This is a genomic window from Shewanella sp. VB17 (genome assembly GCF_013248905.1).
In the GTDB taxonomy this organism is placed as follows: domain Bacteria; phylum Pseudomonadota; class Gammaproteobacteria; order Enterobacterales; family Shewanellaceae; genus Shewanella.
Genome location: NZ_JABRVS010000001.1, coordinates 4149811 through 4207481 on the forward strand (window position 1 = coordinate 4149811; position 57671 = coordinate 4207481).

Here is a 57671-nt window from a genome sequence, read left to right on the forward strand (position 1 = left end):
TCATAGCCATAAAAATAAACAAGCATGGATAAGTAATGCCCGTCAGTAATCCCATTCACAGTAATGATCACCCCTCATCCTACTATTACAGCACTGCTAAAGCGCTATGCGCTCACCCCCAACTACAGGAAATCGTTAACGCCGATATTTGCATCATTGGCGGAGGGTTCAGTGGGATTAATACTGCAATTGAACTGGCACAGAAAGGATTTTCAGTGGTGCTCTTGGAAGCAAAACGTATTGGCTGGGGCGCATCGGGAAGAAATGGCGGCGAGCTTATTCGAGGTATTGGACACAATGCAGCGCAGTTCAAACACATCATTGGCGATGAGGGTGTTAACGCCATTTGGCAAATGGGATTCGAAGCGGTCAATATTGTCAAACAACGTATCACCGAGCACAATATCGATTGTGATCTGCAACTGGGTTATTGCGATCTTGCCATCAAGTCTCGCCATATGACTGAACTGGCTCAGGACTTAGCAGAGCTACAAGCCCATGGCCAAGATCGAGGCTTTACGCTACTTGACAAAGCCGACATCCAACAAGTCATTGGCTCGAACTGTTATCAAGGGGCTTTGGTCGACATGAATAGTGGCCATCTTCACCCATTAAATCTAGCACTTGGAGAAGCTAAAGTTGCCAAGGCTCTTGGAGTAAAAATATTCGAATACAGCGCAGCGATAAAGATCATCAAAGGCAATAAACCGCAAGTGTTCACCGCCAAAGGCAAAGTGAACTGCCAATATTTGGTGCTCGCTGGCAACGCTTACATTGGTCATAAAATCAACAGCTATGTAGGAGGAAAAGTACTGCCAGCAGGCAGTTATCTGCTAGCCACCGAACCATTAACAGACGAGCAATGCCAAGATATTATCCCACAAAATATGGCCTTCGCCGATCTGCGTATCGATCTCGATTACTTTCATCTATCTGCTGATAACCGCCTACTCTTCGGTGGACTGTGTACTTATTCGGGTAAAGATCCTCACGATATCCAAGCCGCTCTGCGGCCTAATCTTGAAAAAGTGTTTCCGCAATTAAAAGGGGTGGCAATAGACTTTCAATGGGGTGGCATGATAGGTATAGGCGCCAATCGTTTACCTCAAATCGGACGACTACCGGATTGCCCTAATATTCTCTACGCTCAGGCATATGCAGGCCATGGTGTCAACGCCACCCATATGGCGGCTAAACTCATTGCCGAAGCCCTCACAGCTCAAGCTGAACGTTTTGATATTTTTGATAAAGTGCAGCATATGACCTTCCCCGGAGGCCCTATTTTTCGCTCCCCCCTGTTAGCAGCTGGTATGTTATACCACAAAATGTTAGACTTATTTTAGCGATCAAAGAGGTTAATTAACATTTAATATCTCTTATCCAGAATCGATTATTTATCGCATAACAAGTTGTAAATATCTTTCGGTGTTGGGTTCATTTGACTAATTTGATGTTTGGACGCTAACATAAGTACCATCATTAAATTGATATAGTTGTGAGTGCGATATCAGAAGCCCGCAGCATTATCTATACCTTGCTCTTATCAACACCAATAAAGTAAAGCCTTGTTTCTTATACTTAATGTTTTTGGTTACAGCATTTAAATTGCCAGTCATTCTTATTGCTTAAGCCCATCGTCATAATTTACTAAATTTTTAGAAGATCCCAATACAACGATTTAAATTAAACATAAAAATCAAATGCTTAAATACTTAAATACAAAATTGACAATTCAACTAACAGAATGGTATTTTCAACAACAAAAACCAATAAAAACCTTGAAATCTAGCTATATCAAACCTTCCAAAAGTAAATATCTAGATAAAAGAACAAAAGACACCAAGTCAACATAATGTGTATTTTAAAGTGCCCCAAAAATAAGATATGAACTACATTATGTTAACTCTGTATTCAACTTCGACGTCAATATATGATCTTGCCACCTGCCATCGATCTTCAAATAAGATTTAGCCAGCCCCTCCTTTTCAAACCCCAATGAAGCAAGCAAGCGTCCACTACGTTCATTGTCAGGAATATAGTTCGCCATTACACGATTAAGATTAAATTCGCTAAACACATAGCCTAACCCTGCAAGCAGTATCTCACGCATCACACCTTGGCCCTGAATCGTCTTATCAATTGAATAACCAAGATAGCAAGCTTGAAACGGGCCCTGTATGATATTGGTAAAATTACACACACCCAATACCTGACCATTCAGATCCGCTGATATCTCGCCATCTCTGTCTATATTGCCACGCGCAACAAAATTGACGGCTCCTCCTGCAACAAAAAGATCGTTACTCGCCTGAAGTCTTGCTCTAACCTGAGATTCATCAAAGTAACCTTGTTTTTTTTCAGGCTCCCATGGCGAAAGATGTGATCGATTATTCTGGTAATAATCGGTCAACACTTGATACTCGTAATGCTGTAATAAAGTCAGTACTGTTCGCTCTGTCATTATCTTAGGAACTGTTAACATTCTGTATCCTTTATTATGTTGTTACTTAAATTAGTCTCATCAGCCCCAACAATAGCGATAATACGAGATCTTAATCAGCCTTCTTGTACTCAGAATATGCTTCACCTTGTGAGAGCCAAATTGGCGCTGGTTTACCTTTTAAATAATGATCAAAATACTCCATCATACGAACACTATAATCGAGTTTATTAGCATATTTCTTCAGATGATGAGGTTCATCTTCATACTGCAAAAATATCACCTCTTTACCCGCGCGGCGCATAGCAAGATAAAGTTCGATACCTTGTTCCCAAGGTACTGCGTCATCTTTATCACCAAACATAATCATCATTGGTGTCTTAATACGTTCTGCATAAAAAACTGGCGAATTCTCAATGTACTTTTGTGGTGTGCTAAACAAGCTTTCGCCGATACGACTTTGTCCGATTTCGTATTGAAACTGTCGAGCTAAACCAGTACCCAGTCTAATACCGCTATAAGCGCTGGTCATATTTGATACTGGTGCACCCGCAACTGCTGCCTTAAATATATGAGTCTGAGTCACAGCAAAAGCGGTCTGATAACCACCCCATGAATGCCCCTGGATCCCTATAGCATCAGGATCAGCCACTCCCATTTCAATCAGTTTTTGCACACCAGATGTTAATGCTTGTACCGAGGTTGCTCCTGGGTACCCTACCTCAAAACGTATATCAGGCAGAAAAATAGCGTAACCATTATCGGCATACCAGGCAAAGTTAGGTCTATGATTCAGCTTCATTTGTGGAAAAGCGTGAAGCCTGTCACTCATAAACCGATAAAAATAAACAATAACAGGGTAACGGTTACCTTCTTTATAATGAGTGGGTTTAATTAGTACCCCATCAAGTGGTTGCCCATCACCATTAGTCCAATGTACTAACTCTGACTTACTCCAGTTAAAAGCACGTTTTTGTTCATCAAAATCTGTTTGACGCATCGCTTTTTGCGGTGCTAAGACATCAGCAGTATACAGATCAGGGAAAAGATCATAACGCTCTTTCGAGAAAACGATCCTGGGGGCATTTTTACTGCGTGCTAACATCTTTAACTTATAATCACCTGTCATTAAAGTCGTCACACCAGCCGTGCCTATTTTAGCTTGATAGTAGCCATCACCTTTTGTTCTATCATTATAGCCATGCAGTAATACCTGTTGATCAACGGCCAATATTTCAGGGGTATTCTCATTTTCAATCAAGCCAGTCACTCGATACTGAATCCCCTGTTTACGCCCTTTTCCTGCCGTCAGTTTAAAACCTTCAAAAGAAGTCGTGTTCATCTGCCAAATATCATATTTGTCATAGATAAGCAGTCCTGCATCATCTTCTAACCAAGGGCCAAAACCGTACCCTGGAGCACTAGATGGATAATCATGATCTTCATCGACAAAAGAAACCTGTAAAACTTTTGTCAAGATATGGCGCCGTGCTGTAGATATCTCATACAGGTAGACATCACCTTGCTGGTAATAGGCAACAAAACGCTCTCTGGGAGACAACGTGGGTTGCTGCTCTGTATCCTGCTGGCTCAATAAAGATATCTTATGACCTGTATTAATATCAATAAGGTAATAATCACGATAAATACCAGCCCAAGTGCTCATCTTTCGATAAGGGATATCTGAACTGGCTAATACGTATCTTGATTGCTCCTGTAGGAGGACATCAGGAACTTGGGCATCGGCAAGTTGTACTAAATTATTTTCTCTTAAATGCAACACTGCAAGATACGTTCTTTGTAGCTCCTCCTCATATTTGTTGATTTCATTAGGCTTAATAAGAGGATCCTCTCCATGCCAAATTCTCAAACCGCGCTGTTCGGTGACAATATGTTGATCGAAGAGATCCTGCTGTTTAGTGATCTTCTTAAGCTCAACTTGCTGCTTAACATGAGGCACTCGGCCAAAAAAAAGACGTTCACTGTCTTTAGAAAAATGCAATTGTGTATAACGATTCAACTTCCAATCTGTAGATACCGGTGTCGGAGTGACCTCTCGAGTCGCTATATTCAATAACGAAAGCTGATATCTACGACCATAAGATGCTTGTTCGATATCACCGTGAGTAAAAGCGATGTATTGACCATTTTCACTTAAAGAAACCTCGCCAATTTGTTGATTATTAAACTGGCGAACAATTTCTTTCTTATTGTTATCCAATGAAACTAACACCAATTGATGCTTTTTTGATTTAATATTATTACTTGCTAAAACAAGATGCTTACCCACTTTATCGAAATAAAAACGAGTCACATGGGCTATTTTTTGACTGGTACCACCTTGGAGGGAAACTAATCTAAGCTCACTGCCTTCATCAAACTTATCCGCGGTCCGCTTTGTTTTTAGATTGGCATCTGCCACTCGCTTATCTTTATCATCGCTTTGTTCGTTCTCTTTAGGCTCAAACCAAATAGCTAAATGTGTACCGCTTTCATTAAAGCTAAATTCTTTTACACGTTCAAAGCGACTTTCTTTACCCGTCTTAGTGTCGAGCAGTACCATGCCTAGCTTATATTTTTCATTCTCTTTGTTTGAAGCCATTTCCTTTTTCAGCAAAGGTGGCTCTACAATAAAGGCGACAAAATGACCATCACGACTTACTTTCGGCTTAGATCCCCCTTCTACAATAAACTGACTTGATGTCGTTATACGCTTAACCAAGCCATGACTGTCACCACGATCAGGCGCAACTTCCACTGCAAATATCTCACCTGTTGCAGAAATAACAGGGCGTTTGAGCGATTCAAACTTCATTATCTGATTTGTGGTGATAGTATTGCGATTAGATGTCTGGGCTGATGCAGCATAAATGTGAGTACAATTAAACATCACTGGTACAAGCAACAACAATATGGCAGGTAGTCTTTTCAAGGTCTTCCTCATTTTTCTTATTTTAATTAACAGGGGTAAGATCTTATTGACTCATCATCTGACTTTCATTAGGTTTTTGTTCAACTTTTTTAACCTTTAACGAACAATTATCCTGATTATTTTTAGTGAATACTACCAATACGGTATAAAAACGTGAGGCTATTCACTATTTTCTGTGAAAAATATTCAAAAGTGTTTAAAATAAAGAGGTAGATTATAAAAAAATCATTCTAAGTCATATCGTCGTGTCTTTAGACATGGCCTGACAATAGCAGTACAACGAAACGTTGAAGGACTCTCATGTCAAAAAAAACTATAACCGTGATCCCTGGTGATGGGATTGGACCTAGCATTATTGATGCAGCAATAAAAATTCTTGATAAAGCAGGTTGTGATTTTGAATACGAGTTTGCCGATGCTGGTTTAGTCGCCCATGAAAAACATGGTGAATTATTACCCCAGCGTACTCTCGATTTAATAGAGAAAAACCGCATCACGCTAAAAGGCCCTTTGACCACGCCTGTGGGAGAAGGTTTTACCTCAATCAACGTATCGCTACGTAAACGCTTTAGTCTTTATGCTAACATTCGTCCCGTCTTATCTTTTAAAGGGACTCAGGCTCGTTACGAAAACATTGATATCATCACAGTCCGTGAAAATACTGAAGGTATGTATTCAGGTTTAGGACAAACGGTGTCTGATGATGGTGCAACAGCTGAAGCAACCAGTATCGTGACCCGTAAAGGCGCAGAGCAAATAACCGTATTTGCTTACGAGCTTGCTCGCAAAGAAAATCGTAAAAAAGTCACTATCGTACATAAAGCAAACATCATGAAATCGACTTCGGGACTATTTTTAAAAGTCGCCCGAGAAGTCAGCTTACGCTACCCTGATATCATTACTGAAGAAATGATTGTCGATGCAACTTGTATGAAACTGGTCATGAATCCTGAAAACTTTGACGTTATGGTAACGACTAATTTATTTGGCGATATTCTATCAGACTTGTGCGCGGGTCTTGTTGGTGGTCTCGGCATGGCTCCTGGTGCCAATATCGGTAAAGATGCAGCCATTTTTGAAGCTGTACACGGTAGTGCACCTGATATTGCGGGTAAAAACCTAGCCAATCCGACATCCGTTATCTTAGCTTCTATTCAAATGCTTGAATATTTAGGCATGGCAGATAAAGCTGAAAACATTCGTTCGGCAGTCACTGCCGTCATTGCTAAAGGGGATCGTACGACACGCGATCTTGGTGGTACCCATGGTACAACCGATTTCACTCAAGCAGTCATCGATCGTTTATAACTTTTATCTCACAATGAAACAGTCAGTCTACTGATATTTTTAGGCTGTTCATTTAAAAAGTGACATCACTTTTTATGATAAAGCAGATATTAAAAAAAGCCCTCTACTTTGTATCGGGCTTTTTTATCATTGTATGACCATAAGTCAACTCATTTGAGTAGGGTTTAAACTAAGGTAAACAGTGACTTCATCACGATCATGATAAAGGTGCTTACACTTAATTGAAAAGTGCTTTATTTCATTATCATTAAGCACTGTCTCCATATTAGCTAAAATAGCAGAGACATCCTGATAACGGCTTTTCATGGGTAGCTTAAGATTAAATATCGCTTCTTTAAACCAACCTTTAATCGCCCACGTTGCGACTAAGTCAGCAACACGGGTCGGCTTTTCGATCATATCGCAGACCAACCAGTAGATATTCTTACGTGGAGGCTCAAAACGAAAGCCATCGGCCTGATAATGCTTAACCTGCCCTGTCTCCATCAAAGCTTCATCCATAGCACCATTATCAATCGCTGCGACAAACATACCACGGCGCACTAGCTGATAAGTCCAACCACCTGGACAGGCACCTAAATCCACGGCATTCATGCCACTGCTTAACCTTAACTCGTGTTCTTCTTCTGGGATAAAATGAATAAATGCTTCATCAAGCTTCAAGTTAGAACGACTGGGTGCATCCGTTGCCATTTTCAATCTGGGGATCCCCATCGGATAGGGAGAACTATTATTACTGAAAGACACACCAACATAGGCCGTACCGGATGCCACAAAACACACGTGTATAATTGGACGACTGCTATTCTCTTTTTTCAGTAAGTGTCCTGAATTTTTCAACTTTTGTCTCAAAGGAACCGTAAACTTACGACAAAAAGCAGTCCTTTCTTTCGCTTCATTGGTATCAGGAGTCTCAACCCTTAACTCACCTGCATTCCTGACATCTGACAACGCAGCTAAAATAGGTGTGATCCGATCGTTTTCTGGTAAGTTTTTTAACAGCTCTTTGGCAGCAAAAATCTGTCGGGTAAAAATGAGTGAATCCAATTTAATTTTTTGTGCCAAGACACTTGCATCCCCAGCATTAAAACACTGAAAAATGACATAGCCGTCTTTTTTATTGGTTTTAACAAAACCACCAATATCAAGTTCTGTTGCACGATGTTGTATCTCAGCTGCACACTCTTTTTCATAGCCTGAGCGGCAATACAAAAATAGATTAATCATTGGAAATTCCTGAAGCGGGTCAATAAACAATAGATGCCAAATATAACAACCATTGGATTTATACCTAAATCACTCTCAAAGTGCTGGATCCTGAACTTTGAGGTCATCTTGGATATACATCTGATAATGGCCGCCATTCTACACTTTATGATGTGTGAATACGATCATCCTTAACCATCAAGCTCAACAACTCTGTTGCGCCACACTGTCAGCGCAATCAACAACCAACCGACTAAGAAGCAAACACCGCCTATCGGTGTGATAGGTCCTGTCCATTGAGTATCAAACAAGGCATAAATATATAAAGAGCCTGAAAACAAAATCATCCCAACAATAAACAGATAACCCGCCCAGTCGAGTAAACGAGAACGAAACCAATGACCAGAAAAAGCGACGGCAATCAGTGCAAATGTATGATAAAACTGATATTCAACTCCTAGATTAAAGATGACTATCATCTCTGGTGATGCAACTGTTTTTAATCCATGAGCGGCAAATGCCCCCAGCACCACAGACATAAACCCACTTAATGCCGCTAATAAAAAAAAACCTTTACGCATTTTTTTGACCCTGAATAAAATCAATACAACACGAAATAGCAATGCCTAAATTCATGTCTTCAGTCATACCTGAAGACTTTCTTGGTACAAAACTATGATCGCCATCCACTAACCAATATAATTGCGTTTGATGCATTATCGGCCAGCTTTCAACCAATTCTCTCCCGCCAAATTTATCTCTTTCTCCCTGTATCACACACAATGGTGCTTGACTCAACTCTATCGGCGCTAATCTAGGATCCCCTCCTTTTAAAGGAATAAAGGGGTAACCTAAACAAATAACTCCGTCTACCGATGTTTTCTCAGCCACCATTGCTGCCATACGACCTCCCATCGACTTTCCCATTAAGAATAGACGCTTTGGGGCAAACTTATCCTTAATTGCTTCAATGTGTAAGTTGAAATCTTTAAGCAACTTAGGGGCTCTATCCGGTGGACGACGCTTACCATCAATCTCATTTGCACGCATATAGGGTAAATTAAAACGAACAACGCCAATATTGGACTGACTTAATCCCTTTGCCATCCGCTCCATAAAGCAAGACCGCATGTTTGCGCCTGCACCATGAGTAAAAATAACGACCGTCTCACTCATATCACCATCAATAAGACATTCACTTTCTAATAAACCTTCGGCTTCTAATGAATCTTTAACCAGGAAGCAATTCACTGCGTGACTCCTCCTCAAACATGTCTAACATCCATTCCCTAAACGCTGCAACTTTACCAATATCTGAATGGTTCTGTTGACACACAAGATAATAGGCATTTTTACTGACAAGTACTTCAGGAAAAGGGCACACTAAACGCCCTGCTTTAATGTCTGGTCTCGCGAGCACACTATATCCCAACGCCACGCCTTGCCCATAAGCTGCAGCTTGCAGTACAAGTGATGAGTGGCTAAAGATTGGGCCTTGATTCACATTAATATCATTAATCCCACACTGCCTAAACCATGCTTGCCAATCATGCCGCCCCATATCATGCAATAATGTATGATCCTTAAGATCGCTAGGTTTCTCTAATGGCTTTGGTCCACTGAGTAACATAGGTGAACAAACAGGGATTAATACCTCATTTCTTAATTTATCGGCTCTTAATCCTGACCAACTCCCTTGCCCGTAATAAATAGCAACATCAACATCATCAGGCAAAGCTCCATCTTCATCATCAACTGCTTTTATACGCACATCAATATCTGGATTTTTTTCACTAAATTTAGCTAATCTAGGCACTAACCATTGAATAGCAAAACTAGGAGAAGTACTTACGGTAAGCGAACCTATCGCACTTCGAGCGAGTAATCTGTCTGTCGCTTCCGTTAACTGAACAAAAATATCTTTGATATCCAAAAAATAACCTTGTCCTTCTTCAGTCAATAGCAAAGAACGGTTTTTTCTACGAAATAACTTTAATCCAAGATATTCTTCAAGTGCCTTAATTTGATGACTTACAGCAGCCTGAGTGACGAACAACTCTTCAGCCGCACGAGTGAAGCTCAAGTGCCTTGCTGCAGCTTCGAATGCTTTAACGGCATTTAGAGGAGGTAAGCGTCTAGACATAACGTTCCTAATTTCATATTTTAATTAGTTTTTCTAATCTTTATTGTTACATTTTATGGTTTAAAAAGGGAAGATGTTTTGGCTAAATTCTACCCCAACAAAATAATGACGGCCAAACAGCCTCTACAACGTAAATGGGATCGTGTTTACCCTCAACTCACATGAAGATCATTTTCAGGGGAAGTTGACGATATATTAAAAAGCCGCGACACATAATATGCTCGCGGCTTTCATTTATATCAATCGAGTCAAAATCCTAGGGGCGATAAACTTTCACATTTTCATAACCTTGCTCTTGAAGATAAAGAGCTTGTAGCTTGCTCATGACACCTCGATCACAATAGAGCAAGTAAGTGTAAGCTTTATCTAAGTCTGCAAACATTGTCGCAAGCTTAAAGAAAGGAATCGACTTAATCTCTACGCCAGTGATCTCCAAAGGTGATTTTTCTTCCTCTTCTGGCGCGCGAATATCAATGACGATCTCATTTGAATGAATATCAGTTATCGTTTCAACCGCAGTGATTATCGTCTCTGTACTCGTAGCAATCTCTTTAATATCGATCATAACAGCAGCGTCAACAACACGCTCAATCAGATCTTCAGAGAATTTTAATTCTTCAGTTTCAATTTTTGATAACACAGCTTTAACGGTAGGACGTTGAGAGATAACGCCACAATATTCAGGGATCGTCTTAGAAAGATCTTCAGTCCCTATTCGACGACTTATGTTGATAATATCTTGTTTATCCATCGCGATAAGCGGACGTAAAATAAGCTGGTCGGTACAACGGTCAATCACATTAAGGTTAGTGAGCGTTTGGCTAGACACTTGCCCCATTGCCTCTCCCGTTACCAGAGCCTGAATACCCATTTTATTGGCTATTTTAGCCGCTGCACGCATCATCATACGTTTAAGCACCACCCCCATCTGTCCATTGTCTATTTTCTCTAAGATTTCAGTGACAACAGGATCGAAAGGCACAGAGATAAATTTAACATTATGTGACTCACCATATTTCTGCCACAGATGATAAGCGACTTGTTTGACGCCTATCTCATGTTGGTCGCCACCTAAATTAAAGAAACAATAATGAGTACGTGAGCCACGTTTGATAAACTGATAACTAGACACACCAGAATCAAATCCGCCAGAAATAAGAGACAATACACTTTCTTGAGTAGCCATAGGATAGCCACCTAAGCCAGCAATACGCTTATTGACCAGATAAAGGCTTTCTTTATCTATCTCCAAGTTTATAGTTATATCAGGGTTTTTAAGTTTAACCCCTGTGGCTTCAGTAAACTGGTTCAATCCGCCACCTACATAACGCTCAACTTCTATCGATTGAAAGTCATGGTTCCCTACGCGCTTAACCCGCACACAAAATGTCTTACCAGCGAGTTGCTCTTTATAAACGGCTAACGTCTGTTGATAAATATCATCAATTGATTCAAACTGACTCTCGCTCACTTGAAGTACATGAGCAATACCTGGAATACAGGCTAGTCGTTCTGCAAAAGGTTCAATTAAATCTTCCCTCTCCTCAGGTACCAGAACCATGATTTTATCCCATTCACGCTTAACTTTAGCACTCTCATCGACCTTTTTAAGCACATTACGAATATTAGTTTCAAGCATTTTGGTAAATCGCGTTCTTACCGGTTTGCTTTTCATCATGATTTCAGGGAACAACTTTACGATAAATTTCATCAGGACTTCCGAGGAAAGGAATTAAATTATATTGGGCCTATTATACCAAAAGCATTAGAAAATTACTTATCTAGATATAACGCAATAAAAAATCTGGATTTATATGCCTTAACAGGACCTAAAACAAAAAATAAACCGCAATAATTTGACTGCTAGTCTTTAATCATTCACAGAAAAAAGTCGACATTAAGGCCCTACATTAATTTCATCCGACTCTTTTGCTTTTCCTTGCTCAATCGCAATTTCAACTCGTCTATTACGAGCACGGTGATTTTTTGTGTCATTCTCAATCAAGGGCGCTGCATTCGCCATACCAACCACTTTCATTCTCATCGGATCAAAACCTTTCACGCGAAGTAACTCATGCGCCACCGCCACAGCACGTTTACTGGAAAGATCCCAATTTGAGCTATATAGCTCATTGCTTATCTTCATATCATCGGTATGCCCAGAAACAGTCACAATACCAGGCACATCTTTAAGTAATTCACCAATGCGGCGAATAACAGGCTTAAATCTTGGTTGTAGGAAACCAGAACCCGATGAAAAAGCACCTTTTTCACGAATTCGGATAATGATCTGTTGACCTAAAGATTCTAACTCAATGGCGCCATCAACAATCTCAGTGTTAAGCTCTTGGGCCATTTTCTTCACTTCTTCGTTAATATTGTCCTGTGCTGCGGCCTCCGCCTCAGACTCTTCTTTAGACTTAGCTTCAGATTCCGAGTTTGATGCAGCTTGTGACTGGGCTTGTGACTGCTCTTGTGCATTGGATGCTGCTTCACCTCCGCGTTCTTGGCCCTGCTGTTGCTGTGTTCCGCCAGAACTGTCATCTTCCCCCGCTTGATATTCAATCACAGTTTCTGTAATTTCACTGGTTTGTTGAGTAATAATTTCTATTGGGGTGGGTTCTGGGCGACCAGGTCTAAACTCTAAAGCGATGACCGATGTCCCTTTGGGAATATCTTTAATTTCAACTTTATTTTGCACACCAAAAGCATACTTCATCGAACCTGCAATTTGTTTAAATTTTTGTACATCCATTTCAGAAAATGACAACAACAAAACAAAAAAACACATCAAAAGTGACATTAAATCAGCAAAAGTCGCTAACCAAAGTGGTGCGCCTGGTGGTGGACATTCACACTTTGCTTTAGCCATAAAATCACTCTTCCTCTGTAGTCTCTATTTGTCTTTGTTTCTCAGAGAGATAATTTTTCAAAAAACCTTCAATGACACGAGGATTCTGTCCGTCTTGGATCGCTAATACTGCATCCATGATCAAATTACGATTCATCATCTCTTCGCCCATTCGCAATCCTAATTTACCCGCAATAGGGATCGCCACCATATTCGCCACCATGGCACCATAGAGTGTTGTTAACAGTGCTATTGCCATCGCAGGACCAATCGATTTGGGATCATCCATGTTCGACAACATGCCAACCAGACCAACTAAAGTCCCTATCATTCCCATTGCAGGTGCAACATCTCCTATTGTTGAAAAGATACTAATACCTAATTTATGCCGATCTTCGGTTAATGCAATATCTTTTTCCAGTGCATCACGGACAACATCACCATCATGACCATCGACTAACATATCAACGGCTTTTTGCATAAAACTATTACTGATCTCAGCCTCTTCGAGGGCTAAAAAACCGCCTTTACGCGCTGCATCAGCCATCGCTACAGATTGCTCTATTAATTCCTCAGGCTTATCGATTTTAAATATGAATGCCTTAGCCGCAATCTTGATCGAGCCGAGAAATTGCTTCAGGTTATATTTCATCATCACCACAAAAAACGAGCCGCATATCACAATCAGCACTGATGCGGTGTCGATAAAGATACCGATCCCACCACTGGTTGCCATCGCACCAAGAATAAAACCAAACGAACCGATGATCCCTATCAGGGTTGCTAAATCCACAGCTGCTCCTTAAATTAAACTGATTTCAGCTAAAATAACCAAACCAATAAAAGTACATAGCATACCAATAAGATAAAAAATTCTTTACAAGCTTAACTTCATAACATGGATATAAATAAACCTAGTATAGGCAATAAATGTCACATAAGAAGATCATCACGCTTAGCACTTCATATCAAACCTATCGTCTATTTCTCAAGGTATTGAGTGCAAGAGTTGAGAGTTAATCACTCTTCAATACCGACTCTTAATTATCGGACAGGTTACACGCAAGTTTAGCTAAAAATTCAAAAAAATTATGAAAAAAGCACAATAAAACCAACTATAGAGTAAAAAGTAAGCGGCTGTATTTGACCGCAGACGCTGGCTGCGATACCGTGTCAGGCTAATTTAAAGGATATGTTATCGTGGCAAAAAAACCTGAAAGTCTCAATTTTGAAGAATCCCTTTGTGAACTCGAACGCATCGTTTCAGAACTTGAACAAGGCGACGTTTCCTTAGACGATGCATTAAAGCAATTCGAGCGCGGTATTAAACTGGTACGCAGCAGCCAAGGCAAGTTAGAGCAAGCTCAACAGAAAGTCGCTATATTAATGGCTGACAACGAAAATGCACCACTAACGCCATTTTTACCTGAGGGTTAAGCCTTTGTTATCTCAAACGTTTACTCAATACCAGCAGCGCGTTGATTCCCAATTAGCACACTTTATCGATGCTCAAACCGTCACTGACTCTCAACTAAAGGCAGCCATGAAACATGGTGCTTTGGGCGGTGGTAAGCGTATTCGTCCATTTTTAGTTTATGCGATTGGTGAGATGCTAAATGTGCCGGCAAAAAACCTCGATACATGTGCTGCAGCCATTGAATGCATACACGCCTATTCGCTTATCCATGACGACCTACCAGCGATGGACAATGATGCTCTACGTCGAGGACGGCCAACCGTTCATATCGCTTTTGATGAAGCCACTGCCATACTTGCTGGTGATGCGCTGCAAGCTTTAGCCTTCGATATCCTCAGTGAAACGATTGACGGCCTCACAGCAACCCAAAATCTTGCTATGGTTAAGGCATTAGCTAAAGCATCGGGTTATTCAGGAATGTGTGGCGGCCAAGCCATGGACCTTAATGCAACCAACACACAGGTTGATTTACCCACTCTGACTCAACTACATAAACTAAAGACAGGCGCTTTAATCCGTTGCGCTATTGAACTGCCGATGATCGCAGCTAATGTTTCACTTGTAGAACAAGCGCTATTGCTACAATTTGCCGATGCTATCGGCTTAGCCTTCCAGGTACAAGATGATGTGATTGATATTATCTCCAGTACCGAAGAGCTAGGAAAACCACAAGGCTCAGACAGTGAGTCAAACAAGAGTACCTACCCCAAATTACTTGGACTAGCAGGTGCACAAGCCACCGCCAAGAGTTTGATACAAGATGCTCTATCAGCGCTGACCAAATTACCATACAATAGTCAGCTAATTAGCGAATTCGCCCGTTTTATCATTGAGCGAAGAGTATAATCAAGAGACCTGTTATCTCGATGAATTTGGATATATCTCAATACCCTGTGCTCGCACAGGCTAACACTCCTGATGAGCTAAGACAGCTCCCTCAAGCCCTGTTACCACAACTAGCAGATGAACTTAGAGGTTTCCTTTTGAAGTCAGTGAGTAAATCCAGTGGCCATTTTGCCTCAGGACTTGGCACAGTGGAGCTCACTGTGGCGCTTCACTATGTCTATAATACCCCATTTGATCGCCTGCTCTGGGATGTCGGTCATCAAGCCTATCCGCATAAGATTTTAACGGGTCGGCGTGATCAAATGCACACCATACGACAAAAAGGAGGAATACACCCATTCCCTTGGCGTGAAGAGAGCGAATACGATACTTTTAGTGTTGGTCATTCAGGCACATCAATTAGTGCTGCACTGGCTATGGCGGTTGCGGCAGAAAAAGAGCAAGCTGGCCGTAAAGTCGTATCGGTTATCGGTGATGGTGCCATGACTGGCGGCATGGTATTTGAAGCCATGAACCATGCCGGCGATTTACATAAAGATATGTTAGTTGTACTTAACGACAATGAAATGTCTATCTCTGAAAATGTCGGTGCGTTAAATAATCATTTAGCCCAACTTATGTCAGGACGCTTGTATACAACCATTCGTGAAGGCAGTAAAAAAGTACTGCAAGGTATGCCTGCCATTAAAGAAATGGCAAAACGTACCGAAGAGCATTTAAAAGGCATGGTTGTACCTGCCACCATGTTTGAAGAACTAGGCTTCAATTATATCGGGCCTATCGATGGCCATGATGTCGATGCGCTAGTTGAAACGATGCGTAATATGCGTAATTTAACCGGCCCTCAGATTTTACACATCATGACTAAAAAAGGTCGTGGTTATGAGCCTGCCGAAAAAGATCCTATTGGCTGGCATGCCGTGCCAAAGTTCGATCCATCAACCTTTGAAAAACCGGTTTCGAAACCAAGTTACCCGACTTTTTCTCAAGTATTTGGTAAATGGCTTTGTGATGTTGCAGAAAAAGATAACAAGGTATTAGGGATCACCCCTGCGATGCGTGAAGGCTCTGGAATGGTTGAATTTTCTCAACGTTTTCCTGAGCAATACTTCGACACAGCAATAGCCGAACAACATGCAGTAACCTTAGCTGCAGGTTTTGCCTGCGAAGGGTTAAAGCCCGTGGTCGCTATCTACTCAACATTTCTTCAGCGTGGATACGATCAACTGATCCATGATGTCGCTTTACAAAAACTACCAGTACTGTTTGCCATTGACCGCGGGGGGATTGTTGGCGCTGATGGACCCACTCATCAAGGTGCTTTCGATCTCAGTTTTATGCGTACAATCCCGAATATGATCATTATGGCACCTTCTGATGAGAATGAATGCAGACAAATGCTTTATACCGGTTACTGTTATCGTGATGGTCCTACCGCAGTGCGCTACCCAAGAGGCAGCGCAACTGGGGAGCCTCAAGTCGAACAGATGACAGCACTGCCTATCGGTAAAGGACAGGTTAAACGTCAAGGCAAAAAGATCGCTATTCTCAATTTTGGCACTCTTCTAGCGAGCGTATTAACTGCGGCTGAATCACTGGATGCTACCGTAGCGGATATGCGCTTTGTTAAGCCTCTTGATGTTGAACTTGTCATCGCGTTAGCGCAATCTCACGACATATTGGTGACAGTTGAAGAAAATGCGATTATGGGAGGGGCGGGTTCCGGTGTACTCGAACTGCTGCAACAACTCAAATTACCCATGCCAGTATTACAGCTAGGACTCCCTGATGAATTTATTAAGCATGGCGACTCGAAAGAGATCATTACCGAGTTAATGCTCGATGGTGCAGGTATTCTAAAGCAAATAGAAGCCTATTTAGCTTAATAACCATCCATAAAAGATAAATATTTCAGACATAAATCCTATTCATAACTGTCAATGCAATGATGAATAGGCATAAATGTTCCAAACATAAAAATGCCAGTCAATTAATTTGACTGGCATTTTTATTCAGTGAGCAATAACGAGCTTAAGCTTGTGTATCGACACTCGCTGCACCAGCACTGCCTTGAGATACCATCACCATGGCTGGGCGCAGTAGGCGATCATTTAAAATATAGCCTTTTTGCATCACCAACATGACCGTATTCTCAGGAAAATCAGGGCTTGGTTGCATACCAATGGCTTGATGATGATCAGGATTAAACACGTCCCCTTGTGGGTTCACTTCTTTCAGTCCAAACTTATCAACTGTGGTAATAAAACTCTTAAGTGTTAATTCAACACCTTCATAGATAGCTTTAGTCGCCTCAGAGTCTGCATCAGTACCATGGAGTGCACGCTCCATGTTATCAATGACAGGTAAAAGCTCATTGGCAAATTTCTCTAGGGCAAACTTACGTGCTTTTTCAACATCTTGAGCTGCACGGCGGCGAATATTTGCCTCAGAAGCTGCAGCACGAGTGACAGAATCTTTCTGCTCCTCAACTTTAGCCAAAGCTTCAGCCAATGCCTGCTCTAATTCTTCAACGCGGAAGTTCGACTGAGTGAGTTCATCCATCAAATTCGTTTCATCATTCACAGTTTCACACTCATGTTCAGTTAAGATTTCACCTTCTATGGCTTCGTCTACTTGCTTGTTTTCCGCTTTACTTGGCTCGTTACTCATTCTAACTCCAGCTAAAAATACTTTTGTTCTGCATGCTCTGGGCATATACTCAAATGACTTGGTAATGCTGGATCCTGCATACCAAATTTGTTTACATATTAATATGGGGATCAAACGATTGGATTCAAGCCCTAGTACTAAGATTATTATGCCTAAAATGTTTAACACTATCGGCCTTATCGGCAAGCCTAATCACCATGGCACCAACCTCACGCTAAAACGCCTACATCAATGGTTAAGCATGAAAGGCTTTGATGTATTAATTGAGGAAAGAGTCGCTGCTGAAGTGGCCCCAAACAGTCAATCGGTCGACTTGCTCGAACTCGGTGATAAATGTGATTTAGCCATCGTCGTAGGGGGGGATGGTAATATGCTCGGTGCAGCACGTGTGCTTGCACGTTTCGATATTGGTGTTATCGGTGTTAACCGCGGTAATTTAGGATTTTTAACGGATCTCCCTCCTGACTCATTTGAAACTGAGTTAGGGGCAGTCCTCGAGGGTAAATTTGAGGTTGAACACCGATTTTTACTCGAAACAGAAGTTCATCGTCATGGCAATATAAAATCCAGTAATACAGCCGTAAATGAAGCCGTGCTGCACCCAGGTAAAATTGCCCATATGATTGAATTTGAAGTCTATATTGATAATGACTTCATGTACTCCCAACGAGCAGATGGCATGATAGTCTCAACACCTACAGGATCGACAGCTTATTCATTATCGGCGGGCGGTGCCATTTTAACCCCTAACCTTGAGGCGCTCATTTTGGTGCCTATGTTTCCACACACATTATCAAGCCGCCCAATCGTTGTCGATGCTGCCAGTATTATCAAATTAGTGGTGTCGCCAGATAACGGTGACAACCTAGAGGTAAGCTGTGACGGCCATGTGATGTTACCAGTACTACCAGGTGATGAGATCATTATCAAACGTAGCCATGAGCGCTTGAAGCTCATTCACCCTAAAGGTCACAATTACTTTCATGTATTAAGAAACAAATTAGGCTGGGGCAGTAAATTGTTCTAACGTATCGATACCCAAACTACCTCAAAATACTCATTTAAGCATTTGCGTACCCTAGTTTGCCAAAGGCCTCATTTCATCCATGAGGCTTTTTCATTTTCATCGTACTTAAATCTTGATGCCTACATCTTTCGAAACACGCTTTAATGCAAAAAACATCCAGATCACTAATATACAGCTGCCGCTTGCTAACGAAATCCACACCCCTGTCACCCCAAAAAGCCATGCAAAAAGATAAAGAATAAAAGCAATAAGGATCAGTTTAGCGGTCGTTAATATCGACGCTTCTTTAGCGTAATTTATCGCTTGAAAAAAACTTGCGCCAACTAACAGTAATCCTTCCATCGGCAAGCCCCAAAAATAGAGCCTCATCCCTTCTATCGCATAAGGTGTTAACAGGGGATTATCACCAGCAAAGATATACACCATCCATTGAGGCTTGGTGTAAATAAACAATAACCCAATCATCGCCGTCACTAAGCTTATTCCAAAAGCAATGCTCAATGTCTTAAACACACGGTCATATCGCCCAGCTCCTGCGTTAAAACTGAATATAGGCTGAGTACCAAAAGCGATCCCCTCAAAAATAAGATAGAAAAAAGCCTCGGTGTAACCCACAACACCATATGCTGCGACATGGATAGGTGATCCAACCCATAAAAATGCAATATTGTGTAAAGTGAGTACGATAGAAAGATAAAGATTCATTAAAAAACTAGGTAACCCCGTTTTAAGGATATTAAAACAATGGTCTAATTCTAATGTCATTTGCTCAAGATTAATTTTAAGACGCGTGTTACCTGAGAAAAAATGTTGTAAACAAAGCCCACCAGTTACCGCTTGAGAGAGCATGGTCGCAATAGCGGCGCCAACCAGCCCATAAGGAAAAACCACAATAAACAACCAATCTAGCACCGCATTAAGGCAACCACCGAATATCAGTATCCCAGTGACAAAGCCCGGGCGCCCATCATTTCTCAGTAACGCTGTAAAAGCCATTGAAATAATAGGGAAATGACCAAGTGCAAAGTACCAAAACAGGTAATCCTCAGCACTGTTTAATACCGCACCTTCTGCGCCCAGTAATTGTAAAATATCTCTAGCATAGTAACTTCCAAAAATGGCAAATAAGGTACCGGAGATCACACATAAACTAAACGTATTACCTAATATTTTCCGCGCTTTGGACACCTCCCCCAAGCCTAAATTAATTGAAACCAGTGCAGCGCCTCCCATCCCCAACCATGCCCCAACCGCATAGAGCAGAGCACCGACGGGATACGCCAACATCATGCCACCTAACCCTGTTTCTCCCAAATAATGACCAACAAACATGCCATCAATCGTGACGTAAATACCCGTCACTAACATAGAAAGTATGGTCGGTACCGTATAGCGCCATATTAATTTATGGAGAGGATCATTGACCAACGCCAGATCATGATTCGATATATCAGTGCTCATGCAGATTAACCCTACAATAAGGTTTTACATAACACATCAAAAAGACAGCCGTGTAGACATGTTTAAAATTTGTACTTCAACATCATTGACAGCAACTGGAAATACACTAATGATTTCAAGCCTCGAATCCATCGCATCATCTAGCTCTATAACGGTTATCTCGCCCTCGATGACATTTAACCCTGCTATTCCCTCATCGGTAATAAGCACCGCTTTCAGGCGAGTCACATCTAATGATTTAATCAACTTAATAACCTCGTCAAATTTAAATTCATAACTGAGATCAAACACCCAACCGCAAGAATAAAAACCTTCTCCATTGTTTTGTTTAACTAACACCCCACGCTCATCAAACTCAGCATCAACTGACGCAGGCTCAACATCAAATACACTGTCAGAGCGACGAGCCATGAGGCGTTCTTTTGCTAAAGGTTTTCCGCTTGAAATCTGTCCTGTTCTATCGAGTAAATCCAAGAGATCTTCAGGTAATTCCATCGTCGACTGCATGCTGATCAAACAACAATATTTGCTGTCTGCATTTTCAAAAGAAAAGGTATTCTCTACATAAGTGGTTAACGCTGAATACTCTTGGTCTGAATACAAATCAGATTTAGTCGCGACAATAATATCAGCCACTTCAAGTTGCTGATTAAAAATATCATGAGTTCGATAACGTTCATCGGATATTTTTCTCGCATCAACCAAACAGACTGTCGACTTAAGCGCTATGACATGTTGATAATGAGGCTGACTTAACAGCTTAATCACCTCTTTGGGGTGCCCGAGTCCTGTAGGCTCAATCAATAGTCGGTCCGGTTTAGCCTTGGCGATGAGCTGATTGACAGCCACTTGCATAGGCACACTCGCCGCACAGCACAAACACCCCCCTGCCACCTCACGAATTTCGATGCCTTCTGTGCTACCGGATAACAAAGCACCATCAATGCCCACTTCACCAAATTCATTGACTAAGACAGCCCATGTTTCATTATGGGATTTCTGGGCTAACCACTGTTTAATAAAAGTGGTTTTGCCCACGCCAAGAAAGCCTGTTATCACATTGGTAGGAATAGGTTTTAGTATCATCATTGGCCTCAAACAGCATAAACAGACCCAACAGTGTAAAGCGACCAATGTTCGCTTAGCAACCGATAACCTCTCTTTTTAGCTTTGTAATCGTCGAATCAACAACAGTAAGGCCAAGACTCGTTTCTTCTATTTTAATTCTTGGTTGCTAGCACGGTTTTGGACAAAAATTGGTTAACTTGTCGGATAACAAGTTTCAAATATCTTTTAGCTTGGGTTCATTGGGCTGGTTTTGTGTTGGGTTTGGTTAGCTTACTGATAACCAAAGCCGAATTGGTGCTTATTGCTTGCAGCAGACTGATGTGCAGATACTTCTGCGGCACACTGTGAATATATCCCTATACGCTCTGCGATTTTGGACAGAAACGAGCTAGAACTGAGGCTTGAAGTCGTCTGTTTCAGATAAGTTCAGTTTGGGTAAGTAGCGGCGTCGTCTTCGTTGTTCGAGAGCATTGGCAGGACACGAACATTGTCTCGCCATCAAAATAGCAACAGGTTGTCTCATGTAAATGATCCTTTAACCCATTGCAACACATATTCATTTTGTTTGTCTAATGAAAAAAAATGTGCTGTCTGCCATTTTTGCGTACTAATGGCTTGTTTTACTGTAGGTTTAATCCACGGAGCGTAAACACGGATAGCTCGCTTCCCTTCTCTAAGACCATCAGTAAATACGCGCCTCTTAACTAACGTCTCTTTATCAAAGATGAAAAACCCCTGATTCTGAGCGTCATGTACAGCAACAATAACGAAATCAATATCATCGCTATTTTCAAAAGGTGCTATTTCAGCACCAGTATACTCTCGCTTCCAAATAGTGACGAATTGCCCTACTTTCTTCGGTGTAGTTTTGGCTTGTCGAAATAAACACTTTTTCTCACCAAACTCAAAGCTAAGAGCATAATATTCTTTACTTTCTTTATCACTCAAGACGTTTTTTACAACTTCACGTTGATCAATCAATGGCAGTACTTTCTGTGCAAAGTAATCAAATGATCTCGGTGCTGCATCTATCACTCGGTCATCGAACCAAGCAATAAATTCATCTGATATTAAATCCGCAGTTTCCATTTTTTCTCCTTTTTGTTATATGATTCGTAGCAAAACAGACCCAGATTGAGCTGGCAATGACTTTCATAACTCATTTTGGGTATCGATCCCTAAAGAAAGCAGGATTGTATTCACTAAGAGATGGATGGATCTCAGTTATTCTCGTAGCAAAAAAGCTCACCAAAAAGTTTAGATTAGGATATTTTATTGTTGAGAGTAAATGAACCGCCCTCGGCTCTGGCATCCAGCTTCACCCTACCTACTAAGTCTGACTTCCAAGGAAGAAATGTCTTATTTTGTATGGAACAAAATAGACCATTTAGTCGTGTGCGGAGCCGCATGCAGGGTGGTGTTGGGGCTGGAGGCTAGACACCTCCGGCTCCCCGATTAGTTTTATAGATCAGTAACATAGCGTTCTTTAACACCAGCGTCTAAAGTCTCTGCAAAATTGGAATTTTCTCCAATATTATCGGCAATTTCCTGACCAAATGATATTTTAATTTTATCGTTCCAAGTGCTCGGTTGCCAAGTTTTACTTCTAAGGAAAGCCTTGCCACAATGAAAATATGCTTTGGTAACTTTAACCTCCATAACTAACAATGCGTTATGAGATTTTGATGCTAAAGACTCACATATTTCATCTCCCTTTAAGAGCCGACAAGTACCATGAACTCTTAAAGATTCAACAGTGCCGGGCACTAAAAATATTAAAGCGACTTTATTTTGTTGCACAATATTTTCTAAAGAGAATGCTAATTTGTTACCACGTAACTCAGGAATTAATAAAGTATTATTATCTGAAACTCTGACAAATCCAGCTTCGTCGCCTTTTGGAGATATTGTAGGGAAACCATCGCTATCAACTGTAGATAGCATCATGATTGGAGACGATGAAATGAAATTAATCATTCTGTCATTTAAAAAAGAGTAAATTTTCTTGCTAGCAACAGGATTTGGTTCACCAACCACTTCTCTTACGTCTTCAATATTATTTAACACTTCCATAGTTACGAAACTCTCCGTGATAAAACTAACGCCCTAATAATAGGCAAAAAATTGTTGGCTAAAATGTTGAGGAACGAAAACAGCCAACTGTTTTTTGTCCTTATTAATTAGCTTGTTGAACGAAGCCGCTGTGCGGCAGAAGAGATAAAAATCACCTTTACCCTCCCATCATAAATACTTTATTGAGGCGACCGATCTTGGTCGTACCTCAGGAGTATTGTCATGAATACATTTGAACAACAACGCTTTGATTCTCTTTATGAGCAACATCTTACCAACTTAACCCTGCAAGGCAAGCGACCTGCTACCATTGATGCTTATTCGCGCGCTATTAGGCGAATTGCTGCCTATTTTGACCGTTGCCCTGATAATCTTACCACCGATGACTTGAAGCGCTACTTTGCTCAACTGATCGCATCACATTCATGGAGCACGGTTAAGCTCGACCGGAACGGCTTGCAGTTTTTCTATCGTCATGTACTTAATCAAAACTGGGAGTGGCTCAATATTGTTAAGCCGCCACGAGTCCGAAGAAAATTCATAGCCGAATAAAATTCATAGCCAGCCATTATTAATCAATAACATATCGACATCCCCGCGAGCCTTCAACGTTCTGCAAATATCAACTCATGAGAGGTAGGAATGTTAAGCTCATATAACCGAGTGCTCTTAACAAAATGAGGCTTTTTGTCATAAAAAATTGATTTTCAGGCAAGAAATATCTGCTCTGTTGATAAACTGAGGAAGATTCTATTGGAGGTATATTAGAGCTCTGTTGCACTTATTATGTAAATCCAGCGTCTAGCCTACTTTCAGATACTCGCAACTCGTGAAAAAATGCCGTCGTCTTTTATTTAAGTGTTCACAGTAGCGACTTAGCTCTTGCAATGTCCCTACTGGTCCATGAAATAGATGCCCAAACTCTGTGGTGATTTTGAGCCAATTGTCAGCAGGAATGTTTAGCCTCGTTAATATCTTATCTGCATTGGCCGAGATTGCTCCGCGTTTATCATCTCGAATAATACGGCCTGTTTCATCAATTAATTCAAGATAGTCTTTCAGCGCGAAGTTTATGCCTTTGGGTTGATTCAGCCGTTCATCCCCAATAAAAGGCAGTAACCTGGTAGGTTGTTTTCCATTGATTGCCGCGTTGACTCGCAATTGAAGGCTGGTGTAGTCTGAATTCTCGGGCGTATTGGCCATCTTAGCGCGAATAGGATTAAGCTCGACATAAGCCATACAGGCCAGCACTGCCGCTTCATCCAAAAGAGCTTGAGATTTAAACCGCCCTTCCCAGAAATGACCTGTGCAATTATCTTCAAAGTTGGCTTGTCTGGCAATCGGCTCATTAAGGCATCGCATAAACCAGCTAATATCACTCAGCCGTGAGCGGTAAGTCGCAATAAGATGTTTTAATTTAGCCACTTGGCGCTCATCAATCACTTCACCTCGAGCAAATTTTTGTGTGAGTGCTGTGCCGTTAAAGCATTGATGCCATTGTTCAACCACTTCCCTATCTGACCAGACATTGGCTTTATCTAAATCGATATATAACACAATATGCAAATGATTACTCATCACCGCATAGGCAGCCACATCAATTGCAAATACTTCAGATAATTTAAGCATTTGCGCCTCAACCCAACCGCGTCGATGGTCATAGTTTTTACCTGTGTACTTATCGTCACCACAGAGATATGCGCGGCGCACGACACGGCTACAACAATGGTAGTAAGGTGTATCTTCGATGCTTATCAGCGTTCTTCTAGGACGAGGCATAACTCACTCCAATCACATCACCATGATTAAATTTTAGTCACAGCGACAGGAAGTGCAATTAACGATGGCTGCAATTAACGATGGCTGTCTTATGGATTCTTATGGATTCTTATCGCTGTCTTATGGATTCTTATCAACCCAACCGCGTCGATGGTCATAGTTTTTACCTGTGTACTTATCGTCACCACAGAGATATGCGCGGCGCACGACACGGCTACAACAATGGTAGTAAGGTGTATCTTCGATACTTATCAATGTTCTTCTAGGCTGGGGCATAACTCACTCCAATCACATCACCATGATTAAATTTTAGTCACAGCGACAGGAAGTGCAATTAACAATGGCTGTCTATGGATTTTGTTGGACAGAAGCGGGTTAGAGTATTAAGTCTAACTCACCTTTTTTGGATTAAAGAAAGTACCTTAGTTTATTCGAACCCCCTAAATAGCTACGACCCCTTTATCACTAACTAACCATCTCAAGTGTATCTTCAAGAACTTCTCGCTCAAAATCAGACAACTCAGTAAAGAAGCTACGCTCTTCTCCACCGTTTCCAATATAAATCACATTTGCTTTATTAGAAAAGTAAGTCGTATTAACCTCGTTAACTTTTACTGCTTCAAATGGCTTTTCTTTATTTTTATCTCTGCTTTCTCGAGATTGATTCGGCTCTTTTTTATGTTCTGATATCGAAATAAATGTTTGAGTGTCACTAGGGAGATTACTACCTATAAAATTTAATATCAGATCTAAGTTCGTTTGGTCAATATCTTCCTTCAAGACAGCGTCCAAAAGGAAAGGCAAACGGTGAATATTATCTGTCTCCGCAATTATCGAATTTAACGCAAAATGGTAAGCCATCACGGTCTTGTGCAATTCAACACCCTGAAAAGGAAAGGAATTAATTCTATACAATTCCTTATACCTATTTTCTCTCAGTGGTTTTAGCCCTAACTTAACTAGATAAGATTCAAATTTTTTTGTAAAATCTCTCTCCTTAGATCTTCTCTCAGATAGTGTGTCCTCTTCTGTTTTCATGGCAGCTAGTTCGCCTTTGGCTTTAGTTAGCTTAGTTCGTAGATCTCTCACTTCTGATTGAATATTGGAATACAGCTTTACATCAGTCTTATTATCTATCCACTGGTCGAAAGTTACACCTTCGAATTTTCGAGCCAGCAACTCGCCATATATTGTAGCTATCTCAGTTTCAAGCTTTTCTATTCTTTTAACTGAGCCATTCAAATCCGACTGTTTCTTTTTTAATTTATCATTAATTGTAGATGCTAAATTTTCGGTATCATTTACTTTTTGATAATGGCTATACAGACCTTCCAAAGAGTAAGGCAGTACCTGGGTGCAAGACGGGCATCTATCCACACCATTAAAACTCTGATTTTTTATATTGTTTTTAGTACGTCTAAGAATGCTTTTATGGTTCTGTAACAAGGAGATTTCATTATTAACTTTAGTATGGCGAAGACGCTCATCACCAAGACTCCGGACACAGCTCTCATATCCCATTAAATAGTTTTCAGCATCTTCTCCAAACTTTTCGTCAACGAGGTTGGCAAACTTAAAATCTGCCTTTTGGCTATATCGCTTTAAATTTGAAATGTCGGTAGCTAATATTTCTTTTTCTTTTGTTAACTTTCTGTGCTCAACTCGATCAAAATCGTTTGTGATACCCAAATAGTAATCCAGGTAATCGTCATTGAAACCTTTGTAGTAATTCAGGTTAGAGAAGGACTCTCTGACATATACCCAACCAACTGATTGAGAAACATAGTAAGGCAAGAACATGCACTCTAAAGGAGCTTGTTTAAGCTCACCAGATTGTTCCAACATCAAGTTAAAACCAAATGAATCACTAAGGTATCTTTTTAATTTTACATGCTCAGCACTAACATCAGAATCAATACCATAAAAGATTGTGGTTCTACCACTTGGCTCTTTTATATAAATAGTCTCCGTTTCTCTTATGATCGTATAGGGTTCTTCAACGTCTCCCCAACACTTTGTAAAATTCAACCTAAACGTTGGATTATAAGAAAGGATTTCATGTAACCCTTCTTTTACATCATTGACACCAAACACATAGATCAAACTCTGTATTAGAGTACTTTTACCTGACGTATTCCGGCCGCTAATCAAATTGGCGCCAGGTCCAAAACTCTCATAAAATGACGTTTTTTTGTTTTCCGTAAAAACGAAAAGACTTTCAAAATTAATTTTCATAATAATAACCTAGCAGTGAAACTCTACGAAAGAACACAAAATAGCCAACAGTATGTCTACGTCACTTAGATTCGTGTGGTGAGATGACCTTATGCCTTTCAAGTAATCGTTAAACATTTCATCGAATTTATCGCAGTGGCTGTAATCATTTGTCTTAACATAATCTTTGATTACCTGATATGTATAGTTGTTCATATCCTTCAGCAATTCGAAAGTGATGGCTATATACTCTTCAGGCTTTAAGCGCACCTTAATAGGGAAGCTAATCTTTCCAACAAAATTTGGTGAGTGATCTCGCCAGAAATCGTAAGTTTCCTGTTTGGTATCAAGGATAGTCATCGTTTTTCTGATTTCTTCCCCTTCAACTCTCTTAGAAGCATCCATCAACTTAACAACATTTCCTTGGTTATAAGCAGTTTCAACACCTCTAAATAACTCGAGCAATACATCAATAGCTGCTTTAGGATCTACAATATGAGGAAAATTGGTTTTCATTAAACCTAATAACCCTTCTTTTTGCTTTTTGGCTGTTTTCTGAAAATCTATCCATTGAAAATGGACATCTCCTAAGCCTTCACCATAATTTTCAACATCGTACTCATCACAAAAGCACTGTATATAATTACATGCTTTTTCTTTTATATCTATAGGTAAATGCTCAAAGCAAACGAATGAGTTTGTCTCGTTTATAACGACCTTTTCCTTTTTCTTACCAGCTTTCCTATCATCTTTATTGGGGTTATAGAAAAAATCCAGTTCGGTATTGGATATAAAAATTGTCTCATGTGAATAGTGCTCACACTTAGGAATGGAATCATTTTTTAGGTCTGTTCCAACTTCCAGTATTTTCGCAAGAATTTCCCCAAAATTGCCATCAATTTTCCACAATGAGCCTGTTTTTTTCTTAGCCTGATAAGCCTTGATATTTCTAATACGTTGGCTATCACTTGTTCTAAAGCAAAACAAGAAATCGTCATGGTGCTCAATGCAAAGAAAATAATCTTGGTCTTTAAAAGTCGCATACTCTTCCAATAGCAAATACAACGCACAGTTTCTTTGAAACTCAAAACCACTGAGCGCAACTACACCGCTATTTGCAGCCTTCTTCTTAGTCAATTTGATAATACTCCGGAGTAGTTGCGTTGACGTTAGAAACTAGGCTAGCCCAGGGAGCATAAGCTTTTCTCTGCTCATCTAAGTATTCATAGTTATGGCTCTGTACACCTGTGTGTATTTTATGCCCTAACATGGTTTTCGCCACATGAAATAGAACGTCCATTGATTCCTATATGTTTCGCGCTGTTCGGCGCATGTAGTGATTGCTAGTTCTTGGGAAGCCTGCTGGCTGCTTCTATACCTAAACGCTACTGGCGCATTTTCAGACATCGGCCTGTATTCACCCTTGCTAATTGGAAGCGATAATTTATCCAGCCACCCATCATAAAAAAGGGCTATTTAACAACATGTCAATTCTGACGCTATAAAAGTTAAATTAGCAGTAGGTCACTGTTTATTATTGACATAAAATATCAATACGCCGATGTTTATGCAACTAGAAGTAAGTGGACATATATGGACGCTCCCGGTTAGTCAAGGTAATACTCATGTAACCAAGGTATTGCTTACCTTGGTTTCTCTGCTAACTATTGCCTCTCGTCACGTGTTTATTGACTGACTCTTTTCGCTTTATAACAAAATCATAGCCAGCCATTGTTTAACAAAATCATAGCCAGCCATTGTTAATAAATAACATACCTATATTCTAGCGAGCGCTCTATAAACAAGAAGAGATGGCAAGAAGAGATGGGACAGGCATAACTTTATCTTGCTTGAAATTACGAGGTAGATACCGCCGATTAACAATAGCTGGTTATGGTTTATGTTACTAAAATACACATTCAGGGCTGAATTCTGCATCTTGAGGTAATTTAGCGATTAACGTTATTGTAGGATCATCAAGGATAACATCTGTTTGTAAGATCACTCAAAATGATGCAATGGATGCTGATGCCATTGCTCGTAGCTGAGTGATGGAAAAACATGATTTCTCAACCAATGAACTGCCTTCAACGTCTTTAATCCGTCAAACCAAATCAACCAGTGATGCTCAGCTTGAGCGGTCTTTTTCATTTGGCCGCTATGGCAAATAAATTCATCCAATTTTATGGTTTCTAGCCAATGATCAAGGCAAGAAGGTGATAAAGCAGCTTTTAGATACTGAGCACTACTAGCATCCATCGTCATTAACTCAGCTTGTAACTCTGTTATCAATGAAGAGAGCATTGGCATGAGTGATGATTTACAGAGTAAGTCGGACGTCCCCCAAGAATGTTGCTTAATCCATACCTTCACCGCATACAGCAAGGCCTTTAATGCATAAAAGCACAGCGGATGATACATCGGCCATGTTTTATCTGCATTGTCTGACTGTAACATCTTATCAACCGCAGGCCCTGTGCCAAAAGGCACTCTATCTGATACTCTCGATAAAATAGGTAACACATACTCATTTTGTATGAAAATAGGTCCAACCTTTCTCAGTTTATTGAGTAAATAAAAATCTTCTCCGGCAGCGCGTTTAGGAAACCCACGGACTTGTGCATAATAATTAAGCTCAATGGCAAAGGCGCTACCAATAGTATGAAAGGCATATTCAGACTGAGTAAAACCCAAGCCATCGACATAGTAACGCAATGATTTTTCGTATCTTTGTGTGGCTTCAAATATGGTTGAATAACGCACATCGTTATTTGTGTCTCGGATATGTTCAAATTCAAACACTTGAGCAGAGTGATCATCTGGGCAAGCGTTCACCGTTTGCAAGTAGTCACCATTTGGTCTGGCATCGGCATCCGTGCTACCTACCCAAGAAGATGATAAAAATTCATCAAGATAAAGTTGACAAGCGATATCAACACCAATCTTTCGTGCCAGCCCAACCCCTTGTTTGTGAGGAATACGGTGCTGTGAAAACCTGTCCACCGACAACACTGTGAATCTAGGTGACAGTTGATGAAGGCCAATATTGTCTACCTTTGTCAGCATCGGCTTACCACTCAGGAAGGTGAGTAACGATTGATTATCTTCATGAGGTGAAATAGCGCTATCAGGCTGATTAATGACGACAATCAAGCAAATTGATTGGTCTTCTCTTAAATTTTCAGCTAATGCCATATAGTGATGAATAAATGCCAATGACTCCTTATACGCGGGGACCACCGCACAATAATCAACGCGTTGAGGTGACACCAATGCCAGAGCCTGTTTGACTGACTGTACTTCTGGCTCACCATAACGCGTCACATAGTGTTGCAGTCTTTGTCTCTGTGAGGGTAATATCATCCTATTACAGCCTAATATTCATTAATGCAGCGCAGAACGAATGGGCAAAGACGCGCAAATAGTGGCTTCGATATCCAGTAATTCATCAACACGTTGATCAATCGCAGCTGATTCAAAGTACAAGGCTGCCAGCTCCAAAAACAGTTCATAATGGCGACTTTCTGATTCTGAAAGAGACAGATAAAATGATTTCATTTTACCGTCAGGCAAGGCTTTGGCTATCAAGGCAAACCGCTCTGCTCCACGCGCTTCGATAATGGCCCCAATAATCAGTCGGTCAAGAAAATATGCCTCACCACCTTTGCGCATTGCACCACGAAAGGCATTAACGTATTCATCTTTACTGTCAGAGTTAAGTTGTCTCCCTCTCTCATGAATAAGTTTTATGACTTCACGATAGTGGCATAATTCTTCAATGGATAAATCGATCATTTTTTCTACTAACGTGGTTTTGTCTGGATAATGGGATATCATCGAGATAGCCATACCGGATGCTTTTTTCTCTGCCGCCGCATGGTCAAATAAAAAAGTATCGAAATCATCCAATACCGCCTCAACCCATTCTGGCGGAGTCGCATAACGTAAAAAGCTCATAAAACAATGATTTCCTATGTGATTAGATTAACCCGAAATGACAGTAGTGTATCTTTTGTCATAACGTTTGACTATCGTAATCTACCTGCCAGGAATTCGGAGAATTAACTCTCCTTTCGTTATTGAAAAAGACTTTAGCTGATTTAAATTAGGCAAAAGAATGCTAAAAATTGCGGAGAGTGTTATTAGCACCATTAGGGATGCTTCTGACAAGATTACATAATTTTTAAACCACACTGAACACATCACCGCGACTACAAAAATTAGCACCACGATCAGCGGCGTTAATACCTTTTTCAATACCCTCTCCTTATTTCTGACCACTTATTTCTGCGTAGAAACATAATGCCTCAGTAATTGGATAAGCTCATTTTTACTTTGCTCTGGCGTTTTCCCTGCAGTATCTAAGATGATATGTTGCGATAGCCATTTTTGATACTCCCTTGAGGTTACGTTTTCCCAGCTTGGAAGTAAAAGGTTATGAATATCAGTGCTCCGAGTTTCGACGCGTTGTCGATGTTCTTGTTTATCTGAGCAGGTGACTTCGATTTCTGTGAATGAAGATTGAGCTTGTCTAGCCACATTAATCCAAGCATCCCTTGATTCTTTGACTGGGTTGGTCGAATCTGCTACGACAGACATGCCGTTCTTGAGGTTATCTAAAGCAAGTGAAAAAGCTATTTGATAACCTTCATCGTAGAGATCTATCACACCTTGATCTCTTAATTCTTGCTCAATAGTGTCGATGCGTATATAGACTGCATTCAAAGTTGCAGCTAGATATTTTGACACCTCAGTTTTTCCTGTTGCGGGTAGACCGCCTAATATATACAGCATCGACATTTCCAGAGCTCACCTTGAGACGTAACGCCGCGATAAGCGGAAAATTACTGTTGAGTAAAATACGCTACCAAATTTTAAGGTCAAATGGAAAATTAACATCAACGAGGACTGTGCAATAAAACTCAGCCGCTAACGGCCGAGTCTTTTCATCTGTGATTATTAATTCTAATCAATGATATGGCTGCAGTGAGTTATAAATGAGGAACTGTCTGCAGGAGGGTTAGCAATATACTCTTTAGAGACCCTTACACTGCCTATTTTTCTGGTAGAAAAAACGACAGACTTAAACACATTGTAAGTATAACTATACGAATGGAGACCATCTTCGATGCCTCTCTTTTCTATGCTTCCAACCCAAGAACGGGCTGTCGACACTTGTGCTAAGTCACTTGCACATTCTGATAAAACAAGTACATCCTTACTAGCAGACTCTATAACCATAGGTTCACTATCAGCCAATGTCGTCGTAGAAATCATTAAAGAAGCCAAAATCAGTAACGTTTTTTTCATTTTTATATCTACTCAATATTATTTAGAATCAGCACCTTAATCAATTAAAAACACAAAAACAATCATCAGTAATAATATCAAACATAAGGATGAGTTTATCGGCCTCTAGCTCAACGGATCTCTCTTCTTGAACCAGATTTAAGGCTAAATTTATAATCCGCGTACACATTGAGCACACCTTATTTTATGAAAATTTACTATGCCATTTAGGTAAATCGTTACCACTATGATATTCAATTGACTGAGTTTTGTGGCTATAACGTGTATATGCACTATATATTTTGAAAAGATAAAAATGTAATTCTGCGACTTCAAGCTCACAAAACACCATGGATATGACACCAACAGTGTTTTTAGCTAAAATACTCAATTAAAAACGATAACTTATGCCTAAATTATAACTTTGAACTTCCAGTTCTTGCATCGGAATATATTGATATTCTGCATTTATCCCTACACCTGATTTAAATCGGTATTCCCAACCAAGAGCACCATAAAAACCATTATCTTTGGTCTCTATATTTTTTTTATCCATCACGTAACTAACTTCATGGTAGGATGCTCCCACTTTGGCATAAAAACTATTACTTTGTGACAATGGATATTGGCCATAAACCACACCACGTATACCTTGGTAACTCAAATCTTTGACATCAAAAATACTATCGGTAAACGCACTGATAACCCCACCAGTACCAGAAATAAATCCGGCCTCTACGCCAAAGTAATGGTTGAGCATATAGCGATAATATAAATCTGTACTTACGCTATCACCGGCATTGACACTGACACTATTAGTATTTTTCGATTCAAAATCCTGAGTTCCATAGCCTAAACTTCCACCGACTATATGAGCTGACTCACCAGCACTCACTCCGGTACTCATTAAGCACGTAGCAACTAACAGCACTTTCTTCATAATAATATCGTTTCCTGTATACTTTATTTGTATAAAACCTCACTTCAACGCGAGGTTACACCTGTTAAATTTATGATAAAGTAACACAAACAAACACAAAAAAACCAACACTAAAGAACTAGCGATAAGACTTGTGACGTAGCACTTAAAAACTAAAGCGCCAGCAACACACAATCGTAGAAGAAGTGGTACTAGCGATATAAGATAATGTTGAAAGCTGAGTTGTGGACAAAAAATTACCAAAGTGCAAAGTGATCTTCTGCTAAACCCAGTACATTATCAATAATATGTTTAACACCTGAGTTATCTATGATGTAACCTGAATAATGGCCGATGTATTGCCTGAAATTGGTTTTTAATAACAGTAGATTCAGTTTCTCTTGGCGACAATTCAATGATTTAAAAGCCAGTTCAACCTGACCGTTATGTGAATATATTCGCCAAATTTGCCTTTTTTTATTCCCGCTTACCGCTTTATTTTCTTTCTGCCCAAGGCTAATCCTAGCAAAATCAAAATGTACGGCACCTAGCAAGTGTCTCTCACCGTGGATCCAGAACACGTTTTCATTGCAACCCGTTTCATTGACGCCAGCAGCTAAATTTACCCCTATCACACCGTCATCGGTATGCGCGTTAATACAGGCCCAGCGCCAACTGGTTTCTCGGCGCATGTAGCCTGCTGAAAAGTCATAACTTGCTAAAGCCATATTTAATGGCTGAGGTTCATCATTGATGGTTAATTGGCCTCGAGGCTTTAGTCCGTTATGTTTTTGAGTATAAGTCCAGCCGCTATACCCTGTAGGGTTACACATCGCCATCGGTAAACTTAACACTGGAGGAGATAAGGTTAACTCAGCTTTGATGTGTAAAGTGTCAATAGACAAGGACCAAACACCTTTAGATAGATGAAAAGCCATCATGCCCTTCTGTCCTGCAATTTCAGCTATCCCCTCCATCGGAGAAGGAGTCAGCTTATAGCCTAAACCTAAGGGCTTAAGCCAGCGGGTTTCAGTTATCCTATTTTTATTAATATCATAAAGATAACAAAATGCGCTTGCTGCATAACGAATATCAGCAAGCGACACGCCGATAATATAATGCGGAGTCACCACACTCACAAATTGAAATTGTTTATAATGAAAGTAGCGACTCAAAGTAGAGGCTGGCTTATCCATCTCATCATAATAAGCAAACATCTCAAGTCCAAGTGAAGTCACTGGACCATCAAAATAACCGAAGCTCGGCATCCCCCTTTCAGATATCAGGCTTTTAGGCGCTGTTCTCGTCTCTATTCTCATAAGATCACATTCATTCATACCCAGTCCCTTTTTCGACTAAATTAAGGCAAACTTAACTCAACCTTACGCCAACAAAGCCTGACATCTCGTTCACACGTAGAAAAACAGTTCGATGGCAGCATGTGGCATCCAAGGCAATTTCTGGTATGCTGAACTCATCAAATAACGCAAGCCTACATTAAGATAATCACCATAATGAAACGTCTTTTTCTTTCGCTAACAGCAGCCATTGCCCTATCGGGTTGTGCTTCTCAGATGCCGAGTCATATCGCATTGAACCCTCAAGTCCCCAACATTGAGACTAGACTCCACTCTCCTCAAACCATTAGCCTGGAGACAATCGATGCTCGTTCGGCCAACTTTATTGTCCGATTTAATCATGACGATGAAGCCGCTAAATTAGTCAGTCCGTCTGAAGCTCCAAGAAAACAAATGGACGAAGTGTTTCGTCAAGGGTTAACCAAAGCAGGTTATCAACTCACCCCTAATTCAATGAATCAACTGCAAATCCAAATAGAACAATTATTGACTGACGTAGATAGCGGAACATTCAGTTATCAAGCTGACACTAATATCATTATTAATATCATAGCGAAGAACAATAATCATACACTTACTAAACGTTACACAGCCAGAAATAGTGTCACCGGCCCCTTTAGTGCTGATTTTGCCACCCTAGAGCTGGCCATTAATAAACTACTCGATGAGTTGAGCAGTAAAATATTAACTGATCCTGAACTTAACGAATTTATTCAATAATTATTACGAACAAAAAACCACTAACAAGGACGCTTCATGACTCGTTTTTTTTATGCGTTAATACTTTTGTGCCTAAGCCAAGCTGCATTTGCTATCGACATTCAACCCAATAGTGTTTACCCACGAGTACAACTTGACACCAGTATGGGGCTAATAGTGGTCGAACTCGACAGAAAACGTGCCCCGTTAACCGTCGATAACTTTCTCACTTACGTGGTTAATGGCCACTATGACAACACACTGTTTCATCGTGTTATTGCTGGTTTTGTAGTGCAAGGTGGTGGATTAAATCTCAAACAGCAGGAGAAGCCAGTTGATCCCCCTATTGTGAACGAATCAGGTAATGGGCTATCTAACACCTTCGGCACAATAGCCATGGCACGAAGTCAATCCGCCCATTCAGCCACCAGCCAATTCTATTTTAATCTCGGTGAAAACAAGCCTCTCGATCCTTCATCAAAACGTTGGGGTTATGCGGTTTTTGGTGAAGTAATCGCCGGTGAAGAGGTACTCATCGCAATCTCCAATGTGACAACCGAACATAATCGTAAGCTTAATTGGCCAGACTTTCCGATTAAGGACGTTATCTTAAAGAAGGCCACTTTATTGCCTAGAAAATAAAATCATGAATTGTTCATTATTTCTTACAAATATTCCACCACTACCTTTATATTTGGTTCTATACTCAATGGGCAAAAGTAACAAGGAGGCGACTAAATGACACCCAATGAGTTTATCGGTGACAAAGCGCCCCAGCTGGCCCAATATGGAAAAGCGTTTCTGAGTGATCAGCTCGATTTTAATGAGGTTCAGTTATATTTATGGGACACCCTAGAAGAATGGCAACAGTTCAATCATCAGGGTGATGCGCAGTCAGATATGGAGCGAGTATTCTGGCACCTATTACATGCTTTTGACCGATGGCCCGACTGGATGATCCGCGGCAACCAATACCTGCGAAAACAGGTTGATGAATGTTGTGATTTTCTCAGTATCGGAGGTCAAATACCAACATGCTGTATAGGTAACAGACCCAGCTTCGAATAAGTTCCAAGGTATAGAAAACAAAACCCAGACTCTACATCTGGGTTTTTATCTTAAAGGTTTTTCATTTTCTCTTGAACCAAACACCTCCCCCCTTTAAGCTAACCTTAATGACAACCCAGAACTATTTTTATGTCTCTAGTCAAACATTCATCGCTTGCACGAATTAAAGACGCATTTTCAATTTACGGCCATAAACGCGTCTTAGTTTTACTGTTACTGGGGTTCTCTGCTGGTCTCCCTTTGATGTTAGTATTCTCAACGCTCTCTTTTTGGCTTAGGCAAGCTGGGATAGACAGGACAGCCATTGGTTACTTTAGTTGGATAGCCCTTGTTTATGGGTTTAAATGGGCATGGTCTCCTCTTGTGGACAGGCTTTCTCTCCCAATATTGAGTGATTTGCTAGGCCGACGTCGAGGCTGGATGTTATTTGCTCAAGTATTATTAGTTAGCGCTATTTTAGGCATGTCTTTTAGTGATCCAGTTAAGGATCTCGATCGGCTGGCACTGTTTGCATTTATGGTCGCTTTTGCCTCAGCAACACAAGATATCGTGATTGATGCTTTTCGTATTGAATCTGCTCACGAAAAAATGCAAGCCGCCCTTGCTGCTGCCTATCAAGTCGGTTACCGCAGCGCAATGATTATCGCGACAGCAGGCGCACTGACCATCGCAGCTTGGGTAGAGCCCAATAATCAAGTATATAGTCTACAGTCTTGGCAAACCGCTTACATGTGTATGGCAGGTCTTATGTCAATTGGCATTATTACCACTTTGTTTAGTCAAGAGCCTAATGTGGAAACTAAACTCGCCGATGAAAATGAACAAGAAATTAAGAAGAAGTTTAATCAGCGCTACCCTAGCGCTGTTGCTAACACTTTATCTTGGTTTTATACCGCGAGTGTTTTGCCTTTTTTAGATTTCTTTAAACGTTACGGACGCAATGCCATTCTTATCTTGTTACTTATTTCTTGCTACCGGATATCAGACATAGTGATGGGAATTATGGCTAATGTCTTTTATGTCGACATGGGATTCGCAAAAGATGAAATTGCCGCAATAAGTAAAATTTACGGTCTAATAATGACTTTGGTAGGAGCTGGGTTCGGTGGTTTATTGGTGGCCCATTTTGGCACCATGAAGATCCTGTTTTTAGGCGCTCTACTGGTTGCTGTCACCAATTTGTTATTCGCCTATCAGGCGATGGTGGGCTACGATGTGACTTTATTAACGATGGTTATCTCTATCGATAACCTCAGCGCAGGAATTGCAACCGCCGCCTTTATCGCTTACTTATCAAGTTTAACAAGTGCTGGTTACAGCGCAACCCAATATGCATTACTCTCATCGATCATGTTGCTATTTCCTAAGTTTATCGCGGGTTTCTCTGGCGCTTACGTCGATGCTTTTGGTTATATCAACTTCTTTATTGCAGCCAGTATTATTGGCTTTCCTGTTCTCTGGTTAGTGCTGCTGGTTGATAAGCGCACTAAGCAAGATATGACTTCGCCACCAACACAGACTCAGCAAAAAACCAACCAGACACCACAAATTTAAATCATGCCAATAAAGCCTTCAGGAGAGAGCTTTATTGGGGTTAATGTAAGAGTTAATCCCTAAAGTTATTAAACTGAAATGGCTGGTCCAGTTCTGATTCGCGCGCTAGCGTCATTACTGCCTGCAAATCGTCACGCTTTTTACCGGTAACACGAACAGAATCTCCTTGAATTGAAGACTGTACCTTTAGTTTACTGTCTTTAATCATCTTAACTAATTTCTTAGCAGTCAGTACTTCAATGCCCTCTTTGAAGCGCACTTTCAATGAAAATGTCTTACCGCTATGCACTGATTTGTCATCCACATCCATCGATGCAGGGTCAACATTACGTTTACTCAATTGCATGCGAAGAATGTCGACTAGCTGCTGACACTGAAAATCATCTTCCGCCGACAGCGTCACGATATGATCTTTATATTCGAAACTCGCTTCTTTGCCACGAAAGTCGAAGCGGGTTTTTAACTCACGTACTGAATTATCAACCGCATTTCTTAGTTCAACTTCATCGACTTCTGAAACTATATCCATTGAAGGCATTTCATGCATCCTAATCACTCTGTTTATCGTGACTCTAGTTTACATCAGAAAAATATGAAGTGGAATCAAGACTGACCTGAGAAAAAAATCATGATTTATAGGTGACAAAGAAGCCACATTTTTCTATGATAGTGCAAATTTATAAACGCCTTATGACTCTAGTGATATCAAGACAATATATTTTTAAACTGGCCTTGGCCGCTGCATTGATTGTGATAAGTTATCTGGTGTTTTCTCAGCCTAACTATCCTCAAAGCATCCCCAATATGGACAAGGTTGGCCATTTATTAAGTTTCTTTGGTCTTGCCTATTTAACTCACCTTGCCTTTAAACCTAAATGGTACTTCCTTGCCATTACACTTGCTTGCTACGCCATCTTTATTGAGTTAGTTCAATCCTATTTACCTTATCGCAGTGCTTCGGTCGCTGACTTTGCCGCTGATATGGTTGGCGTATTACTTTTCTATTGTTGTCATTGGGGCTACCAACGTTATATCAATGCATCACAGATTAAACATAGAAAGTAACAAGTAACAAAAAGAGAATGGAGAGCAATATGCCCATCAACGCGAACAACATTGCAATCTTGGGCGCTGGAGCGATTGGGCAACTTATCTATCATCAACTGGAAGCCGCAGACGCTAAAGCTATTTTCATCACTAAAGGAGTATCGGGCACTCACCAGCAAAACCTGACTTTTACCAACCTAGCAAAAAAAGTATCGTGCTCATTGGCCACAGTCATTGGATTTACACAGCAAGAATACCACCCAAAAAATTTACAACATCAGCTACAAAACATCGAACTTGTCATCGTTTGTGTAAAAGCCTACCAAGTCAATGATGCCGTTAGCTCTGTGATTAAATATTTGCCTAAACACTGCCATATATTACTACTGCATAATGGAATGGGACCGCACCTTCAGGTGCAAAAAAAACTATTAACTCAAGGGTTAAGTGTCGGCACAACCTCTCAAGGTGCATTAAAATTAGCGCCTTGGCATGTACAACAAACAGGGACTGGCGACTCTCATTTAGGACCCGCGAGTGGCATACCTTTAGTAAAAAACCTCAAACTTTTGCTACTCAATGCCATTCCACAAAGCCTATGGTGCGACACTATATTGACTTATCTTTGGCAAAAACTGGCCATCAACGCAGCGATTAACCCATTAACAACGATAGATAAATGCCGCAACGGCGCCTTAGCTGATCCAAGCTATACATTGCTTATAAATAAAATCATCACAGAACTTGTCAATGTTGCCCAAGCAGATGGGGTAGTGCTAGATAAGTTGGTCATCACCAACAAGGTGTATGAAGTGATTACACATACCGCCAGCAACTACTCTTCTATGCATCAAGATGTGACTCACAAACGTCAAACTGAAATCGACTACATTAACGGCTATATCATTTCACGAGCAAAAAAACATCATCTAAGCTGCCAAATAAATGAGCAACTCTTACATCAAATAAAAACTATTGAATCACAATACCTGACGATAGGACTAAGTGACAATCCGACATATTAAGTTTTGTATCGTTTGTACATCACCCCATACTGCTTAATCGTCACCACAGCGCATTAAAAAAACACTCAGTAAAAATCAAAACCTAACATTAATCCAACGCTATCATCTTAGTCTGCTAAATTAACCCTAGACAGCGCGCTTCTTATCTGCTTAATATTATAGAACAATAAATAGACTAAACTGACTGGTAGAGGTTTATGCAAAGAGAGCAATGGAATTCTCGTACAGGCTTTATTCTCGCCGCTGTAGGCTCCGCAATTGGACTTGGTAATATCTGGCGCTTCCCCTATATGGCTTATGAAAATGGCGGTGGCGCTTTTTTCATTCCCTACCTTTTCGCCATGATATCTGCAGGGATCCCATTTATGATAATGGAGTTCAGTTTAGGTCACAAGTTACGTGGAGCAGCCCCCAAAATATTTTCCAAACTAGGTCATAAATATGGACTCAGACTCGAATGGCTCGGATGGTTTCAGATCTTAATCGCTGCCGTCATCGCTGTCTATTATGTTGCTGTCATCGGTTGGGCAATCTCCTTTTTAGGTTTTTCATTTACCCAAAGCTGGGGGGCTGACACTAATGCATTTTTCTTCAGCGAATACCTTAAACTCGGCGACAACTCCCCAACACGTTTAGGGGATTTCCAACTCAATATTGCCATTCCCATGACCATCGCTTGGGGGATTACCTTTTTAACTGTTTTCACCGGGGTAAAAAAGGGAATCGAACGAGCCAGTAAGCTAATGATGCCACTACTTTTTATTATGGTACTCATGTTAATCGGTCGAATTATTTTTCTACCGGGGGCATTTGAGGGGCTTAACTATTTGTTCCAACCTGACTTTAGCAAAATTTTCGATGCTAAAGTATGGTCTGCTGCCTATGGGCAAATATTCTTCACATTAAGTGTCGGTTTTTCTATTATGTTGGCCTACTCAAGCTATTTACCAGAAAAGTCTGACATCAATAATAATGCTTTTATGACAGTCTTAATCAACTGTGGCTTCTCGATTCTCGCTGGAATATTAATCTTCGCTATATTGGGTTATATGGCTCAAGAGCAAGCCAAGCCATTAACTGAAGTGGTATCATCAGGTGTTGGACTCGCTTTCGTGACTATCCCAGCGGCAATCAACTTACTCCCTGCCCCCTATCTATTCGGGCCACTTTTTTTCTTCGCTTTAGTGGTGGCTGGATTAAGTTCCCACATATCCATTATCGAAGCAATAACCTCAGCGTTAATCGATAAATTACAGGTTCCACGTAAAAAGGCCGCTGTCATAGTATGCATAACAGGCTTTACTATTTCGATGGCATTTGCGACTAATGGAGGTTTGCTTCTACTCGATTTAATTGATTATTTTATCAATAATATCGCCTTATTATCGAGCTGCTTTGCAGAACTGATTATATTGGCCTGGTTATTTAAAATTGCTGACATTAGGGATTACGCAAATCGTATTTCTGACTTTAACGTTGGGCGCTGGCTGGAACTGTGCTTACGTTTTATCAGTCCAGCAATATTGGCCATCATTTTAGTTAAAAACCTGATTAATACCATTAATAATGGTTACGGAGATTACCCCATCACAGATCAGTTAATATTGGGTTGGGGGCTTATCGCTTTAATGTTATTAATCTCTTTCGTAATAAATTTAGCGTCGAACAAGGAGGAATTATGAGCACAGAAGCCATCATTATGATGATCTTAGCCTTACTTATCACTTGGGGCGGAGCGGGTATATGTATTGCCATCGCAATGAAAAGATCAAAGAAGTAACTTACTTATCCCGTTGGCTAAGTTATTCACTTTACTAGCCTAAATTAATTCCACCGTTATCACTAAAATCACGATTTTAGTGATAACGTCTAATAAACTAACATCCAAAATAAATCCAATGCCAACAGCTTTTTACTTTTGCACTCTCCAGTGTATTCTGCTATCACTTTCCCCGTTTCCATTCACTGTGGATTGCTATGATGATCGCCGTGTTTATCGGTCAACTAGCACAAAACTTTCACTACTTAGGCGATCTACTGGCCGGTGCTGACATAGGTATTTTATCCACACAGCTCGCCATTTACTTCAGTCAAAAAGTTAACCGGTAAATAATTCAGCGCAACAAGGGTAGAGGCGAAAATAGTGTTCTGCAGCTATGGTGCTGATAACACTCCTACCCACACAAGACAAGCGATGACTAAACTGACCAATACAAATGCTGAAGAAATATCTTTAGCAAGGCCTGATAATGGGTGAAATTCACGTCCAATACGGTCGACAACCACTTCAATCGCTGTATTAACTAGCTCAGCAAACAACACAAACAATAGCGATATAATGAGTATGCAACTTTGTAATCTAGTGACGTCTGCTAAAAAAGCATAAAGGGTTAGTGGGAAAAATAAAAGCAGTTCCTGTTGGAATGCTGCTTCATTTTTACACATCCATTTAAGACCGTTAAAACTATGTTTACACGTATAGATTAGTCGCATAATACCCTTGCGCTTTATCACAATCTGAGGGGCTGTATCAGTATCATTGTTATCTAGAATATTCATAGGTTACTCACTTTATTTTACACTGGCTAGTGATATCAAGTTTCTCATCTTTTAAGTTCGTTTTAACACTGAACATTCCTAACAAAGAGTGAAATAAATTATCATGGGAAAATGCCCCTGTTTTTGCAATACGAATGAGGCATGAATAGTCTAATTGTGTCGCTTCAACATACTGCTCAGGCAACCACATAAACCAAGGAACTTGTGTTTGCTCTTTAGGCGCAAAAGCATAAGGTGTTCCATGTAAATAAAGGCCATTCTCACCTAGAGACTCTCCATGGTCTGAAACATAGAGCATAGCAACGTTATATTGCTCAGAATAATCATTTAATATAGTGATCACTAACGATAATATATAGTCGGTATACACGAGTGTATTGTCATATACATTCACTATTTCTTGGTCTGTGCAATTCTGAATATCACTACGTCGACAGGCTGGTTTAAATACCTCTTTTTCAGAAGGGTAACGCTCCCAGTATGTCGGGCCATGGCTACCAATTGTATGCAGAGCAATCAATTGATTGTTAAGTTTTTTCCCACTTTCAACTTGTTGTTTAAGTTGCTGTTCTAGTCGCTGAACTAATACTTCATCATAGCAGCTATAACCATCACAAAACGGGTTACTTTTGTCGTTAGCAATATCATGCTTAACCACATTTTTTGCGACAGATTTGTCACCCCCATCATTTTCATACCATGTAATGTCCACACCAGCATAACTCAAAATATCGAGCACATTATCTTGTGCATTCGCTTTTTCTCGCTGATATTGACTCTGAGGTAAACTTGAAAACATACACGGTAAAGAATGTGCTGTTGCCGTGCCACATGAAGATACATTTTGTAGGGAAACAATACCGAGATCTTGTGTATAAGGATTAGTATTACGAGCATAACCATTATGTGCCATATTCTGTGCACGTGCTGTTTCTCCTACCACTAGAATTAATAACCTAGGTTTATCGTTAGCTGAAGTGCTGATCGTGGCATCTAATCCCTGATTTTGATAACGCAGAGGTTCGGTGAAATAACGATTATTAATATATCTCACTGAATTGTAAAAATGAGCCGGGTTTATCATCTTTTTTAGATACGAGTTATTTCTGACTACTGATACGTAATCTTTATAAAAAAATAAAGCAGTAATAGCGATAATAAAAATACCGATTATGATAAACACCAAACGACGTAATAGACTAATGTACCAGCGATGATGGGTTGTTATATCGAGGTTAAGTAACCAAAGAGAGGGTAATATCCCTATACATATAACGAATAAAATAGATTGTGTATTAACATATGAAAAAGCCTCTCCTGAATTTGTCTCGAAGATATTTTCAATCATAGAATAGTCAAAAAAAACATTATATTGTGATGTTGCATACATTGCAGCTGCCGCGGATATGATCAAAAAAATCATCAATGGCTTCAATGTGAATTTCCACAAAATCAGACTAAAAACAATGAGAAACCCTCCTGTTAACAGTAATACAGGTGTCAATGAAAAGAGCAATTTCCCCTGCCCAGCTAACTGGTATATTTCTTGATTAAATGGAAAGTTAAGTACCACCGCAAAGTAAATAGCAAGTAGCGAAATAACCACTTCCTGACTGAGTTTATTAAAGTCATCTCGCCATGGAGCTTGGCTATATGGTGTTAGACTTTTAATTGAATTTACTACTTTCATTTATTATCGAGTCCTTTAACAAAAGTACTGCCAGTACTTTTATTACACGACCTATCTCAGCTAGGCCCACATTGATTGAAACTAAGGTCATTTTTAATCAGAGGTTGATTAACTAATACCGTGCTAAAGCACTTGAACAGTTATACATGCAATTAACGATGGCCATTTATGAACAGCCTTTATCGATAATGATTCAGCCACAAAAAGTCGTTAATTTGGTTCGAAGTTTGTTTTGCATTAAGCTGTTAATTAAATTAATCGATCAATTAAAAACCCTCAACACTAGAATTATATTGAGGTTTTATTTAGTGATTTTAATTAACTAAAACAATTATAAATTAAGAGCAGCTTCAATAGCACTATCTCGGCCCTGAGCACGCAGTTCGATATCGTAGGCAGAGACATTGATATCTGGTTGAACACCTCTTACTTCAAAATTTTCACCTTCACTGTCCTGATAATATTCGTTACTTAAACCAAACCACCAGTGATTAGGTAATAATCTGCTCATAGTATCTGATGTCCCGCCTCCGGTTGCTTCACCGATCATCGTTACCTGAGGTAAATTTTGCATCACCATCGAAAATGTTTCTGCGGCGCTAAAAGTGCCTGATGAAATCAATACAGAAACAGGTTTGAGGTAACGTCTGCCAGAGTGAGGTTGCGCTTTAACCTTGTCCTGAAAATATAGATTGCCCTGATAAAATGCACTAATATTCCAGGCTGTGATCTCCTCGGATAAAAAGCGCCGTACCAACTGTAGCCCTTGCATATCAAGTCCTCCACCATTATTTCTAATATCTAAGATCAGTCGCTCAGTATTGGCCAGTTGCTTAAAAATCTGCTCCATCAATTGATTAAATTTTATATTGCTCGGTGCGATGTCCGCCCATTCTATTCCCTCTCGTTCATAAAAATTCATAAAACCATCGAATGCCAGATAGCCAGTGCGCTGACCATTTTTCTCAATGATCCCCCAGTTAATCATGTGTTCTTCGTTTATCAGATTACTATTGTGACGATTTAAAAATGTCACTTTACTTTCATCGGTTAAATATTCACTGATATTTTTAATAATTAACTCTTGCTGGGATATCACATATTGTTGCTGCTGTTCAAAATCAAGACCAAGCTCAACTGCTTCGGTATGAAGTTGTACTCTAAGTTCAGGTTTTTCTGTAAAAGAAATGTCATCACTGTCCAAGCTTGCACCTACAGTTATTGAGGTATGGCCATCATTGAGTTGTGCCAATATTTCACTAAATACTTTTTTGAGTCCGTCTTCGCTCGCTCCGCCTAGCGCATCATAATAATCACTGTAGACCTGTGCCCAGTTAACATCACGTTGCTTAAAAAAAGCATAATGGGTATTCATATCATGCCAAAATGAAGAAAATACCTGTTGAGCATCAAAGCTATAAGAATCTCCATCGTCGAGTGACGGGGTCATTCCAGCGGTACAAACTTCATTGATATCATAGAGTCGACGATATTTAACACTGGTAGAATCAGAAGGACGATTGTAGATCAAACTATCGTTTATCAGTTCACTGTTAGCGTTAATCAGTGAGTATGGGTCCAGAGTAAACGTGGGGAAACAAGCATTATTGGTGACTTGTAAGCTGGTTACTTGCTGTGCTTCGATAAGTTTAATTTCGCCATAGTCGCGGGAATACCATATCCCCTCCAGAGTCGTTTGCGAGAGGATTGGATGATTGTTTGGCTTGTTTTTATTTTCATTCTCTGCACCACAGCCTATAAGACAGAGTAAAATGGTCACTGGCAATACTTTTTTTATTAATATCATCGAGAGCTCTTATTATCATTGGTGTTATTTCAATTAAGTCATAAACTGATTATAAGAAGTTCCCGTGTCGTATTTTGTCGTATATTGTCAGTGAGTTGTCATGTCTCAAAAGAGATCATAAAGCAAGCTCCGCCTAATTCACTTTTCGTGACTGAAATGCTCGCCCCATGGCAACGGACAATTTCTTTAACAATGGCCAGACCTAATCCAAAGCCGCCTGTATCACGGTTACGATCACTATCGATACGAGAAAATGGTTCAAAAATGCGTCCTCGGTCTATTTCAGCGATGCCTATGCCATCATCTTCTACCGATAAACACAGCTGATTTTCTTGCATGAATAAGCTAATCCTGATCTTGTTTTGCGCAAAACGATCTGCATTAAAGACTAGGTTATCCAAAGCTCGCTTTAACTGTTTGGTTTGAATGGCTTGCATTAGAGTTTCAGGGGAAAGATCTTTGCTTGTAAGCACCAGCTCTATCGGATGATGACAGTGCCGAGCTAATTGTTTAACCTGATAGGTTAGCCAATGACTTACGTCAGTTTGGATCAAATCGTTAAAGCGGTCTTGGCGCTCCATTTTACTAAAACTCAGTAATTCACCAACCAGTGTATCCATCTCTTCTATATCTAGGTGCATCTGTGTCAGGTAATCGCCCGTTTGCTCTGAATGAGGTTCATCCTGGATCAAATTGAGCTGCATCTGCAGTCGAAATAAGGGGGTCTTGAGTTCATGAGATACTGCGGTGATCATGTGTTTTTGGCTGTTAAACATTCGCTCAAGTTTTTCAGCCATAAAATTAAAACTCTGGTTAATTTTCCCGACAGCTAACCAACCAATAGGCACGCGAGCATTAAGTTCTCCCTGCGCGAACTGTAAACTGGTTTGTTCCAGTTTATTGAGCCGATATTGTTGCCACAGCATTACGCCTAGAGCAAATAAAGCAACCAGTCCCAATGGCACACCAAACTGAATCAAAAATATGCCTAAATAAATAGGTTCTTCTACCTGTAATGCACTAAGTCGGATCACCTCGGTATCTGATATACGAGCAAAAACTGCCATTTCATCTCGATCATATAGCTGATTAATAATGAGCTCCCCCCGGGCAAGTGCCTGACGTGAACTTTCATCGAGATCCCAATGGCTGGTATTGCCCTTGCTGATCAGAAGATTACTTTCGGTTGAAATTTGGTTGAGTAATAATTGCCATTCATCATCAGATAGATAAGGATAAGCAGCTTTTAATGGATAAACATAGGCGCGATAATCTCCAGCAACATCTTCTTTTAAGATATCAGCAAAAATAACACTCATTATCCGATCTGTTATTGGATAACTGCTCGCAAAAAACAGCAGAAAAAATAAACATAATAATGTAAATCGTTTAAGCATCGCTAACTTACTCCCAGCCGTAAGGCACAAATAAATAGCCCTTACCCCGAACAGTAATGATACGTTGGTGCGGCCCTACATTATCATCCACCTTTTTGCGCAAGCCCACTATTTTATTGTCTATAGCGCGATCTAAACCATCAAATTCGCGGCCAAGTACTGTCTGATAAAGCTCATCCCGGGAAACGATGCTATCTGCACGGCTGGCAAGAAGCCACAGTACGTCAAACTCTGAATCTGTCAACGTTACACTCTGTTGATCAAGATAAGCACATCTCAGTGTCGGATTCAGTTTAAGTTTGCCATGTTGTATATTAGTTTTTGGTGAAGCGGCTTCTTCAGAGGCTGATACCGCAGTAGTGAGTCGAATAAGGTTGCGCATTCTGGCGAGAATAATTCTTGGGTTAATCGGTTTTTGGATAAAATCATGCGCGCCCATTTCTAACAAGCTGACATGGTCCATCTCTTCGTCGCTGGCGGTTAATACTAAAATAATGCCATTAAAACGATTCTGTAATGCCCTGCAAATGGAAAAACCATCCATTACGGGTAACATCAAATCCAGCAGAATAAAATCTGGCTGCGATGTCAAAGCATGAGTAAGCCCTTTATCCCCTTTATATTCTACAGTGACATTAAATTCATATTTTTCAAAAAAAATTGTCAATAAGCTGGCGAGCTTTTTATCATCTTCAATTATTAGCAAGGAATGCAATTTATTCTTATCCATTTTTATTTTTCAAATACATAATTTAATTAGCAATTTATGCATTTCAGACTTGTCGTGAATATAACATATTGTGATGCCTGTATTGATGGGATTTCAACAAGATTGAAACCAAGGAATATAATAGATAAAAAATACCCTATAAACCAAAAGGCGTTGTTGCTCAAATCCCGAATCTAAACGCAGCACCCCAAGGTGTTTCACCCAATTAGGCAGCGTGTTTCCTAACTGGCATTTCTAACCCTATGACTTTATTCATTGCTTTAACACCCGCTAACGCTTCACCTACCTGAGCGTTATAATCCCGAAGACTCAGTTTTGGACTAATTAACTGTTTATATCGATACATCGCTGTTTCTGATAGTGATCTCTGATGATAATCATTATCCTGTTTCCATTGCGCTAATTGGTTAGCCTTGAGTGCTTTTACTGCTTCATTTCTGGGGTGGTCATCCTCCCAATATCCAGCATGACTTCTCGGGGGGATAGTAGGCTTGCACCCTTTGCGCTGAAGTAGTTTATGGCATGCCTTAGTGTCATAGGCACCATCAGCTGAGACTTGAGTTATATTTCTTCTTAATGGGTTAAGTAATGTGGGAAATACTTCATTATCGGCAACGTTAACTAAGCTTATTTCAGCTGACACAATTTCATGGGTATTACTATCCACTGCAAGGTGTAGCTTTCGCCAAGTACGGCGTTTTTCTTTACCATGCTTACGCGTTTTCCATTCTCCTTCTCCATAAACTTTTAGACCTGTTGAATCAATCACAACATGTGCCGCAGAGCCACGACTCGGTGCTCGATAGTTGATCTCAACAGTCTTAGCTCTTTTGCTTATACAGCTATAACTTGGTGAGGTCAGTGGCACATCCATAAGTTGAAATACAGAGTTGGTGAATCCTTCAAGTGCTCGTAATCACAAGTTAAAAACGCCTTTCACAACGAGTGCTGTTTCAATAGCAACATCAGAGTAAGTGAACCCTCGACCACGACGCCCGTGGTGTTCACAACAATACCAAGACTTAATTGCTTGCTCATCAATCCAGAAAGTGAGTGAGCCTCGATTAATCAACGCCTTATTGTACTGAGACCAATTGGTTATTTTATGTTTAGATTTTCCCACTTTTCAGCTTCCGTATAGCTATCTTTAGGGATCAGATCACGCTAACGGCAAAAGGTTCCCTCGATTTAGGAAACAAGGCTAAACCAAAATGTAAAAATAAATAGCCCCTAAAAGTACTCAAAAAAGGGGCTGAAATAGCACTGTTAAACTGAATTGAAATAAAATTTACTCATTATCCAAGTCGTCTCCTCAACACCTTAGCCGCTTGAACTAAATTCTTAAGTGCAGGTTCAACTTCATCCCAAGTTCTTGTTTTAAGGCCACAATCAGGATTTACCCAAAGTTGCCTAACAGGTATTTTACGTGCAGCCTTTTCGACTAACACCACCATTTCATCAACTGTTGGCGTATTAGGTGTATGGATATCATAAACACCTGGCCCAATCTCATTTGGATACTCGAAATCTTCGAATGCTGTTAATAACTCCATTCTAGAACGTGAAGTTTCGATCGTTATCACATCTGCATCCATAGCAGCTATTGCTGCAATGGTCTCATTAAACTCGCTGTAACACATATGTGTATGAATTTGTGTTTCATTTTCAACACCTGCAGCACTAAGCTTAAAAGCATCGACAGCCCAGTTGAGGTACTCTGCCCAGTCACTTTTTTTCAAAGGTAAACCCTCACGAAATGCAGGTTCATCAATTTGAATAATCCCTATACCTGCATTTTGCAGATCAACCACCTCATCTCGAATAGCCAAACCAATTTGTGTTGCTATTTGCTCACGAGAAATATCTTCACGGGCAAATGACCAATGTAGAATAGTAACTGGGCCGGTTAACATCCCTTTCACTGGTTTGTCGGTCAAGCCCTGAGCAAAAGTAGCCCAATCAAGTGTCATCCCATTTGGACGAGACACATCACCATAAATCAGTGGCGGCTTAACACAACGAGAACCATAACTCTGAACCCAGCCAAACTCAGTGAAACCAAAACCTTGTAATTGTTCACCAAAATATTCAACCATATCATTTCGCTCAGCTTCTCCATGAACTAATACATCGATACCTAATTTAAGCTGCCTCTCTATGGTATCTTTAGTGACTTGCTGCAGCTGCTCATTATAGAAGTCTTCAGTGATCTCATTTTTACGCCATCGATTTCTCAGCCCTCTAATCGCTGGGGTTTGCGGAAACGAACCAATGGTCGTTATCGGTAACAAGGGTAACTGATATTTAGCCTGCTGAATTTGCTGGCGATTAACAAAATCGGTCTCCCTTGCATAATCATGATGAGTTAGCGCAGCAACTCTGCCAACGACTTGCTGATCGGTAGCTGCATCACGGGTGCTACGACGTGCTATACAATTGGCAACGATGACCTCAGACTTTATATCATTAGGGGAACTAAGCAAGGTCTGAAGTTGGGCCAACTCGGTGAGCTTTTGTTTTGCAAACGCCAACTGTTGTTTAAGATCTGGGGCTAATTTAGTCTCTACATCCAGATCGACCGGAGTGTGTAAGAGTGAGCAAGAAGGTGCTAACCAAATACGCCCTCTTAAATCGTTAACAGTCGCTGCTATTCTCTCACCGATAAGATCAATATCAGCAGCCCAGACATTACGTCCATTAATCAGTCCAAGCGATAAAATTTGATCAGCTTTTAAGTTGGCGGCAAACAATGGTAACTGTTCTGGGGCAGTGACCAAATCAAGGTGGATCCCCGCAACAGGCAAAGCCGACACCAAGCTTTGGTGGTGGGCAATGGTGCCGTAATAACTTGCCAATAATACTTTCACTTCAACAGTTTGTAATGCTTTATAGGAAAAACTAATAGCCTCCTGCCATTCACTATCTAGCTCTAAAGCTAAAACAGGCTCGTCAAGTTGGACCCACTCAACACCTTGATCACTGAACCGCTGTAAGATTTGCTTGTAAGCAATTAAGAGTTGAGGAAGCAGTGATAATTTATTGAAATCACTCCCGACTCCTTTTGCAAGATAAAGATAAGTGACGGGTCCTAATAGCACAGGCTTAGCTTGGTAACCTAAGGTTTGCGCCTCACTAACTTCATTAAATATTTGCTCATAGGCGATGTTAAACTCCTGATTTTCAGTCAGTTCTGGGACAATATAGTGATAGTTGGTATTAAAGTATTTCGTCATTTCAGCTGCTGAGCTGTCTTTACCTGTTGGTGCACGCCCTCGGGCTACCCTAAAGAGGGTATCTAGCCCTATTGTCCCTGATAGCGTTTCTCTCTCATCCCGATGACGTTCAGGAATACAATTTAATGTCGCACTTAGCGTAAGCACCTGATCATAGTAAGCAAAGTCACCTACAGGTAATAAATTCACCCCCGCTTCAGCCTGCCACTTCCAATGAGTGCTGCGCAGCTCTTTAGCAACCTCTATAAGCTCTGCTTGTGTGGATTCACCTCGCCAGTATCTTTCTTGGGCAAATTTTAATTCACGCTGACGCCCGATACGGGGAAAGCCTAAGCTTGCGACCTCTATAGTTTTCATGTGTTATTCCTTGTTACTTTCAATATGAGTAAAACGTTAAGTAGACGCGATAAAAACGATTAACAGCTCACTAATATTACGTGTTGATATTAACAGCTGACCAGGTAGGCGTCTGGACGTCTAGAAGTATATTGTGATAACCTGTTCAGGAACAAGAGAATAAATTTCAAGCACAACATGAATGAAATTCATGTTTAAGGTAAAAGCCGGCATTATGATAGAACTTAGACATTTACGTACGTTAGTTGCCCTTAAGGAAAGTGGCAGTCTTGCCGCAGCGGCTAAAAAACGCTTCGTCACTCAGTCAGCTTTATCCCATCAAATAAAAGAGCTGGAAACCAAAATCAAGGCTTCTATTTTTATCAGAAAAAGCACCCCACTCTCTTTTACTCAAGAGGGAATAAAACTATTAACTTTAGCAGACGAAATTTTACCCAAAGTCAATGAAATTGAGTATGAACTTAAGCAGGGATTTAATAACGTGGAAAATAGGCTTGCTGTGGGTATCGAATGCCACAGTTGTTTTCGTTGGCTTATGCCTGCCATGGCACAATTCAGAAATTTATTTCCCAAAGTCAATGTCGACCTGTCCAGCCGTTACCTTTTTAACTCGCTTAACGCACTTGAGAACGGTGATCTGGATCTAGTATTAACTTCAGATCCTGTTGCTGATAAAGCTATTTACTATCAACATTTATTTGATTTTGAAGTCAAATTGGTTGTTGCTAATGATCATCCGCTAGCAGCTCAAAATTTTGTGATCCCACACCAACTTGAAAAAAAAACCATCATCAGCTATCCAGTACCACTTAAGCGTTTAGATCTTTACCGTCATTTTATGGAGCCAGCCGGAGTGAAAGCTGGCGAACAGATAAGCTGTGACCTCACCATGATGCTATTGCAGCGTATTGCCTGTAGAGATGGAGTTGCTGCGTTGCCAAATTGGTCTATCAGCGAGTCCTATGGATTAAATTTAACCTCGGTTAAATTAGGCGAAGATGGGCTTATACGCCCGCTTTATGGGGCCTATCGAAAAGATGGACACAATAGATCACTAGCACAGAAATGGTTGAAATTAGTGACCTATAAACATAATCAATGAGTCATTAATTAAATAAGTCCCTACAATGGCTTAAGTAATTGATTTTTCATCGATAATACACGCCTTAACACTAAACCAGAAGAATTAGAATTATTAGTTTGGCGAAGATTATGCGCGATCATAAACTCATCCTGTAATTCTTCATCTAACCCCAATGAATCAAATGCTTCTAAGGTTAACGTCTGTTTTTGATTATCGATGAGTGACTTAATTATGCTCAAGGGAAAAGATTCTTCAGATTCAGCATTTAAGTATGCAAAAGCTGTCAGTGCGATCACCTCACCGAATACACTAAATAGCGCTAAAGTCTGCACTTCATCCGGGTCGATGTCTACTCCTAGCATTTGATGCAAACTATCTACAGCATCGCTGGCTATATTCTCGGTCAAGTCCCAATAGCCCCGTACTAACTTCTTATAGGGTTGAGGCAACTCATCGAGACGCTCTTTAAGATAAAAAGTGAACGCATAGCGATAGATGTTCACTTGACCTAGTCTTATTAATGCGTCTTTCAATGAACGATTTCGAGTCGAATTGGCATCCGTAAAGGCCGCTGCATTACTGCGCCATAACATGTGAGCTGACAGTGCAGGATCTGAGGATATGATATCAATAACATTTTGAATGTCCCCATCGGCAATGATGGCTTTTTTAAGGGGAACTAAAATACCGCGACGACCAATAACTTGCTCTTCGTTACTGATGATAGCCCGCACTTGAGTGAATACTTGGTGCTCAAGATCTGTCATAAGATGCAATAGCCTAATTGATGATAAAATAGGTAAAGGTTATATTATATTGACTCATTATAAACACTACCGTTCTTTATCTTATTTAATTCAATACTTTATTCTTATACAGTCATCTACTTATACGTTAATTAAGCAGACATCAAGCCTATCTTAACCACATCACGCTAAAATAAACCATATCTATAAGCATATACCACAAGAATACTAATTTACACTAACCTTTGTATAAACATACTCGATTAACATTTATCGGAGGTAAAATTAGAAAGAAATCATGATGTATTGTGCTTATCCGCGTGGAGTAAAACCCTTAAAAAAACACTTATGAGTTTAATCAACCTAAATCACAGCAGACCCCATCGTTAGCTGCCTTTAGTGATCAATGCCTAAACCAGCAGATAATTCACTTAACATTTATTCATCATTCCCCCTCACTAATCTCTTTTACTAAATGAAGGATACAAAAAACCAGATCCTAAGATCTGGCTTTATTAGCTGTGTGTTTTTTAGATGGTATGTAATCAGAACGCTTGATAATTCACACTAAAAAATAGTTCTCTGCTAGGACTCAAATAATTTTTAGCGGATATTATTGTTTCATCTAACAAATTATTCGCTTTTAAACGTAAGGTCCAACGATTATCAATATGATATCCGACACTAAGGTCGAGCTGTTGATATGAATCGAAAAAGTCACCATATCCGGCATAACGTTCACCTTGATAATGGTAGTTTGCCAATAAATCAAACTGCTGCCATTCATAACTTAGAAGATAGCTGAAATCATGCTTACTACGACCAATAAGTTGCTCATCAGTTTGAGTGTCTTCCGCTTTTAAATAAGTATAACTAAGCTGATGTTCTAAATTAAAAAGCTGATAATTGGCTGACAATTCAGCCCCAGACATCTCTGCTTTATTGATATTAACAGGCTTCCGTACCTCCATTTCTCCAGTTGATGCCCAAGTAATCAAATTATCGACTTGATTTTGAAATAAACTGACATACGCCACTAAATTATCAACTTGATAGTTTAGTGTTAGATCATAATTTTTTGCCGTTTCAGAGAGAAGATCTGGGTTACCAGAATTTGGCCAATAGAGATCATTAAAAGTGGGTGCTTTGAAGCTGGTTCCAGTGGTTGCCGATAAACGCCATTGAGCATTAAATTGGTAGGCAAGACTGGTATTATAAGAGAGTTCACTATCGATATTCTCAACATCATCATACCTAACAGCAACCTCAATTAAGAGTTTATTCCACTGTTGCTGCAGCAAGCCATATACACCAATAATATCACGTTGATTTTGTTCATAATCCCCACTAATCTCTTCTCTTGACCAATCAATACCACCATTCAATATTAGTCCATTAGTTACAGTATATTGGTTACTCCAGTTTATCTGATCACGTGTCGTTTCATAAATATTTGTTGGGACATTAGTATTGTCGCCACGAAAGTTTTCGTTGTAATCACGTGATTGGCTCAGGGTCAACTTACTGATAAAGCTTTCATTACGGTATTTAGCCCCAAGGTTCCACAAGTAATTTTCATAATCTGATTCATCAGCAGAGCCCGAAGCGAATGTATCATCATATTGGTAAGTCCCTTTATCATATTGAGCATTCCACAGTGCTTGCCAATATTGATTTATGGGTTGCGAACCCTTAAGTGAAAAACTACTACGTTGATAACCATCATCATCATTTTCAACATCGCTACCATTATAAACATCATAGCCATCTGACTGTTCATGATTTACAGAAAAGCTAGTGCTCCCTTCGCCATGATTAACACCAAAACCAAGCGTACCTCGAATATAATCATTACTGCCATATTCCGTACTGGCAAACCATTCCCCTTCTTTTAATTGACGGGTAAATATTTGAATAACGCCGCCGATGGCATCGCTGCCCCAAATAGAAGCTCGAGGTCCTTTTAACACTTCAACACGTTCAATATTTTCAGGGGACAAAGTATTAAAGCTCACAGCACCTAAGGTTGCAGAGCCAATTTTAACTCCATCAATTAGTACTAACACGTGGTTTGAATTGCTGCCACGAATACTGATTGATGTATTTTGACCTGGCCCCCCATTACGAGACACGCTCACTCCAGGCAATATTTCTAAAACATCAGCAACTGATTTAGGATTCAATCGCTCTATTTCTTCACGTTCAATAGTATTGATAACCATAAGCTGCTGTTCTGCAGATCGGTCAAAACGTGATCCTGTTACTGTTATAGTCTCTTCGACTTCAGCAGCCGTAGCCATCGATGCTGGCAATAAGGTGAGAACGCTGCTGACTAGCACAGCGATTTTTGATAACTTAATTGGCGCTTTATATGATTTTTTATACGACTTTTTGTATGTAAGGGTACCCATTTTACCTTTGACTCCTGAAAGGAAAACGGGGCAAAATGTCACGATTCGATTTAATTCAGTCCAAATAATTAAAACGTTATATCGCATTTCGAGATCTGCCCGCCGAAATCTCAAAATCATCTCATGGGCCGGTCTCCGGACTTAGGCTATTGAGGGCTCTCTATAAGGGAGCCTACACAAATTAAACAACACCTTAATTCAGTGCTGTTAACTTTCGCCTTTTACCGTTGCGGGGGCAGTGCCAGATTTTCACAGGCTTCCCGATTATCCTTCCCTCCCCTATAAAATAAATTCGACTCAACAAAGTCTAAGGATAAGTTCAGGCACCACATAAGATTGACAATTATTGTTAATGCCTGCTCGCTGTAAAATACAGAAAAGTAAGCGGCGGCATTATAGACGTCTATACGGATAAATGTCTAACTTTCGATTGAGGTAATAATCACTTCGCTCTAAAAAATATTTAAAAAATATAATTGGTATCATTTGTAAACATCCAATTATTCTGTGGATGACTGACTCCAATAACCCGCTAATAATGATCCTGACAAATTATGCCAAATAGAAAATATTGCTGCTGGCAGCGCTGATGCAGGACTGAAAAACTTAATGCATAGCGCAGTGGCTAAACCTGAATTTTGTAAGCCAACTTCAATCGAAATGGTTTTACACACTGTGTGATTGAAGCCTAATAATCGACAGCAACAATAACCTAACATGAGTCCTAAGCTATTATGTAACACGACGGCGAGTAAAATAATGGGGCCTACTTTGTCAAATTGACCCACATTTAGCGCCACAATAATACTGATTGCCATCACAATCGCCAATATTGATACTAAAGGCAATACTCGGGTTATCTTGCAAATGTGTGCTCTAAATAAGTGATTAATTAGCATACCAACACTCACTGGCATAAGCACTATTTTGACTAGGCTTATTAGCATTGCTGACGGTGGAATATCTATCATATGGCCGAGGAAAAAATCAATAACTAAGGGGGTGAGCAACACACTGACCAAGGTTGACAATGCAGTCATGGTTATCGATAAGGCAACATCACCTTTAGCCAAATAGCAGATCACATTTGATGCAGTGCCACCAGCGACACTGCCAACCAGTACCATGCCAATGACCATTTCACGCTCTAACCCTAACATTAAGCTAATTAAAAATGCGCTGGTTGGCATAATACTAAATTGT

At 40.2% G+C, this 57671-nt stretch carries 52 protein-coding genes, 1 pseudogene and 1 riboswitch (1 of these 54 running past the window's edge); of the genes and pseudogenes, 18 read left to right on the top strand and 35 right to left on the bottom strand.

All coding sequences use genetic code 11. The annotated features are described in order from the left end of the window. Positions 1-35 precede the first annotated feature (35 nt). Positions 36-1343, top strand: coding sequence for an FAD-binding oxidoreductase (locus tag HQQ94_RS17965; protein ID WP_173295706.1), 1308 nt, complete (start codon positions 36-38; stop codon positions 1341-1343). 551 nt (positions 1344-1894) lie between these two features. On the opposite strand, the gene HQQ94_RS17970 is transcribed toward HQQ94_RS17965, so the two are convergent. Together HQQ94_RS17970 and HQQ94_RS17975 are read right to left on the bottom strand one after the other, a co-directional pair. After that, positions 1895-2482, bottom strand: coding sequence for a GNAT family N-acetyltransferase (locus HQQ94_RS17970; protein ID WP_173295707.1), 588 nt, complete (start codon positions 2480-2482; stop codon positions 1895-1897). A 70-nt stretch (positions 2483-2552) separates the two neighbouring features. Beyond that, complete coding sequence (locus tag HQQ94_RS17975; protein ID WP_375335701.1) at positions 2553-5372, bottom strand: alpha/beta hydrolase family protein; 2820 nt, start codon at positions 5370-5372, stop codon at positions 2553-2555. A gap of 300 nt (positions 5373-5672) precedes the next feature. On the opposite strand from HQQ94_RS17975, the gene HQQ94_RS17980 reads away from it, so the two are divergent. Then, positions 5673-6680: an isocitrate dehydrogenase gene (locus HQQ94_RS17980; protein WP_173295709.1), complete on the top strand. Its 1008-nt coding sequence runs from the start codon at positions 5673-5675 to the stop codon at positions 6678-6680. A gap of 144 nt (positions 6681-6824) precedes the next feature. Here the strand turns inward: HQQ94_RS17980 and rlmM are convergent, their stop codons facing one another. The 7 genes from rlmM to pomA all read right to left on the bottom strand — a co-directional run bounded on the left by rlmM (position 6825) and on the right by pomA (position 13673). Beyond that, entirely contained in the window at positions 6825-7907 is a 1083-nt protein-coding gene (rlmM, locus tag HQQ94_RS17985; protein ID WP_173295710.1) for a 23S rRNA (cytidine(2498)-2'-O)-methyltransferase RlmM, read from the bottom strand. Positions 7908-8077: 170 nt separating this feature from the next. Then, entirely contained in the window at positions 8078-8467 is a 390-nt protein-coding gene (locus HQQ94_RS17990) for a DUF423 domain-containing protein (RefSeq protein WP_173295711.1), read from the bottom strand. Next, complete coding sequence (locus tag HQQ94_RS17995) at positions 8460-9137, bottom strand: alpha/beta fold hydrolase (protein WP_309247258.1); 678 nt, start codon at positions 9135-9137, stop codon at positions 8460-8462. Before HQQ94_RS17995 ends, HQQ94_RS17990 begins: the two co-directional genes overlap by 8 nt. Further along, the gene (locus HQQ94_RS18000; RefSeq protein WP_173295712.1) at positions 9118-10029 is read right to left on the bottom strand and encodes a transcriptional regulator GcvA; all 912 of its coding nucleotides are present in this window, start codon (positions 10027-10029) and stop codon (positions 9118-9120) included. The genes HQQ94_RS17995 and HQQ94_RS18000 overlap by 20 nt, the downstream gene beginning before the upstream one ends. A 256-nt stretch (positions 10030-10285) precedes the next feature. Next, a complete protein-coding gene (gene thiI, locus HQQ94_RS18005) occupies positions 10286-11740 on the bottom strand; it encodes a tRNA uracil 4-sulfurtransferase ThiI (protein ID WP_173295713.1) in 1455 nt (484 codons plus the stop codon). A 186-nt stretch (positions 11741-11926) separates the two neighbouring features. Further along, the gene (locus HQQ94_RS18010) at positions 11927-12901 is read right to left on the bottom strand and encodes a flagellar motor protein MotB (protein WP_173295714.1); all 975 of its coding nucleotides are present in this window, start codon (positions 12899-12901) and stop codon (positions 11927-11929) included. Between the two features lie 4 nt (positions 12902-12905). Beyond that, a complete protein-coding gene (pomA, locus tag HQQ94_RS18015) occupies positions 12906-13673 on the bottom strand; it encodes a flagellar motor protein PomA (protein WP_173295715.1) in 768 nt (255 codons plus the stop codon). Between the two features lie 407 nt (positions 13674-14080). Here pomA and xseB point away from each other — a divergent pair, with 407 nt between their 5' ends. The 3 genes from xseB to dxs are packed head-to-tail and all read left to right on the top strand — an operon-like array spanning position 14081 to position 17089. Next, positions 14081-14317 carry an exodeoxyribonuclease VII small subunit gene (gene xseB, locus HQQ94_RS18020; RefSeq protein WP_173295716.1) on the top strand — a complete coding sequence of 79 codons (237 nt, stop codon included), beginning with the start codon at positions 14081-14083 and terminating at the stop codon, positions 14315-14317. Between the two features lie 4 nt (positions 14318-14321). Further along, positions 14322-15203, top strand: coding sequence for a (2E,6E)-farnesyl diphosphate synthase (gene ispA, locus HQQ94_RS18025; RefSeq protein ID WP_173295717.1), 882 nt, complete (start codon positions 14322-14324; stop codon positions 15201-15203). Between the two features lie 20 nt (positions 15204-15223). Then, the gene (gene dxs / locus HQQ94_RS18030; RefSeq protein WP_173295718.1) at positions 15224-17089 is read left to right on the top strand and encodes a 1-deoxy-D-xylulose-5-phosphate synthase; all 1866 of its coding nucleotides are present in this window, start codon (positions 15224-15226) and stop codon (positions 17087-17089) included. A 145-nt stretch (positions 17090-17234) separates the two neighbouring features. Here dxs and grpE read toward each other — a convergent pair whose 3' ends face one another. Further along, positions 17235-17873 carry a nucleotide exchange factor GrpE gene (gene grpE / locus HQQ94_RS18035; RefSeq protein WP_173295719.1) on the bottom strand — a complete coding sequence of 213 codons (639 nt, stop codon included), beginning with the start codon at positions 17871-17873 and terminating at the stop codon, positions 17235-17237. Between the two features lie 148 nt (positions 17874-18021). Between grpE and nadK the strand changes: the two genes are divergently transcribed. Continuing rightward, a complete protein-coding gene (gene nadK / locus HQQ94_RS18040) occupies positions 18022-18900 on the top strand; it encodes an NAD(+) kinase (RefSeq protein ID WP_173296709.1) in 879 nt (292 codons plus the stop codon). Between the two features lie 105 nt (positions 18901-19005). On the opposite strand, the gene HQQ94_RS18045 is transcribed toward nadK, so the two are convergent. From HQQ94_RS18045 to HQQ94_RS18060, 4 genes are all read right to left on the bottom strand, one after another. Beyond that, on the bottom strand, positions 19006-20361 hold the full coding sequence (locus tag HQQ94_RS18045; RefSeq protein ID WP_173295720.1) for an MATE family efflux transporter: 1356 nt from the start codon (positions 20359-20361) through the stop codon (positions 19006-19008). 36 nt (positions 20362-20397) lie between these two features. Beyond that, the gene (locus HQQ94_RS18050) at positions 20398-21447 is read right to left on the bottom strand and encodes a GTP-binding protein (protein WP_173296710.1); all 1050 of its coding nucleotides are present in this window, start codon (positions 21445-21447) and stop codon (positions 20398-20400) included. Between the two features lie 501 nt (positions 21448-21948). Then, complete coding sequence (locus HQQ94_RS18055; RefSeq protein ID WP_173295721.1) at positions 21949-22518, bottom strand: MepB family protein; 570 nt, start codon at positions 22516-22518, stop codon at positions 21949-21951. A 372-nt stretch (positions 22519-22890) separates the two neighbouring features. Continuing rightward, entirely contained in the window at positions 22891-23502 is a 612-nt protein-coding gene (locus HQQ94_RS18060; RefSeq protein WP_173295722.1) for an MSMEG_1061 family FMN-dependent PPOX-type flavoprotein, read from the bottom strand. A 222-nt stretch (positions 23503-23724) separates the two neighbouring features. On the opposite strand from HQQ94_RS18060, the gene HQQ94_RS18065 reads away from it, so the two are divergent. After that, positions 23725-24054 carry a site-specific integrase gene (locus HQQ94_RS18065; protein WP_173295723.1) on the top strand — a complete coding sequence of 110 codons (330 nt, stop codon included), beginning with the start codon at positions 23725-23727 and terminating at the stop codon, positions 24052-24054. 249 nt (positions 24055-24303) lie between these two features. On the opposite strand, the gene HQQ94_RS18070 is transcribed toward HQQ94_RS18065, so the two are convergent. The 8 genes from HQQ94_RS18070 to HQQ94_RS18105 all read right to left on the bottom strand — a co-directional run bounded on the left by HQQ94_RS18070 (position 24304) and on the right by HQQ94_RS18105 (position 32289). Continuing rightward, positions 24304-25281, bottom strand: coding sequence for a transposase (locus tag HQQ94_RS18070; protein WP_173295724.1), 978 nt, complete (start codon positions 25279-25281; stop codon positions 24304-24306). A gap of 120 nt (positions 25282-25401) precedes the next feature. Then, positions 25402-25557, bottom strand: a complete 156-nt coding sequence (locus HQQ94_RS18075) for a transposase (RefSeq protein WP_173295725.1) — start codon at positions 25555-25557, stop codon at positions 25402-25404. 189 nt (positions 25558-25746) lie between these two features. Continuing rightward, entirely contained in the window at positions 25747-27516 is a 1770-nt protein-coding gene (locus HQQ94_RS18080) for a hypothetical protein (RefSeq protein WP_173295726.1), read from the bottom strand. 9 nt (positions 27517-27525) lie between these two features. Next, entirely contained in the window at positions 27526-28632 is a 1107-nt protein-coding gene (locus tag HQQ94_RS18085) for a dsDNA nuclease domain-containing protein (RefSeq protein ID WP_173295727.1), read from the bottom strand. Beyond that, positions 28625-28795 (bottom strand): hypothetical protein, encoded by a 171-nt coding sequence (locus HQQ94_RS22350; protein WP_217274066.1) that lies wholly within the window; start codon positions 28793-28795, stop codon positions 28625-28627. The genes HQQ94_RS18085 and HQQ94_RS22350 overlap by 8 nt, the downstream gene beginning before the upstream one ends. Positions 28796-29496: 701 nt before the next feature. Continuing rightward, entirely contained in the window at positions 29497-30858 is a 1362-nt protein-coding gene (locus HQQ94_RS18095) for a hypothetical protein (RefSeq protein ID WP_173295728.1), read from the bottom strand. Positions 30859-30879: 21 nt separating this feature from the next. Then, entirely contained in the window at positions 30880-31452 is a 573-nt protein-coding gene (locus tag HQQ94_RS18100) for a tRNA-(ms[2]io[6]A)-hydroxylase (protein ID WP_173295729.1), read from the bottom strand. Positions 31453-31776: 324 nt separating this feature from the next. Next, positions 31777-32289 (bottom strand): AAA family ATPase, encoded by a 513-nt coding sequence (locus tag HQQ94_RS18105; protein ID WP_173295730.1) that lies wholly within the window; start codon positions 32287-32289, stop codon positions 31777-31779. A 334-nt stretch (positions 32290-32623) separates the two neighbouring features. Here HQQ94_RS18105 and HQQ94_RS18110 point away from each other — a divergent pair, with 334 nt between their 5' ends. Continuing rightward, positions 32624-32845 carry a hypothetical protein gene (locus HQQ94_RS18110; RefSeq protein WP_173295731.1) on the top strand — a complete coding sequence of 74 codons (222 nt, stop codon included), beginning with the start codon at positions 32624-32626 and terminating at the stop codon, positions 32843-32845. A gap of 330 nt (positions 32846-33175) precedes the next feature. Here the strand turns inward: HQQ94_RS18110 and HQQ94_RS18115 are convergent, their stop codons facing one another. Continuing rightward, complete coding sequence (locus tag HQQ94_RS18115) at positions 33176-33724, bottom strand: porin family protein (RefSeq protein WP_173295732.1); 549 nt, start codon at positions 33722-33724, stop codon at positions 33176-33178. A 236-nt stretch (positions 33725-33960) separates the two neighbouring features. Next, positions 33961-35040, bottom strand: coding sequence for a DUF2804 domain-containing protein (locus HQQ94_RS18120; RefSeq protein WP_173295733.1), 1080 nt, complete (start codon positions 35038-35040; stop codon positions 33961-33963). 177 nt (positions 35041-35217) lie between these two features. Here HQQ94_RS18120 and HQQ94_RS18125 point away from each other — a divergent pair, with 177 nt between their 5' ends. The 4 genes from HQQ94_RS18125 to HQQ94_RS18140 all read left to right on the top strand — a co-directional run bounded on the left by HQQ94_RS18125 (position 35218) and on the right by HQQ94_RS18140 (position 38382). Further along, positions 35218-35781 (top strand): YajG family lipoprotein, encoded by a 564-nt coding sequence (locus HQQ94_RS18125; RefSeq protein ID WP_173295734.1) that lies wholly within the window; start codon positions 35218-35220, stop codon positions 35779-35781. 36 nt (positions 35782-35817) lie between these two features. Then, entirely contained in the window at positions 35818-36402 is a 585-nt protein-coding gene (locus HQQ94_RS18130) for a peptidylprolyl isomerase (RefSeq protein WP_173295735.1), read from the top strand. Between the two features lie 96 nt (positions 36403-36498). Further along, complete coding sequence (locus HQQ94_RS18135; protein WP_173295736.1) at positions 36499-36828, top strand: hypothetical protein; 330 nt, start codon at positions 36499-36501, stop codon at positions 36826-36828. A gap of 129 nt (positions 36829-36957) precedes the next feature. After that, positions 36958-38382 carry an MFS transporter gene (locus tag HQQ94_RS18140; RefSeq protein WP_173295737.1) on the top strand — a complete coding sequence of 475 codons (1425 nt, stop codon included), beginning with the start codon at positions 36958-36960 and terminating at the stop codon, positions 38380-38382. Positions 38383-38434: 52 nt separating this feature from the next. Here HQQ94_RS18140 and HQQ94_RS18145 read toward each other — a convergent pair whose 3' ends face one another. Continuing rightward, positions 38435-38920, bottom strand: coding sequence for a YajQ family cyclic di-GMP-binding protein (locus tag HQQ94_RS18145; protein WP_173295738.1), 486 nt, complete (start codon positions 38918-38920; stop codon positions 38435-38437). Positions 38921-39081: 161 nt separating this feature from the next. Between HQQ94_RS18145 and HQQ94_RS18150 the strand changes: the two genes are divergently transcribed. From HQQ94_RS18150 to HQQ94_RS18170, 5 genes are all read left to right on the top strand, one after another. After that, the gene (locus tag HQQ94_RS18150; RefSeq protein ID WP_173296711.1) at positions 39082-39447 is read left to right on the top strand and encodes a VanZ family protein; all 366 of its coding nucleotides are present in this window, start codon (positions 39082-39084) and stop codon (positions 39445-39447) included. A 29-nt stretch (positions 39448-39476) separates the two neighbouring features. After that, positions 39477-40454, top strand: coding sequence for a ketopantoate reductase family protein (locus tag HQQ94_RS18155; RefSeq protein WP_173295739.1), 978 nt, complete (start codon positions 39477-39479; stop codon positions 40452-40454). A 197-nt stretch (positions 40455-40651) separates the two neighbouring features. Continuing rightward, positions 40652-42136 (top strand): sodium-dependent transporter, encoded by a 1485-nt coding sequence (locus tag HQQ94_RS18160; protein ID WP_173295740.1) that lies wholly within the window; start codon positions 40652-40654, stop codon positions 42134-42136. After that, positions 42133-42234 carry a methionine/alanine import family NSS transporter small subunit gene (locus HQQ94_RS18165; RefSeq protein ID WP_173295741.1) on the top strand — a complete coding sequence of 34 codons (102 nt, stop codon included), beginning with the start codon at positions 42133-42135 and terminating at the stop codon, positions 42232-42234. The genes HQQ94_RS18160 and HQQ94_RS18165 overlap by 4 nt, the downstream gene beginning before the upstream one ends. 113 nt (positions 42235-42347) lie before the next feature. After that, positions 42348-42563 carry a phosphatase PAP2 family protein gene (locus HQQ94_RS18170; protein WP_173296712.1) on the top strand — a complete coding sequence of 72 codons (216 nt, stop codon included), beginning with the start codon at positions 42348-42350 and terminating at the stop codon, positions 42561-42563. A 45-nt stretch (positions 42564-42608) separates the two neighbouring features. Here the strand turns inward: HQQ94_RS18170 and HQQ94_RS18175 are convergent, their stop codons facing one another. From HQQ94_RS18175 to metE, 7 genes and pseudogenes are all read right to left on the bottom strand, one after another. After that, positions 42609-43013 (bottom strand): diacylglycerol kinase, encoded by a 405-nt coding sequence (locus HQQ94_RS18175; RefSeq protein ID WP_173295742.1) that lies wholly within the window; start codon positions 43011-43013, stop codon positions 42609-42611. 7 nt (positions 43014-43020) lie between these two features. Next, positions 43021-44703: a phosphoethanolamine transferase gene (locus tag HQQ94_RS18180; RefSeq protein WP_173295743.1), complete on the bottom strand. Its 1683-nt coding sequence runs from the start codon at positions 44701-44703 to the stop codon at positions 43021-43023. Between the two features lie 331 nt (positions 44704-45034). After that, positions 45035-46510: a S41 family peptidase gene (locus HQQ94_RS18185; RefSeq protein ID WP_173295744.1), complete on the bottom strand. Its 1476-nt coding sequence runs from the start codon at positions 46508-46510 to the stop codon at positions 45035-45037. 98 nt (positions 46511-46608) lie between these two features. After that, positions 46609-47829 carry an ATP-binding protein gene (locus tag HQQ94_RS18190; protein WP_173295745.1) on the bottom strand — a complete coding sequence of 407 codons (1221 nt, stop codon included), beginning with the start codon at positions 47827-47829 and terminating at the stop codon, positions 46609-46611. Positions 47830-47914: 85 nt separating this feature from the next. Further along, positions 47915-48637, bottom strand: a complete 723-nt coding sequence (locus HQQ94_RS18195) for a response regulator (RefSeq protein WP_173295746.1) — start codon at positions 48635-48637, stop codon at positions 47915-47917. Between the two features lie 205 nt (positions 48638-48842). Then, a pseudogene (locus HQQ94_RS18200) lies at positions 48843-49760 on the bottom strand (IS5 family transposase). Between the two features lie 172 nt (positions 49761-49932). Beyond that, positions 49933-52218, bottom strand: a complete 2286-nt coding sequence (gene metE / locus HQQ94_RS18205) for a 5-methyltetrahydropteroyltriglutamate--homocysteine S-methyltransferase (protein ID WP_173296713.1) — start codon at positions 52216-52218, stop codon at positions 49933-49935. 223 nt (positions 52219-52441) lie between these two features. Between metE and HQQ94_RS18210 the strand changes: the two genes are divergently transcribed. After that, complete coding sequence (locus HQQ94_RS18210; RefSeq protein WP_173296714.1) at positions 52442-53329, top strand: LysR family transcriptional regulator; 888 nt, start codon at positions 52442-52444, stop codon at positions 53327-53329. A 20-nt stretch (positions 53330-53349) separates the two neighbouring features. On the opposite strand, the gene HQQ94_RS18215 is transcribed toward HQQ94_RS18210, so the two are convergent. From HQQ94_RS18215 to HQQ94_RS18225, 3 genes are all read right to left on the bottom strand, one after another. After that, complete coding sequence (locus HQQ94_RS18215; RefSeq protein WP_173295747.1) at positions 53350-54078, bottom strand: HDOD domain-containing protein; 729 nt, start codon at positions 54076-54078, stop codon at positions 53350-53352. Positions 54079-54602: 524 nt separating this feature from the next. Further along, positions 54603-56468, bottom strand: a complete 1866-nt coding sequence (locus tag HQQ94_RS18220) for a TonB-dependent receptor domain-containing protein (RefSeq protein WP_173295748.1) — start codon at positions 56466-56468, stop codon at positions 54603-54605. 108 nt (positions 56469-56576) lie between these two features. After that, positions 56577-56784, bottom strand: a riboswitch (cobalamin riboswitch). A gap of 184 nt (positions 56785-56968) precedes the next feature. Continuing rightward, positions 56969-57671 carry the 3' portion of a bile acid:sodium symporter family protein gene (locus HQQ94_RS18225; RefSeq protein WP_173295749.1) on the bottom strand. Its footprint extends 209 nt past the window's final position, so the window shows 703 of its 912 coding nt (coding positions 210-912); its start codon lies off the right edge, out of view; it ends in the stop codon at positions 56969-56971.

Coding starts and splice junctions, on each gene's coding strand:
- HQQ94_RS18110 (WP_173295731.1), top strand. CDS start 32,624: ATGCCTCTCTTTTCTATGCTTCCAACCCAAGAACGGGCTGTCGACACT.
- HQQ94_RS18175 (WP_173295742.1), bottom strand. CDS start 43,013: ATGAATATTCTAGATAACAATGATACTGATACAGCCCCTCAGATTGTG.
- HQQ94_RS18160 (WP_173295740.1), top strand. CDS start 40,652: ATGCAAAGAGAGCAATGGAATTCTCGTACAGGCTTTATTCTCGCCGCT.
- HQQ94_RS18115 (WP_173295732.1), bottom strand. CDS start 33,724: ATGAAGAAAGTGCTGTTAGTTGCTACGTGCTTAATGAGTACCGGAGTG.
- HQQ94_RS18105 (WP_173295730.1), bottom strand. CDS start 32,289: ATGCTGTATATATTAGGCGGTCTACCCGCAACAGGAAAAACTGAGGTG.
- HQQ94_RS18180 (WP_173295743.1), bottom strand. CDS start 44,703: ATGAAAGTAGTAAATTCAATTAAAAGTCTAACACCATATAGCCAAGCT.
- thiI (WP_173295713.1), bottom strand. CDS start 11,740: ATGAAATTTATCGTAAAGTTGTTCCCTGAAATCATGATGAAAAGCAAA.
- HQQ94_RS18075 (WP_173295725.1), bottom strand. CDS start 25,557: ATGCCCCAGCCTAGAAGAACATTGATAAGTATCGAAGATACACCTTAC.
- HQQ94_RS18125 (WP_173295734.1), top strand. CDS start 35,218: ATGAAACGTCTTTTTCTTTCGCTAACAGCAGCCATTGCCCTATCGGGT.
- HQQ94_RS17970 (WP_173295707.1), bottom strand. CDS start 2,482: ATGTTAACAGTTCCTAAGATAATGACAGAGCGAACAGTACTGACTTTA.
- HQQ94_RS17990 (WP_173295711.1), bottom strand. CDS start 8,467: ATGCGTAAAGGTTTTTTTTTATTAGCGGCATTAAGTGGGTTTATGTCT.
- HQQ94_RS18045 (WP_173295720.1), bottom strand. CDS start 20,361: ATGAGCACTGATATATCGAATCATGATCTGGCGTTGGTCAATGATCCT.
- HQQ94_RS18135 (WP_173295736.1), top strand. CDS start 36,499: ATGACACCCAATGAGTTTATCGGTGACAAAGCGCCCCAGCTGGCCCAA.
- HQQ94_RS18185 (WP_173295744.1), bottom strand. CDS start 46,510: ATGATATTAATAAAAAAAGTATTGCCAGTGACCATTTTACTCTGTCTT.
- HQQ94_RS18100 (WP_173295729.1), bottom strand. CDS start 31,452: ATGAGCTTTTTACGTTATGCGACTCCGCCAGAATGGGTTGAGGCGGTA.
- HQQ94_RS18195 (WP_173295746.1), bottom strand. CDS start 48,637: ATGGATAAGAATAAATTGCATTCCTTGCTAATAATTGAAGATGATAAA.
- HQQ94_RS18050 (WP_173296710.1), bottom strand. CDS start 21,447: ATGATACTAAAACCTATTCCTACCAATGTGATAACAGGCTTTCTTGGC.
- HQQ94_RS17965 (WP_173295706.1), top strand. CDS start 36: ATGCCCGTCAGTAATCCCATTCACAGTAATGATCACCCCTCATCCTAC.
- HQQ94_RS18120 (WP_173295733.1), bottom strand. CDS start 35,040: ATGAATGAATGTGATCTTATGAGAATAGAGACGAGAACAGCGCCTAAA.
- HQQ94_RS18215 (WP_173295747.1), bottom strand. CDS start 54,078: ATGACAGATCTTGAGCACCAAGTATTCACTCAAGTGCGGGCTATCATC.
- HQQ94_RS18000 (WP_173295712.1), bottom strand. CDS start 10,029: ATGTCTAGACGCTTACCTCCTCTAAATGCCGTTAAAGCATTCGAAGCT.
- HQQ94_RS18065 (WP_173295723.1), top strand. CDS start 23,725: ATGAATACATTTGAACAACAACGCTTTGATTCTCTTTATGAGCAACAT.
- nadK (WP_173296709.1), top strand. CDS start 18,022: ATGCCTAAAATGTTTAACACTATCGGCCTTATCGGCAAGCCTAATCAC.
- HQQ94_RS18130 (WP_173295735.1), top strand. CDS start 35,818: ATGACTCGTTTTTTTTATGCGTTAATACTTTTGTGCCTAAGCCAAGCT.
- HQQ94_RS18060 (WP_173295722.1), bottom strand. CDS start 23,502: ATGGAAGTGTTAAATAATATTGAAGACGTAAGAGAAGTGGTTGGTGAA.
- HQQ94_RS18210 (WP_173296714.1), top strand. CDS start 52,442: ATGATAGAACTTAGACATTTACGTACGTTAGTTGCCCTTAAGGAAAGT.
- HQQ94_RS18220 (WP_173295748.1), bottom strand. CDS start 56,468: ATGGGTACCCTTACATACAAAAAGTCGTATAAAAAATCATATAAAGCG.
- HQQ94_RS18010 (WP_173295714.1), bottom strand. CDS start 12,901: ATGGCTAAAGCAAAGTGTGAATGTCCACCACCAGGCGCACCACTTTGG.
- rlmM (WP_173295710.1), bottom strand. CDS start 7,907: ATGATTAATCTATTTTTGTATTGCCGCTCAGGCTATGAAAAAGAGTGT.
- HQQ94_RS18080 (WP_173295726.1), bottom strand. CDS start 27,516: ATGAAAATTAATTTTGAAAGTCTTTTCGTTTTTACGGAAAACAAAAAA.
- HQQ94_RS17980 (WP_173295709.1), top strand. CDS start 5,673: ATGTCAAAAAAAACTATAACCGTGATCCCTGGTGATGGGATTGGACCT.
- HQQ94_RS18165 (WP_173295741.1), top strand. CDS start 42,133: ATGAGCACAGAAGCCATCATTATGATGATCTTAGCCTTACTTATCACT.
- HQQ94_RS18095 (WP_173295728.1), bottom strand. CDS start 30,858: ATGATATTACCCTCACAGAGACAAAGACTGCAACACTATGTGACGCGT.
- HQQ94_RS18155 (WP_173295739.1), top strand. CDS start 39,477: ATGCCCATCAACGCGAACAACATTGCAATCTTGGGCGCTGGAGCGATT.
- dxs (WP_173295718.1), top strand. CDS start 15,224: ATGAATTTGGATATATCTCAATACCCTGTGCTCGCACAGGCTAACACT.
- HQQ94_RS18140 (WP_173295737.1), top strand. CDS start 36,958: ATGTCTCTAGTCAAACATTCATCGCTTGCACGAATTAAAGACGCATTT.
- HQQ94_RS22350 (WP_217274066.1), bottom strand. CDS start 28,795: ATGGACGTTCTATTTCATGTGGCGAAAACCATGTTAGGGCATAAAATA.
- HQQ94_RS18190 (WP_173295745.1), bottom strand. CDS start 47,829: ATGAGTGTTATTTTTGCTGATATCTTAAAAGAAGATGTTGCTGGAGAT.
- HQQ94_RS18070 (WP_173295724.1), bottom strand. CDS start 25,281: ATGCCTCGTCCTAGAAGAACGCTGATAAGCATCGAAGATACACCTTAC.
- HQQ94_RS18055 (WP_173295721.1), bottom strand. CDS start 22,518: ATGGAAACTGCGGATTTAATATCAGATGAATTTATTGCTTGGTTCGAT.
- grpE (WP_173295719.1), bottom strand. CDS start 17,873: ATGAGTAACGAGCCAAGTAAAGCGGAAAACAAGCAAGTAGACGAAGCC.
- HQQ94_RS18145 (WP_173295738.1), bottom strand. CDS start 38,920: ATGCCTTCAATGGATATAGTTTCAGAAGTCGATGAAGTTGAACTAAGA.